51 protein-coding genes (2 of these 51 only partly in view) are annotated in these 56,957 nt (G+C 65.4%); 24 read left to right on the forward strand and 27 right to left on the reverse strand.

Translation table 11 applies throughout. From position 1 onward, the window contains the following. On the reverse strand, positions 1–1,872 hold the 5' portion of the coding sequence (locus J2W94_RS11030; protein ID WP_310093149.1) for a PAS domain-containing hybrid sensor histidine kinase/response regulator. 1,572 nt of this gene lie to the left of the window's left edge; only the first 1,872 of its 3,444 coding nucleotides appear in the window; the start codon lies at positions 1,870–1,872; its stop codon lies off the left edge, out of view. A 180-nt stretch (positions 1,873–2,052) separates the two neighbouring features. On the opposite strand from J2W94_RS11030, the gene J2W94_RS11035 reads away from it, so the two are divergent. Genes J2W94_RS11035 through J2W94_RS11045 form a run of 3 tightly spaced genes read left to right on the forward strand, consistent with a single transcriptional unit; the run spans position 2,053 to position 6,340 of the window. After that, positions 2,053–3,432, forward strand: coding sequence for an MFS transporter (locus tag J2W94_RS11035; RefSeq protein ID WP_310093722.1), 1,380 nt, complete (start codon positions 2,053–2,055; stop codon positions 3,430–3,432). Then, positions 3,429–5,831 (forward strand): GH36-type glycosyl hydrolase domain-containing protein, encoded by a 2,403-nt coding sequence (locus J2W94_RS11040; protein ID WP_310093152.1) that lies wholly within the window; start codon positions 3,429–3,431, stop codon positions 5,829–5,831. The genes J2W94_RS11035 and J2W94_RS11040 overlap by 4 nt, the downstream gene beginning before the upstream one ends. Further along, positions 5,828–6,340, forward strand: coding sequence for a gluconokinase (locus J2W94_RS11045; protein WP_310093154.1), 513 nt, complete (start codon positions 5,828–5,830; stop codon positions 6,338–6,340). The genes J2W94_RS11040 and J2W94_RS11045 overlap by 4 nt, the downstream gene beginning before the upstream one ends. A 76-nt stretch (positions 6,341–6,416) precedes the next feature. Here the strand turns inward: J2W94_RS11045 and J2W94_RS11050 are convergent, their stop codons facing one another. The 8 genes from J2W94_RS11050 to J2W94_RS11085 all read right to left on the reverse strand — a co-directional run bounded on the left by J2W94_RS11050 (position 6,417) and on the right by J2W94_RS11085 (position 13,496). Further along, positions 6,417–7,844: an FAD/NAD(P)-binding protein gene (locus J2W94_RS11050; RefSeq protein WP_310093156.1), complete on the reverse strand. Its 1,428-nt coding sequence runs from the start codon at positions 7,842–7,844 to the stop codon at positions 6,417–6,419. A gap of 168 nt (positions 7,845–8,012) precedes the next feature. Next, positions 8,013–9,461 (reverse strand): cardiolipin synthase, encoded by a 1,449-nt coding sequence (gene cls, locus J2W94_RS11055; protein ID WP_310093157.1) that lies wholly within the window; start codon positions 9,459–9,461, stop codon positions 8,013–8,015. Positions 9,462–9,557: 96 nt separating this feature from the next. Continuing rightward, entirely contained in the window at positions 9,558–9,722 is a 165-nt protein-coding gene (gene rpmG, locus J2W94_RS11060) for a 50S ribosomal protein L33 (RefSeq protein WP_310093158.1), read from the reverse strand. 11 nt (positions 9,723–9,733) lie between these two features. Then, entirely contained in the window at positions 9,734–9,970 is a 237-nt protein-coding gene (gene rpmB, locus J2W94_RS11065; RefSeq protein WP_093288990.1) for a 50S ribosomal protein L28, read from the reverse strand. A 319-nt stretch (positions 9,971–10,289) separates the two neighbouring features. Beyond that, complete coding sequence (locus J2W94_RS11070; RefSeq protein WP_310093163.1) at positions 10,290–11,213, reverse strand: ParB/RepB/Spo0J family partition protein; 924 nt, start codon at positions 11,211–11,213, stop codon at positions 10,290–10,292. Further along, positions 11,214–12,014, reverse strand: a complete 801-nt coding sequence (locus J2W94_RS11075) for a ParA family protein (RefSeq protein ID WP_310093165.1) — start codon at positions 12,012–12,014, stop codon at positions 11,214–11,216. A 155-nt stretch (positions 12,015–12,169) separates the two neighbouring features. Then, positions 12,170–12,814: a 16S rRNA (guanine(527)-N(7))-methyltransferase RsmG gene (gene rsmG / locus J2W94_RS11080; protein ID WP_310093167.1), complete on the reverse strand. Its 645-nt coding sequence runs from the start codon at positions 12,812–12,814 to the stop codon at positions 12,170–12,172. A gap of 94 nt (positions 12,815–12,908) precedes the next feature. Continuing rightward, a complete protein-coding gene (locus tag J2W94_RS11085) occupies positions 12,909–13,496 on the reverse strand; it encodes a 4'-phosphopantetheinyl transferase family protein (RefSeq protein ID WP_310093169.1) in 588 nt (195 codons plus the stop codon). A gap of 239 nt (positions 13,497–13,735) precedes the next feature. Between J2W94_RS11085 and J2W94_RS11090 the strand changes: the two genes are divergently transcribed. Continuing rightward, on the forward strand, positions 13,736–13,993 hold the full coding sequence (locus J2W94_RS11090) for a GlsB/YeaQ/YmgE family stress response membrane protein (RefSeq protein WP_163839314.1): 258 nt from the start codon (positions 13,736–13,738) through the stop codon (positions 13,991–13,993). A gap of 160 nt (positions 13,994–14,153) precedes the next feature. Here the strand turns inward: J2W94_RS11090 and xth are convergent, their stop codons facing one another. Together xth and J2W94_RS11100 are read right to left on the reverse strand one after the other, a co-directional pair. Next, positions 14,154–14,918 carry an exodeoxyribonuclease III gene (xth, locus tag J2W94_RS11095; protein WP_310093174.1) on the reverse strand — a complete coding sequence of 255 codons (765 nt, stop codon included), beginning with the start codon at positions 14,916–14,918 and terminating at the stop codon, positions 14,154–14,156. 113 nt (positions 14,919–15,031) lie between these two features. Further along, a complete protein-coding gene (locus tag J2W94_RS11100) occupies positions 15,032–16,441 on the reverse strand; it encodes a coniferyl aldehyde dehydrogenase (protein WP_310093177.1) in 1,410 nt (469 codons plus the stop codon). Positions 16,442–16,491: 50 nt separating this feature from the next. On the opposite strand from J2W94_RS11100, the gene J2W94_RS11105 reads away from it, so the two are divergent. Together J2W94_RS11105 and J2W94_RS11110 are read left to right on the forward strand one after the other, a co-directional pair. Further along, positions 16,492–17,025 (forward strand): gamma carbonic anhydrase family protein, encoded by a 534-nt coding sequence (locus J2W94_RS11105; RefSeq protein WP_310093179.1) that lies wholly within the window; start codon positions 16,492–16,494, stop codon positions 17,023–17,025. 247 nt (positions 17,026–17,272) lie between these two features. Continuing rightward, positions 17,273–18,184 (forward strand): DUF2167 domain-containing protein, encoded by a 912-nt coding sequence (locus tag J2W94_RS11110; RefSeq protein ID WP_310093181.1) that lies wholly within the window; start codon positions 17,273–17,275, stop codon positions 18,182–18,184. A 41-nt stretch (positions 18,185–18,225) separates the two neighbouring features. On the opposite strand, the gene J2W94_RS11115 is transcribed toward J2W94_RS11110, so the two are convergent. After that, complete coding sequence (locus J2W94_RS11115; protein WP_310093183.1) at positions 18,226–18,495, reverse strand: YkgJ family cysteine cluster protein; 270 nt, start codon at positions 18,493–18,495, stop codon at positions 18,226–18,228. A 179-nt stretch (positions 18,496–18,674) separates the two neighbouring features. On the opposite strand from J2W94_RS11115, the gene J2W94_RS11120 reads away from it, so the two are divergent. The 7 genes from J2W94_RS11120 to J2W94_RS11150 all read left to right on the forward strand — a co-directional run bounded on the left by J2W94_RS11120 (position 18,675) and on the right by J2W94_RS11150 (position 26,716). Then, entirely contained in the window at positions 18,675–19,355 is a 681-nt protein-coding gene (locus J2W94_RS11120; RefSeq protein WP_310093185.1) for an RDD family protein, read from the forward strand. After that, entirely contained in the window at positions 19,352–20,356 is a 1,005-nt protein-coding gene (locus J2W94_RS11125) for a stage II sporulation protein M (protein ID WP_310093187.1), read from the forward strand. Before J2W94_RS11120 ends, J2W94_RS11125 begins: the two co-directional genes overlap by 4 nt. Continuing rightward, positions 20,346–21,923 carry a DUF4129 domain-containing protein gene (locus J2W94_RS11130; RefSeq protein ID WP_310093189.1) on the forward strand — a complete coding sequence of 526 codons (1,578 nt, stop codon included), beginning with the start codon at positions 20,346–20,348 and terminating at the stop codon, positions 21,921–21,923. Before J2W94_RS11125 ends, J2W94_RS11130 begins: the two co-directional genes overlap by 11 nt. Continuing rightward, on the forward strand, positions 21,920–23,101 hold the full coding sequence (locus J2W94_RS11135; RefSeq protein ID WP_310093191.1) for a DUF4350 domain-containing protein: 1,182 nt from the start codon (positions 21,920–21,922) through the stop codon (positions 23,099–23,101). The genes J2W94_RS11130 and J2W94_RS11135 overlap by 4 nt, the downstream gene beginning before the upstream one ends. Next, the gene (locus J2W94_RS11140) at positions 23,098–24,120 is read left to right on the forward strand and encodes an AAA family ATPase (protein ID WP_310093194.1); all 1,023 of its coding nucleotides are present in this window, start codon (positions 23,098–23,100) and stop codon (positions 24,118–24,120) included. The genes J2W94_RS11135 and J2W94_RS11140 overlap by 4 nt, the downstream gene beginning before the upstream one ends. A 163-nt stretch (positions 24,121–24,283) precedes the next feature. After that, complete coding sequence (locus tag J2W94_RS11145) at positions 24,284–25,582, forward strand: DUF58 domain-containing protein (protein ID WP_310093198.1); 1,299 nt, start codon at positions 24,284–24,286, stop codon at positions 25,580–25,582. An 81-nt stretch (positions 25,583–25,663) separates the two neighbouring features. Then, positions 25,664–26,716 (forward strand): DUF4380 domain-containing protein, encoded by a 1,053-nt coding sequence (locus tag J2W94_RS11150; RefSeq protein ID WP_310093202.1) that lies wholly within the window; start codon positions 25,664–25,666, stop codon positions 26,714–26,716. Positions 26,717–26,745: 29 nt separating this feature from the next. Here J2W94_RS11150 and J2W94_RS11155 read toward each other — a convergent pair whose 3' ends face one another. From J2W94_RS11155 to hemB, 5 genes are all read right to left on the reverse strand, one after another. Further along, the gene (locus J2W94_RS11155; protein WP_310093205.1) at positions 26,746–27,525 is read right to left on the reverse strand and encodes a ThuA domain-containing protein; all 780 of its coding nucleotides are present in this window, start codon (positions 27,523–27,525) and stop codon (positions 26,746–26,748) included. A gap of 229 nt (positions 27,526–27,754) precedes the next feature. Beyond that, positions 27,755–28,222, reverse strand: coding sequence for a DUF695 domain-containing protein (locus tag J2W94_RS11160; protein WP_310093208.1), 468 nt, complete (start codon positions 28,220–28,222; stop codon positions 27,755–27,757). A 42-nt stretch (positions 28,223–28,264) separates the two neighbouring features. Next, a complete protein-coding gene (locus J2W94_RS11165) occupies positions 28,265–28,642 on the reverse strand; it encodes a hypothetical protein (RefSeq protein WP_310093209.1) in 378 nt (125 codons plus the stop codon). Positions 28,643–28,652: 10 nt separating this feature from the next. After that, positions 28,653–29,495: a shikimate dehydrogenase gene (gene aroE / locus J2W94_RS11170; RefSeq protein WP_310093211.1), complete on the reverse strand. Its 843-nt coding sequence runs from the start codon at positions 29,493–29,495 to the stop codon at positions 28,653–28,655. Between the two features lie 55 nt (positions 29,496–29,550). Then, positions 29,551–30,546, reverse strand: coding sequence for a porphobilinogen synthase (gene hemB, locus J2W94_RS11175; protein WP_310093213.1), 996 nt, complete (start codon positions 30,544–30,546; stop codon positions 29,551–29,553). 190 nt (positions 30,547–30,736) lie between these two features. Between hemB and J2W94_RS11180 the strand changes: the two genes are divergently transcribed. Next, positions 30,737–31,594: an ABC transporter permease gene (locus J2W94_RS11180; protein ID WP_310093215.1), complete on the forward strand. Its 858-nt coding sequence runs from the start codon at positions 30,737–30,739 to the stop codon at positions 31,592–31,594. Continuing rightward, on the forward strand, positions 31,591–33,153 hold the full coding sequence (locus J2W94_RS11185; RefSeq protein ID WP_310093218.1) for an ABC transporter ATP-binding protein: 1,563 nt from the start codon (positions 31,591–31,593) through the stop codon (positions 33,151–33,153). Before J2W94_RS11180 ends, J2W94_RS11185 begins: the two co-directional genes overlap by 4 nt. Here J2W94_RS11185 and J2W94_RS11190 read toward each other — a convergent pair. After that, entirely contained in the window at positions 33,150–33,398 is a 249-nt protein-coding gene (locus J2W94_RS11190) for a hypothetical protein (protein WP_310093220.1), read from the reverse strand. The two genes, J2W94_RS11185 and J2W94_RS11190, sit on opposite strands and share 4 nt — an antisense overlap. A gap of 169 nt (positions 33,399–33,567) precedes the next feature. On the opposite strand from J2W94_RS11190, the gene J2W94_RS11195 reads away from it, so the two are divergent. From J2W94_RS11195 to J2W94_RS11205, 3 genes are all read left to right on the forward strand, one after another. Continuing rightward, complete coding sequence (locus tag J2W94_RS11195; RefSeq protein WP_310093222.1) at positions 33,568–33,999, forward strand: hypothetical protein; 432 nt, start codon at positions 33,568–33,570, stop codon at positions 33,997–33,999. Between the two features lie 217 nt (positions 34,000–34,216). Beyond that, a complete protein-coding gene (locus tag J2W94_RS11200; protein ID WP_310093224.1) occupies positions 34,217–35,878 on the forward strand; it encodes an alkaline phosphatase in 1,662 nt (553 codons plus the stop codon). After that, positions 35,878–36,564: a hypothetical protein gene (locus J2W94_RS11205; protein WP_310093226.1), complete on the forward strand. Its 687-nt coding sequence runs from the start codon at positions 35,878–35,880 to the stop codon at positions 36,562–36,564. Before J2W94_RS11200 ends, J2W94_RS11205 begins: the two co-directional genes overlap by 1 nt. Before the next feature lie 123 nt (positions 36,565–36,687). On the opposite strand, the gene J2W94_RS11210 is transcribed toward J2W94_RS11205, so the two are convergent. The 4 genes from J2W94_RS11210 to J2W94_RS11225 all read right to left on the reverse strand — a co-directional run bounded on the left by J2W94_RS11210 (position 36,688) and on the right by J2W94_RS11225 (position 42,103). After that, positions 36,688–38,481 (reverse strand): DUF885 domain-containing protein, encoded by a 1,794-nt coding sequence (locus tag J2W94_RS11210; protein WP_310093227.1) that lies wholly within the window; start codon positions 38,479–38,481, stop codon positions 36,688–36,690. A 90-nt stretch (positions 38,482–38,571) separates the two neighbouring features. After that, positions 38,572–39,015 (reverse strand): cytochrome c oxidase assembly factor Coa1 family protein, encoded by a 444-nt coding sequence (locus J2W94_RS11215; protein WP_310093229.1) that lies wholly within the window; start codon positions 39,013–39,015, stop codon positions 38,572–38,574. A 41-nt stretch (positions 39,016–39,056) separates the two neighbouring features. Then, positions 39,057–41,264, reverse strand: a complete 2,208-nt coding sequence (locus tag J2W94_RS11220) for a DPP IV N-terminal domain-containing protein (RefSeq protein WP_430540602.1) — start codon at positions 41,262–41,264, stop codon at positions 39,057–39,059. Positions 41,265–41,386: 122 nt separating this feature from the next. Then, positions 41,387–42,103 (reverse strand): glutathione binding-like protein, encoded by a 717-nt coding sequence (locus J2W94_RS11225; protein ID WP_310093235.1) that lies wholly within the window; start codon positions 42,101–42,103, stop codon positions 41,387–41,389. Between the two features lie 111 nt (positions 42,104–42,214). Here J2W94_RS11225 and J2W94_RS11230 point away from each other — a divergent pair, with 111 nt between their 5' ends. The 3 genes from J2W94_RS11230 (at position 42,215) to lepB (ending at position 45,763) form a co-directional block, all read left to right on the forward strand. Further along, the gene (locus J2W94_RS11230; RefSeq protein WP_310093237.1) at positions 42,215–42,820 is read left to right on the forward strand and encodes a TIGR00645 family protein; all 606 of its coding nucleotides are present in this window, start codon (positions 42,215–42,217) and stop codon (positions 42,818–42,820) included. 52 nt (positions 42,821–42,872) lie between these two features. Continuing rightward, on the forward strand, positions 42,873–45,047 hold the full coding sequence (gene uvrD / locus J2W94_RS11235; protein WP_310093240.1) for a DNA helicase II: 2,175 nt from the start codon (positions 42,873–42,875) through the stop codon (positions 45,045–45,047). 86 nt (positions 45,048–45,133) lie between these two features. Further along, positions 45,134–45,763, forward strand: a complete 630-nt coding sequence (gene lepB, locus J2W94_RS11240; protein ID WP_310093241.1) for a signal peptidase I — start codon at positions 45,134–45,136, stop codon at positions 45,761–45,763. 69 nt (positions 45,764–45,832) lie between these two features. Here lepB and J2W94_RS11245 read toward each other — a convergent pair whose 3' ends face one another. Genes J2W94_RS11245 through J2W94_RS11260 form a run of 4 tightly spaced genes read right to left on the reverse strand, consistent with a single transcriptional unit; the run spans position 45,833 to position 51,029 of the window. Continuing rightward, positions 45,833–47,212: a matrixin family metalloprotease gene (locus tag J2W94_RS11245; RefSeq protein ID WP_310093243.1), complete on the reverse strand. Its 1,380-nt coding sequence runs from the start codon at positions 47,210–47,212 to the stop codon at positions 45,833–45,835. A 4-nt stretch (positions 47,213–47,216) separates the two neighbouring features. Beyond that, positions 47,217–47,834: a hypothetical protein gene (locus tag J2W94_RS11250; RefSeq protein WP_310093244.1), complete on the reverse strand. Its 618-nt coding sequence runs from the start codon at positions 47,832–47,834 to the stop codon at positions 47,217–47,219. Then, the gene (locus J2W94_RS11255) at positions 47,831–49,528 is read right to left on the reverse strand and encodes a S8 family serine peptidase (RefSeq protein ID WP_310093246.1); all 1,698 of its coding nucleotides are present in this window, start codon (positions 49,526–49,528) and stop codon (positions 47,831–47,833) included. The genes J2W94_RS11250 and J2W94_RS11255 overlap by 4 nt, the downstream gene beginning before the upstream one ends. Positions 49,529–49,538: 10 nt before the next feature. Continuing rightward, positions 49,539–51,029, reverse strand: a complete 1,491-nt coding sequence (locus tag J2W94_RS11260; protein WP_310093248.1) for a trypsin-like serine peptidase — start codon at positions 51,027–51,029, stop codon at positions 49,539–49,541. 237 nt (positions 51,030–51,266) lie between these two features. Here J2W94_RS11260 and J2W94_RS11265 point away from each other — a divergent pair, with 237 nt between their 5' ends. Then, positions 51,267–52,814, forward strand: coding sequence for a hypothetical protein (locus tag J2W94_RS11265; protein WP_310093251.1), 1,548 nt, complete (start codon positions 51,267–51,269; stop codon positions 52,812–52,814). Between the two features lie 92 nt (positions 52,815–52,906). Here J2W94_RS11265 and J2W94_RS11270 read toward each other — a convergent pair whose 3' ends face one another. Next, entirely contained in the window at positions 52,907–53,203 is a 297-nt protein-coding gene (locus J2W94_RS11270) for a DUF2782 domain-containing protein (RefSeq protein WP_310093725.1), read from the reverse strand. A 142-nt stretch (positions 53,204–53,345) separates the two neighbouring features. Here J2W94_RS11270 and polA point away from each other — a divergent pair, with 142 nt between their 5' ends. Both polA and J2W94_RS11280 read left to right on the forward strand, forming a co-directional pair. Then, positions 53,346–56,105, forward strand: coding sequence for a DNA polymerase I (polA, locus tag J2W94_RS11275; RefSeq protein WP_310093254.1), 2,760 nt, complete (start codon positions 53,346–53,348; stop codon positions 56,103–56,105). A 378-nt stretch (positions 56,106–56,483) separates the two neighbouring features. Continuing rightward, positions 56,484–56,957 carry the 5' portion of a DUF421 domain-containing protein gene (locus tag J2W94_RS11280; RefSeq protein ID WP_310093256.1) on the forward strand. 21 nt of this gene lie beyond the right edge of the window, so only the first 474 of its 495 coding nucleotides appear in the window; it begins with the start codon at positions 56,484–56,486; the stop codon falls past the right edge of the window.

A 56,957-nucleotide genomic window follows, 5' to 3' on the forward strand; every position in this document is an offset into this window, starting at 1 on the left:
CACCACTTCGCCCAGTTCCATACCCGAGCCGCGCAGCACGCTGGTCAACACCAGACGTGCCGAGGCCGCGCCGATGGCCGCGGCCAGCAGCCGTTCGGTGAACTGCACCCAGGCGCGATCGGCGGCGGCGGCGGGCTGCAGTTCGCGTTGCAGCGTCGTAGCCTGCTCGGCGAAGGCGCGCCGCGCGTGGCGCTCGCCGACGATGCGCTCGGCCAGCGACAGCAGATCCGACACGCGTACGTTGCCCGGCCATTCGCTGGCTACCAGCGCCTGCCGCTGCGCATACGGATCGAGGAACGGCGCGATGCGCAGGCGTTCGTCCACGCTGGGGCGCCAGCGTGCCGACACCAACATCATCACGCCCGTGTTGAGCAGCAACGACCAGAACGTGCCATGGGTCAGCGGATCCCAGCCGGTGAGGTTGAACAGCTGCTGGGGGCGCAGCCAGTGGATCTCGTACGGTCCGGTCCGCAGCCATTCCGGCCCCAACCAGCCGGAGGCCGACAGGGTCGGCAGCAGCAGCGTATAGATCCAGGTGGCGAAGCCGACCAGCATGCCGATTTCCACCCCGCGCCGGCTGGCGCCGCGCCAGTACAGGCCGCCGATCAATCCGGGCGCGAACTGCGCGACCGCCGCGAAAGCGATGAGCCCGTACGACGCCAGCGAATTGTCGTTGCTGCTGGTGCGGTAGTAGGCATAGGCGCACAACGCCAGCATCAGGATCGCGAAGCGGCGTATCCACAGCACGCGCGAGGCGACGTCGGCCTCGGCATGACGTTCGGCCCAGCCGCGCCGCAGCAGCACCGGCATCACCAGATCGTTGCTGACCATGGTGGCCAGGGCGATGCTGGCCACGATCACCATGCCGGTGGCCGCCGAGAATCCGCCGATGTACGCCACCAGGGCCAACGCGTTGTTGCCGGCGGTCAGCGGCAACGCCAGCACGAAGGTATCGCTGGCTATTCCGCTGCCGCTGCCGAACATCGACACGCCCGCGGCGGCGATCGGCACCACCATCACCGAGATCAGCACCAGATAGATGCCGAACAGCCAGCGCGCCTTGCGGATGTCGCCGACGTCGCTGCATTCCACCACCGCCACGTGAAACTGGCGCGGCAGGCAGACGATGGCCAGGAACCCGAGCAGGGTCTGGGTGAAGAAACCCACCGGTGGCGCGTTCTCGAACAAGGTTCGCGCGGACTGTTCCACGTGCAGGACCTGGCCGCCCAGCCACACGTAGGCGAATACGCCCACGATCACGATCGCCACCAGCTTTACCACCGACTCCAGCGCGATGGCCAGCATCATGCCGTGGTGGTGCTCGGTGGCGTCCACTTGCCGCGTGCCGAACAGCGCGGCGAACAGCGCCATTAGCAAGGCGACGTACAAAGCGGGATCGGTGAAGAAACCGGTGTTCTGCGCATCCTGGCCGGTCAGTACGCCAAGGCTCAGTGCCACCGCCTTGTACTGCAAAGCCAGGTAGGGGATCACACCGATCAGTGCGATCACCGTGACCAGCGCCGCCAGCCGGCGCGAGCGGCCGTAGCGCGAGGAAATGAAGTCAGCGATGGAGACGGTGTTCTGGCTGCGGGCGATCAGGGCCAGCCGTTCGATGATGCGCCAGCCGAACAGCAGCAGCAGCAGCGGACCCAGATAGATCGGCAGATAACCGATGCCGTTGCGCACCGCGCTGCCCACCGCGCCGTAGAACGTCCATGAAGAGCAGTACACCGCCAGCGCCAGGCTGTAGACCACCGGGCGCAACCAGGGGCGATCCGGATACATCGGGCGCCGGTCGCCCCACCACGCCACGCCGAACAGCAGCGCGGCATAGCCGATCGATACCAAGAGCAGGATCCAACTGGAAACCACAGCGGCGCTCCACACCTCGAGTCTGTGAGTGTATGCCGTGCCCGCACCGCATAGACCGCCCGCTTGCCTGCACCGCGCGATGGCGGCAAGCTGACAATGCTGTCAAGCACCCGGTGCATGCGCGCGAGGTGCGCCGACATGCCGGTCTTCCGAGGCGAAGGCATGACGCAGGACCAGGACATGGCGCAAGCCGGCAACAAGCGCGCGGCCGCCGCCGATGCGCGCCTGCCGTTGCGCGAGAAGATCAGCTACGGCATCGGCGACTTCGGCTTCAACCTTTATTGGGCCAACATCTCGGCCTTCCTGCTGATCTTCTACACCGATGTGATGGGCCTGGCCGCCGGCGCGGTCGGCACAATGATGCTGGTGACCAAACTGGCCGATGCGGTGGCCGACCCGTTTATGGGCGCGATCGCCGATCGCACCCGTACCCGCTGGGGCCGCTTCCGGCCGTACCTGCTGTTCGCCGCGGTACCGCTTGCGATCACCGGCGTGCTGACCTGGACGGTCCCGGACTTGGGCGGCGGCGGGCGCCTGCTGTGGGCCTATGCCACCTTCACCCTGATGATGTTCGTCTACACCGTGCTGAGCATGCCGTACTCGGCGTTGTCCGGGGTCATGACCGCCGACAGCCAGCAACGCACCACCCTGATCAGTTTCCGTTTCATCGCCGCCTTCGCCGGCACCACCCTGGTCAACTGGCTGACCCTGGATCTGGTGCGCTGGCTCGGCCGCGGCGACGAGCAGCTGGGCTGGCAGCTGACCATGGCCCTGTACGGGGTGGTGGCGATCGCCACCTTCGTGGCGGTGTTCGCCAACACCCGCGAGCGGATCGAGCCGCCGCCGCAGCAGCGCAGCACGATGCGCCAGGATGTGCTCGACCTGCTGGGCAACAAGCCTTGGCTGGTGCTGTTCGTGCTGGCGCTGGTGATCATGGTGACGATCGTGATGCGCAGCGGCTCGCTGGTGTACTACCTCAAGTACTACGTAAGCCGGCCGGAGTTGATCGGCCTGTTTCTCGGCAGCTACTCGGTGGCGCTGGCCATCGGCGCTGCGCTGACGCCGCTGCTGACCCGCCTGGTGGACAAGCGGCGGCTGATGATGGGACTGATGGCCGGGGTCGGCGTGATCAGCTGCGCGATGTATTTCGTGCCCAAGGAGCAGATCTGGGTGACGTTCGCGCTCAATACCCTGGTCGGGCTGCTGCTCGGGCCGAAGTCGCCGCTGGCGTTCTCGATGTATGCGGACTGCGCCGACTACACCGAGTGGAAGACCGGGCGCCGCGCCACCGCGATGACCTTCGCCGCCGCGACGTTCTCGCAGAAGCTGGGCGGTGCGGTCGCGTCGGCCGCGATCGCCTGGATGCTGGCGGCGATGGGCTACGTCGCCAACCAGGCTCAGTCGGACGCGTCACGCCTGGGCATCGTGCTGCTGCTGACCGTGATCCCGGGCGTGGTGGCGCTGATCGCGGTGTGGGTGATGCGGGCCTATCCGCTGGATGACGCCGCGTTGGCGCGGGTCGAGGCGGAACTGCAGGCGCGGCGGGAAATGCCGGCATGAGCGCTGTTGTCGACGCCGGCCTTCCCTATGGCTTTCAGGAGCAGGGCCGGCGCTTCGTCCTGAACAGTCCCACTGCGATGCCACAGGCCTCCACCTTCCTGTGGAACCGGCGGATGCTGCTGCAGCTGAACTGCCGTGGTTACGCCACCGCGCAGTTCATGCAGCCGGAGCCGGCCAAGTACGCGCATGCGCCGACGCTGGAAGCCAAGAGTTTCATGCAGCCGGAGCAGCCGTACTACGCTCACCATCCCGGCCGCTTCTGTTACGTCAAGGACGAGGACGGCGGCCTGCTGTTCTCCGCGCCGCACGCGCCGGTGAATCGCGCGCCAGAAGTGTTCGCCTTCTCGGTCGGTCAGGGCGACGTCGCCTGGACGGTGCAGTGCGACGGCATCGAGGTGGAGTTGTCGGTGCGGTTGCCGCTGGAAGACGTGGCCGAACTGTGGACCGTGCGCGTGCGCAACCGCTCCGGCCGCCCGCGCCGGATCAGCCTGTACCCGTACTTCCCGGTCGGCTACCTGTCGTGGATGAACCAGTCCGGCCGCTATCGCGCGGACCTGGGTGGGATCGTCTGCGACAGCGTCGCTCCGTACCAGAAGGTGGCCGACTACTTCCGGCAACGCGAATTCAAGGACCGTACCGTGCTGCTGCACGAGCGCAAGCCCGATGCCTGGGAAGCGAACCAGGCCGGATTCGAGGGCGAGGGCGGATTGAACGCACCGACCGCCATCACCGCGTGTGAGCGGTTGGCCGGCGGCGATGCGCTGTACGAGACGCCGGCGGCGGTGTTGCAGTACCGCGTCGTCCTGGCGGCGGAGGGCGAGGAAACCTTCCGTTTCGTCTTCGCCCCGGTCCGCGACGACGCCGAGACCGCCGCGCTGCGCGCGCGCTATTTGTCAGAGGAGGGTTTCGCCGCCGCCGCCGCGGCCCACGCTTCCTACCTGGACGAGGGCCGCGGCTGTCTGCGGATCGAGACCCCGGATCCGTGGCTGGACGACTTCGCCAACCATTGGCTGCCGCGGCAGGTCTATTACCACGGCGATTGCAACCGTCTGACCACCGATCCGCAGACCCGCAACTATCTGCAGGACCACATGGGCATGGCCTATCTGCGGCCGCGGATGGCGCGGGCGGCCTTCCTGCACGCGCTGTCGCAGCAGGAGCCTAGCGGGGCGATGCCCGACGGCATCCTGCTGATCGAAGGCGCGGAGCTGAAGTACATCAACCAGGTGCCGCATACCGATCACTGCGTATGGCTGCCGGTGTGCCTGCAAGCCTACCTGGACGAAACCGGCGACGACGCTCTGCTCGAGACAGCGGTGACGGACCGCGAGGGCGATACGGCCAGCGTCGCCGAACGCATCGACCGGGCGATGGATTGGCTGCTGCAGGCGCGCGACGCCCGCGGGCTCAGTTACATCGCCCAGGGCGACTGGTGCGATCCGATGAACATGGTCGGCTGGAAGGGACGGGGCGTGTCCGGCTGGCTGTCGCTGGCCAGCGCGCATGCGCTGCGCCTATGGGCCGCGGTCTGCGCACGCAGCGGACGCACCGCGCAAGCCGTGCGCTTCGAAGCCGGCGCCGAAGCGCTCAATGCCGCGGTCAACGCCCACTTGTGGGATGGCGACTGGTACGGTCGCGGCATCACCGACGATGGCGTGGCGTTCGGCGTACGCGCCGATAGCGAAGGCCGCATCTACCTCAACCCGCAGAGCTGGGCCATGCTCAGCGGCGCCGCCGACGCGCCGCGCCGCGCGCGGATGCTGGTCGCGGTCGACGCGCAGTTGGTTTCGCCGTACGGCGTGGCCATGCTCGACCCGCCCTACACCGGCATGCGCGAAGACGTCGGCCGGCTGACCCAGAAATTCCCCGGTTCGGCCGAAAACGGCGCGGTCTACAACCACGCCGCCGCCTTCTATCTGCACAGCCTGTACAAGGTCGGCGAAGGGGATCGCGCCTGGAACGTGCTGCGCGCAATGCTGTCCGGACCGGACCCGGAGGACTGCGTGCGGCGCGGACAGCTGCCGGTGTTCGTGCCCAACTACTACCGCGGCGCCTGGCGCCTGCATCCGCGCACCGCCGGCCGCTCCAGCCAGCTGTTCAACACCGGCACTGCGGCGTGGATGTACCGCTGCCTGGTGGAGGAACTGTTCGGCCTGCGCGGCGACGGCCAGACGCTGCGGATCGCGCCGCAGCTGCCCTCGCACTGGCCGCGCGCGCGCGCCTGGCGGCGGTTCCGCGATGCCGAGTTCGAAGTGGAGATCGAACGCGTCGCCGGCCGCACCGAAACCCGCGTCGCAGTCGATGGCCAATGGCTGGAAGGCGATGCCTTCTCCGGCATCGAAGCCGGGCGTCGCTACCGGGTCCGCGTGGAACTACCGAGTGAAGCGGGGCCGGCATGAGCGAGGTGCGCGTGGCCGTGGTGATGGGCGTGTCCGGCAGCGGCAAGACCACGCTGGCGCGCGCGTTGTCCGACGCATGGGAGGCGACCTTCCTCGACGCCGACGATTTCCACAGCGACGAGGCCAGGGCGTTGATGGCCGCAGGCAAGCCGCTGACCGACGAGATGCGCCAGCCGTGGGCGGCGCGTATCGCCGCCGACCTGCAACGCCGCGTGGCCGACGGCGCGCGCGTGAGCCTTGCCTTCTCCGGACTGCGCCGCCTGCACCGCGACGTGCTGCGCGGCACGGGACTGCCGCTGCGGTTCCTGTTTCTGCACGGCGAGGCGGCGCTGATCGGCCAGCGCATGCGCGCGCGTAGCGGCCACTACATGCCGGTGGCGCTGCTCGACAGCCAGTTCGCCACGCTGGAGGAGCCCGCCGCCGAGGACGATGTCGTGGTGCTGCCGGTCGATCTGCCGCCCGATGCGCAGTTGCACCTTGCTCTGCAGGCCCTCGCCGCGCCCTTGTAGGAGCCGGCTGCTGTAGGAGCGACGCAAGTCGCGAAGCTCCCGATTCCTAAATTCTCCGGGTTGAACGTTTCGCGACTTACGCCCAGAAGGAAGTCCCCTTGGGGGACGTCGCTCCTACCGGCACCTGCGGAAGCGCCAACAGCCGTCGCGCGGCGTTCTCCGCCTGCCCACGCAACTCGGGCACGGCGATGCTTTCCCACAGCCGGCCGATGCGGAGGCTGCCGACCACGATGACGTCGGGCAGCGCTTCGCCTTCGGCATTGACCACATCGCCGTCGCTGGCGGTGTCGATGCCGATGCCGTGCGGACCGGGCCGGGCGTTGCCTTTGCCCAGAAGATCGGAAAGCAGCGGATTGCGCATCAATTGCGCGCGCATCTCCACGCCGGTGGCGTTGACGATGCGGTCCACATCGAGTTCCTGCGTGCGCCGGTCGCGCATCATCAAGGTGACACGGATGCGCTCCCCTTCGCGGTTCACCGTCTGCAGGCGGCCGCGGTGCAGACGTAGCTGGCCGCTGGCCTGCAGCGCTTCGAGTTGTGCATGCACTTGCGGCGCGATGCGGTGGCGGTGCACGTCCCAGTAGCGCACCGCGTGCCGCAGGAAACGCCGCTGGTCGTCGTGCGAGAGCGTGCGCCACAGGTTCTGCACCAGCGGACGCGCGCTTTCCATCACCGCCTGCCATGGCAATCCCTGCCGGTCCGCCTCGCTGGCCGCTTTTCGCAGGACGTGCATGCGCTGGCGCAACGGCATCGCCAGCAGCGCCCCGGCATCGAAATCGGCCACCGCATGCTTGGTGTGCGCAAGCGGCAGCAGCGCGTGCCGCGACAGCACGTGCACGCGGCCGCGATGGCCGTTGGCGACCAGACTCAGCACCGTGTCGACCATGCTCAACCCGGAACCGGCGATGCAGATTTCCGCATCGGCGGGTATCTGCTTGATCGCATCGAAGTCCCAGGCTTCCAGAACCGAATGTCTAGGCAATCCGGATGCGCCGCGGGCGGGCAAGGGTTTGGGATTGTTGCCGACCGCCATCACCATGCCGCGGGCGCGGATCGCGCTGCCCGATTCGAGTTCCAGCCGCAGTACGCCGTCGGCGTCGTCCAGGCCGGTCACCCTATCCTGCAGCACTTCGAAATGCGCGGAAGTGGTTTCGCGCGCACGCTGCAGGCGATCGCGCAGGTAATCGCCGTAGTGCCTGCGCTGCGCGTACGACACCGCGATCGCGTCGCGCGCGTGCTCGCCTTCGCGCGCCACCAGAAAATCCACGAAATCGTCCGGCTTGTCGTCGAACGCGCTCATTCTCCGTGCCGGTACGTTGAGCAGATGTTCGGCATGGGTGGTGGCGTAGGCCACGCCTTGCGCCAGCCGCGCGGTGGGTTCGATCAACACGATGCGGATGCCGGCGTCGGCCAAATGCAACGCATGGATGGCCGTGAGTACGCCCCCCGCACCGCCGCCGATGATGGCGATATCGAAAGGGCGGGACGGGAGCTGAGTCGTCATCGCGATATTGTAGAGGATGGCTTGCGACGCTTGAGCTTTGCCCCCTTTGACAAAGGGGGCTACGGGGGATTTGCTCTTGATCTTGCTTGAAAGCAAAAAGCAAATCCCCCTCAATCCCCCTTTTGACCAGCCGTTCGGCTGTTGAAAAGCGCTGCAAAGGGGAAGGTATTACATCAGCGAGTCGGCCAGACGCGCGATCCCTTCTCGGCTGCGCTTCCAGGCGGCGCGGCGTCGCCAGGTCTCCAGGGTGATGATGTCCGCGTGGGCGAGATAGTCGGCTTCCACCTCGCGCATGCGCGCGACCACGCCGCGGTCGTAGCAGAGCAGGCCGATCTCCGCGTTCAGCGCGAAGGATCGGATGTCCAGATTGATCGAGCCGACCAGCGCGATTTCGTCGTCCACGCTCAAATGCTTGGCATGGAGAAAGTGCGGACGATACAGCGCGATCCTCACCCCGCTGGCCAACAGCTCGTCGTAGTACGAGTCCTGCGCCCATGCCGTGAGTCGCTGGTTGTTGCTGGCCGACAGGATCAACTGCACCTCCACGCCCGACAGCGCGGCGATGCGCAGCGCGCTCAAAGTGGCGTCGTCGGGGACGAAGTAGGGCGTGGTCAGCACCAGCTTGCGCTGGGCAAGATGGATCAGCGCGTTGACCGTGTCGCGCGCGTTCTCGAACGGATAGGCCGGGCCGCTGGGCAGCAATTGCATCGCGATATTGGCGCCGCTCGCCGCGGGCACGGGCTTCACCTGCAGCCGTTGTCCGGTTTCGATATACCAGTCGCTGGCGAACACGCCCTCCAGATGCGCCACCACCGGGCCCTCCACGCGCGCCACCAGCTCCCGATTAGGGAAGCCGCGCACGAAATCCGGCGCGGCCAGGTTCTGCGACCCCACGTAGCCGGCGCAGCTGTCGATCACCGCGACCTTGCGGTGGTTGCGCAGATCCATGCGCCCGCTGCGCCGCCAGCGCAGCCCGCCCGGCAGCATCACGTGCACCTCCACGCCGGCCTTGCGCAACCGCCGCGCGTAGCGGCGCAATCCGCGTTTGGCGCCAACCGCATCCAGCAACAACCGGCACTGCACGCCGCGCGCCGCGGCGCGTTCCAGCGACTGGCACACGGCTTCGCCGACGGCATCGTCGAACAGCAGGTAGTACAGCAGATGCACGCGCTCGCTGGCGCCGTCGATGTCGGCCAGCAGCGCCTTCAACGAAGCCGCGTAATCGTCGAGCAGTTCGATGTCGTTGCCGTGGGTCGGCATGAAGTCGCCCAGCCTTTCCACCAGCGGCACCATTTCGCTGGCGGTATCGCTGCCATGCGGCAACCAGCGTAGCGCGCCGTGCGGCGCTTGTTCCTCGCGGATCACACCCGAGGCCAGGGTCTGCCGCCGCACGCGTTCCCTGGATAGCCAGGGATGACCGAACAACAGATACAGCGGCAGACCCACCAGCGGCAGAAAGCCGACCAGCAACAGCCAGCTGCGCGCCGCCGCCGGCGTGGTGCGGGTGGGAATCCACAGCAGCGCCGCCAGGCGGATCACCCAGTCCAACGCCAGCAGCCACACGCCGGCGGAAAAGGGCGTGACCCATTCCGCGAACTGGTGGAGAAACGAGTTCATGACCCGATTCTGCGGGCTGGCGCAGAAAACAAAAAGCCCGCCATGAAGGCGGGCTTTTGCGGAACGGATGGATCAATCATCAGCGCATGGCGCGGATTATTTAATCTTGCCTTCCTTGTACATCACGTGCTTGCGCACCACGGGATCGTACTTCTTCATCTCCATCTTGCCCGGAGTGTTTTTCTTGTTCTTGTCCGTGGTGTAGAAGTGGCCCGTATCGGCCGAGGAAATCATGCGGATCTTGTCGCGTTTGCCTGCCATGTCTTATCTCCTCAGACCTTTTCGCCGCGCGCGCGCAGCTCAGCCAGAACGGAGTCGATGCCGTTCTTGTCGATGGTGCGCAGCGAATGCGCGGAAACCTTCAGCTTGATCCAGCGGTTTTCGCTGGCGACCCAGAAACGGCGCTCGTGCAGGTTGGGCAGGAAGCGGCGACGGGTTTTGTTGTTGGCGTGGCTGACGTTGTTACCCGTCATCACACGCTTGCCGGACACTTGGCATACGCGGGACATTACGCACCTCGATAGTGTTGGTTGCCCTCCTTAGCCAGGAGAACGGCGGCCCCGACGGATCACCTGGAACAGGTGCGGCCATCGCGCGATACGGGTCAAAAATGCTGCTGCCGGGGCGGGCCGGAATCGCACTTCCGGGCGCAAATCCGGATCAAACCGGACGCAGCGAGCCGCGCATTATGCCCGGCTTCCCCTTGTGGCGCAAACACTTACGGAAGGAGGATGTTGCGGGAGCGGCGTCCCGCCACGAGCTCTGGCTCGCCTGTCTAAAGCAGGATCAGGAGCTCGCGGCGGGACGCCGCTCCCACGGCGGCGGCATTCAGGCTGGAGTGGCCGATCCCCGCAACCGCTCCAACACCCCGTCCAGGGTGTCCAGATCGGTGTAGTGGATCACCAGCTTGCCCTTGCCGCCGCGGCCATGGGCGATGCTGACCTTGGTGCCCAGGGATTCGGACAGTTCGGTCTCCAGCGAGGCGATGTCGGCTTGAGGCGCGGCCTTGCCGGGCTTGGCTTTGCGGCCGCTGTTGACCGGCACCTTGCCTGCAGCGAACTGCTGGGCACGGTGCTCCACTTCGCGCACCGACCAGCCCTGGTCGGCGGCCTCGGCGGCCAGTTTGCTGGCCAGATCCGGCGAAAGGGTCAGCAGGGCGCGGGCGTGGCCCATCTCCAGGCGGCGCGCTTCCAGCAGGGTACGGATGGCCGGCGGCAGTTCCAGCAGGCGCAGTAGATTGGAGACCGCGGCGCGGGAACGGCCCACCGCTTCGGCGGCCTCGGCATGGGTCAGGGAGAATTCGCCGATCAGGCGCTGCAGGGACTGCGCTTCTTCCAGCGGGTTGAGGTCTTCGCGCTGGATATTCTCGATCAGCGCCATGGCGATGACGGTGCGGTCGTCCAGGTCGCGGACCACCACCGGCACATCGGCCAGGCCGGCTTCCTGCGAGGCGCGCCAGCGGCGTTCGCCGGCCACGATCTCGAACTTGCCGGGCGATAGCTCGCGCACCACGATCGGCTGGATCACGCCCTGGGCCTTGATCGACTCGGCCAGCTCGCTCAGCTTGGCCGGATCCATGCCCATGCGCGGCTGGTACTTGCCGGGCTGCAGCTGTTTGACCGGGATCTGACGCAGGCGTTCGCCGGGCTGCGCCTCGGGTGGCGCGGTGGCGGCCGCTTTGGGGCCGAGCAGTGCTTCCAGGCCACGGCCCAGGCCGCGCTTTTTCGCCGGCGTTTGTTTGGGTGCGGACATTTACGCGTTCTCCAGATATTTCGCTTGCTGTTTGTTGCGGTCGGCCTGTCGGCGCAGGATCTCGCCGGCCAGGCCCAGGTAGGCGACGCCGCCGCGCGAGGCCCGGTCGTAGCCGACGATGCTCTGGCCGTGGCTGGGCGCCTCGGCCACGCGCACGTTGCGCGGCACGATGGTGCGGAACACCTTGTCGCCGAAGTGCGTGATCAACTCGCCGGAGACCGCGTTGGCCAGATTGTTGCGCACGTCGAACATGGTGCGCAGCACGCCTTCCACTTCCAGGTCCGGGTTCAGGCGCGCCTTCAGCGCTTCGATGGTTTCCATCAACGCACTGAGTCCCTCCAGCGCGTAGTACTCGCACTGCATCGGCACCAGCACCGAGTCGGCCGCGGTCAGCGCGTTGAGCGTCAGCAGCGACAGCGCCGGCGGGCAGTCGATGAGGATGAAGTCGTAGTCGTCGCGCAGCGGATCCAATGCGACCTTGAGGCGTTGCTCGCGGCCTTCGATCTCCATCAGCTGGATCTCGGCGGCGGTCAGGTCGATGTTGCCCGGCATCAGGTCGAAGTCTTCCGGCGTCTTCACGATCACCGAGCGCGCATCGGCTTCCTGCAGCAGCACGTCGTAGCTGGAAGCTTCCAGCTCGCGCTTTTCGATGCCGCTGCCCATGGTGGCGTTGCCCTGCGAGTCCAGGTCCACCAGCAGCACGCGCTTGGGCGCGCGCGCCAGCGCGGCGGCCAGGTTGACAGCGGTGGTGGTCTTGCCGACCCCGCCTTTCTGGTTGGCGATGGCGATGATGCGGGCCATGCGTGGGCTGCCTCGTGGAACCGTCGTGGGTCGGGGATTATGCGGGATGAAGCGTGGAACTTTGGGGGAATCGCCGCTCAGCTTTGGATTTTGGGCGGATCGCCGCTTCCGCCATAGGGGCCAAGGCCTTGTCCGCTATGGAAAAGAACGGCGGATCAATCGTCGCGCTGGATGATCGCCAGGTGGCGTTCGCCGACGAGGCCGGGGACGGCCAGAGGATGCACGGTCGAGACCTTCCAGCCCCTGGGCAAGGCGGCGATTTCCTCTTCCGGCCGTATGCCTTTCATGGCCAGCAGCTTTCCGCCTGGCTTCAGCAGGTGCCCACCCACCTCGATTATTCCCGCCAGCGTATCCAGTGCGCGAGCGGTGATGGCGTCGTAGGCGCCCGGTTGGTCCAGCGCTTCGGCGCGGGATTCGGCCACGCGCGCGTTGGCCAGACCCAGCGTGCGTACGGCTTCGCGCAGGAAGCGGGCCTTCTTGCCGTTGCTTTCCACTAATGTGACCTGCAGTCCCGGCTTGGCGATCGCCAGCGGGATGCCGGGCAGGCCAGGGCCGGTTCCCAGGTCGGCCAGCGCCTCGTTTTCGACGAAGGGATGCATCGCCAGCGAATCGAGCAGGTGACGGGTCACCATCTCGCGCGGGTCACGGATCGCGGTGAGGTTGTAGGTGCGGTTCCAGCGATCCAGCAGGGCCAGGTAGGCGAGCAGCGGCGGCGACAGCGCGTCGGTATCCAGGCCCAAGGAGGTCAGGCCGTGGCTGAGATCGTCGCGCAGCGCTTGAGGAAAGGAAGGAGTATTCATCGCCCTCAGTATCGCAGACGACCCACCTATGATCGTAGGAGCGACGTGAGTCGCGAAGGGTTTCCCCGGGGTCTAATCGCGACTTACGTCTCTCCTACGTCGTTCCTACGCCGCGCCATGCCAGCGCAGCGTGGTAGCCGGGCAAGGGCGTCCATTCGCGCAAGGTCCAATCCTGCGGTCGACCGAGCGCCAAGTCGCAGTGGATCAGTTGCAGATCATTGCCCGTTTCGGCGAACACCAATTTCTCCAGTCCGAACGACAAGCCCTTGCCATGGGCCTTGAGCACCGCTTCCTTCGCGCACCACAGGCGCACGAAGGAGAACTCCATCGTGTCTTCGTCCTGAGTAGCCAGCCAACGCACTTCGTCGGGATGGAAGAATCGCTGCGCGAGTTGCCGTGCGCGTGGACGCGGCCGGAGCTGTTCGATATCCACGCCGAGTTGGACCGATTCCCCCAGCGCCAGCAGCAGCGCATCGCCGCTGTGGCTCCAGCCCGCGTCGTAGCTTTGATAGGGCGGCCCCAGCAAAGGACGGCCTTCGTTGCCGCGGGACAGGGGCAGGTCGTCGTCGTCGCATCCCAGCGCCTCGCAAAGCAGAGGGCGCACATAGGGTTCGCCGCGTTCGCGCCGGGGGTGACGCAACAACCACAGGCGAACAGGGGTTTCGGGGGGCAGGTTCGGCATGCGCACCAATGTAGCCGATGGCACCTTGGCGCCTCACATTTTTCTGCTGCGCGGCGGCGTGCAAGCGCGGCTGGTTTGCGCTATCTAGCAAGGCAACAGGGAGAGGGCCCCACCAGGACGCGGGTTAACAGTGGCTTCACATGGCGAAGCCTTAAATCGTTTCAGTTGAGAAGTTGCGTTCAACTGTTCCTGCATAGATGCGGGAGCGCCCTTCCACGAAGAAGCAAGGAGTACGCTCGATGAATTTCCTGATTTATCTGATTGTTGGCGGTATCGCGGGCTGGTTGGCCAGCATCGTGATGAAACGCGATGGCTCGCAAGGCATCATCCTCAACGTCATCGTCGGCATCATCGGCGGTTTCCTCGGCGGCTGGCTGTTGCCGCAGATCGGTTTCGGTCTGGGTGGCGGCACGCTGGGTTTCCTGATCACCGCATTCATCGGTGCAGTTGTCCTGCTATTGATCATCAACCTGTTTACGCGCGGAAAAGCGCGCTAGACGTTTTCGCTGCGACCGCGTGCGCGATTAAGACGCACCCATGGTTCGTGGCACCGCAAAGGCCCGGCAATGCCGGGCCTTTGTTCGTCTGGCCGACGTAGGGCGGGCACTGCCCGCCGCTCTCCGCGCGAACTGCATGGCGGGCAATGCCCGCCCTACATTAGGCCAAGGCCACCCACGCCGGCGCATGATCGCTGGGGCGTTCCCAGGTGCGCGGTTCGCGGTCGATGCCGGCCGCGTTCGTTTCACGCAACGCATCGGACACCAGGGTCAGATCGATGCGCAGCCCCAGGTCGCGACGGAAACCGGCCATGCGGTAATCCCACCAGCTGAACACGCCGCCGGCCTCGTTGTGCAGGCGGTAGGCATCATGCAGCCCCAGCGCATACAGACGCTTGAGCGCATCGCGCTCGGCGGTGGAGGTGAGGATATGCGAGTCGTTCCATATCGTTGGGTCGTGCACGTCGCGGTCGTCGGGCGCGATATTGAAATCGCCCAGCACCACCAGTTTCGGATGGGCGCGCAGCTCCTGTTCCAGCCACGCGTGCACCGCTTCCAGCCAGCGCAGCTTGTAGGCGTACTTGTCGGTGCCCACGTCCTGGCCATTGACCACGTACAGATTGACGATGCGGACGTCGCCCACCGTCGCGGCGATCACGCGCTTCTGCTCGTCTTCGAAATTGGGAATGCCTACCTGCACGTCGCTCGCCGGCAGCCGCGACAGCAGGGCCACGCCGTTGTAGGTCTTTTGGCCGGCGAACACGCTGCGATAGCCGGCTTCGGCCAAGACGGTGTCCGGGAACTTGTGGTCTTCCAGCTTGGTTTCCTGGATGCCCACCACGTCGGGCGCGAACGCGCCCAGCCACTGTTGCAGATGCGGCAGCCGCACGTTGAGAGAGTTGACGTTCCAGCTGGCGATTTTCATCTTGGTCCTCCGTGGGAGCGGCGTCCCGCCGCGAGCTTTTCCAGCATTCCTGCGTGCGCATGCGAGAGCTCGCGCCGGGACGGCGCTCCCACACCCACACACAGGTGGAGAGCTTAGCGGATGATGAAATCGATGAAGCGCGCCACTTTCGAATAAGGCGGTTTGAGCATGTCGCTGCCCGCGCGCCGCGGCTGCCACAGGATCGGCAACGCCTTGCTGAAGGCGTCGAAACCCGCACGCCCGTGATACGCGCCCATGCCGCTGGGTCCGATACCGCCGAAGGGCAGGTTGTTGATGCCGAAATGCAGCACGGTGTCGTTGACGGTAACGCCGCCGGCCAGGGTGTTGCGCAGGATCTTCTCCACGCTGTCGCGATTGTGGCTGAAGGGGTACAGCGACAACGGCCGGTCGTGCGCGTTGACGTAGGCGATGGCCTCGTCGAGGGTGCGGTAGGACTTGATGGGCAGGATCGGCCCGAAGATCTCTTCCTGCATCACCTTGGCGTCCTCGCTCGGCTCCAACACCACCGTGGGTGGAAACAGGCGTTGTTGCGCATCGCCGTTCTCGGCCAGCGGCAGCACTACCAGGCCGAGCGCATGCGCGTCGTCCAGATAGCCTTGCAGGCGGGCGTACTGGCCATCGTTGATGATGCGGGTGTAGTCGCTCGAATCGGCCAAGGTGCCGTAGCGCGCGCGGACCTGTTCGCGCAGCGCCTCGGCCAATGCCGGTGCGCGGCCTTCGTCGATCAGCACGTAATCGGGCGCGATGCAGGTCTGCCCGCCGTTGAACCATTTGCCGGTTGCCAACCTCGCGGCGGCCTGTTCGAGCGGAAAGTCCGCACATACGATGGCCGGCGATTTGCCGCCCAGTTCCAGCGTCAGCGGGGTCAGGTGGGGCGCGGCGGCGGCCATCACCTTGCGGCCGACCGCGGTGGAACCGGTGAACACCAGATGGTCGAACGGCAACGCGGCGAATGCGCCGGCCACCTCCGCTCCGCCGGTCGCCACCGCGACGCGGTCGGCGGGGAATACCTCCGCCAGCAAGCTGCGCAGGAAGCCGGTCGTGTTCGGCGTGTGCTCGGACGGTTTCAAGTAGACGTGGTTGCCGGCGGCGATGGCGGTGGCCAACGGAATCAGCGCCAGATTGACCGGATAGTTCCAGGGCGCGATCACGCCGACCACGCCCACCGGTTCCGGCCGGATCTCCGCGCGCGCCGGCCAGAAGCGCCAACCCACGCCCACGCGCTTGGGTTTCATCCATTTGCGCAGATGGCTGCGCAGATGGTCGATCTCGTTGAGTACGGTCATGCCGTCGGCGATCAGGCTTTCGTGCCGCGAACGATGGCCGAAGTCGCTGGCGATGGTCTCGGCCATCTCTTCCAGTCGGCGTTTCAAGGCATCGCGCAGTCGTTGCAGATCGGCCCGACGCTGCTCGTAATCCGGGCGTTTGCCTTGCCAGGCAGTACGCAGACGGGTCAGGGTGGGTTGCAGTTCGGTGCTGGAAGTGTCGGCGAAAGTATCCATACGCCGCAGTGTAGTCGGGCCTCCGCTCGGCTGCCCATTACAATGCAAGGATGACCGCACTACGCCCCTATCTTGGCCGGCTTCCCACCCTTGGCCAGCGTGTTTACGTGGACCCGGCCGCCACCGTGATCGGCGACGTGGAGCTGGGCGACGATGTTTCCGTCTGGCCGGGCACCGTCATCCGTGGCGACGTGAACCATATTCGCATCGGTGCGCGCACCAACGTGCAGGACGGCACCATCATTCATGTCAGCCACCACAGCCCGTACAACCAGGCTGGCTATCCGACCCTGATCGGAGAGGACGTTACTGTTGGCCACGGCACCATCATCCACGCTTGCAGCATCGGCGACCGCTGTCTGATCGGCATGGGCGCCTGCATCCTCGACGGCGCGAAAGTGGAGGTCCACGGCTTCGTCGGCGCCGGCGCGGTCATTGGCCCGGGCAAAGTGGTGGGCGAAGGCGAACTTTGGCTGGGCAACCCCGGGCGGTTCGTGCGCAGGCTAAGCGATAAGGAAATCGAAAGCCTGCTGTATTCGGCGCAGCACTACGTGCGGTTGAAGGACCAGTACCTGAGCGCGTAGGTCGGGGCCACGTCCCCAACGCTCTCGTAGGGCGGGCATTGCCCGCCACTTTTGCACGTCGCGAAAAGCCGGCGGGCCGTGCCCGCCCTACGCTTTCGTAACCATCAGGCTGCATTCCGTTGGATCGTGGCCGTCATGCGTCGGGGGCGTAGCCCCGACCTACCTCGGCGCCGGCCCCGTTGCGTCCGGCCGGAGGTCACGCGACACTGGCGTACGGGCATGGGGATGCCCAATCACGGAGCGATAAATGATGAAGGCGATGATTCGTGGCCTGCTGGCCACGTTGTGCGTGGGGTTGGCCCTGTCTGCAGCCGCGCAGGCACCGGAAGAGGGAACGGGGTCGGGGAAGACCCCAGAGCAGTTCGTCGCTTCGTTGCATTTCAAGGACGGAGAGATCGCGGTACCGCAAGCCAAGGCGCACTTCCGGCTGACGTCGGCCTTCCATTACCTGGAACAGGCCGACGCGCGCCGCGTATTGGAAGAGCTGTGGGGCAATCCTCCGGACGAGAGCGTGCTGGGCTTGATCGTGCCGGCCACTCCGACCTTGGTGGACGATAACAGCTGGGCAGTGGTGGTGACTTATTCCGACGACGGCTACGTCTCCGACGAGGACGCCGCCAAGATCGACTACCAGGAAATGCTGGAGGAAATGCAGCAAGGCACCAAAGACGAGAACGCCGCGCGCAAGGAGGCGGGCTACGGCACCGTCGATCTGCTGGGTTGGGCCGTGGCGCCGCGCTACGACGCCGCCAGCAAGAAAATGTACTGGGCCAAAGAGCTGAAGTTCGACGAGGCCAAGGACAACACGCTGAACTACGACATCCGCGTGCTCGGCCGTAACGGCTATCTGAGCCTCAATGCCGTCTCCAACATGTCCGAGCTGGGACTGGTGCAGACCGGCATGCAGCAATTGTTGCCGATGACCGAGTTCGACGCGGGCGCGCGCTATGCCGACTACGACTCTTCCACCGACAAGGTGGCCGCCTATGGCGTGGCCGCGCTGATCGGTGGCGGATTGGCGGCCAAGGCCGGGCTGTTCGCCAAGCTGGGGTTGATCCTGGCCAAGTTCTGGAAGCTGGGTCTGATCGCTTTCGTCGGCCTGGGCGCGCTGATCAAGAAAATGTTCGCCGGCAAGCGTGAAAAAGGCGCGGTCAGCTGACCGCAGACAACGGTTCAACGCCTACGCCGCCGAGCTCGTTCCTAGGGTTCGGTGGCGGCTTCCAGATGGCCGAGGAACGCAAGCGCCTGCGTCTGGCTGTTTCCGCACATCTCCATCGACGGCCGCAGCGAGACGCAGAACGCCGGCCGTTCGGGCTTTCCGAACAACCGGCAGCGCAGATCATCGTCCAGTTGCACGCAGCGCACTCCGGCCGGCTTGCCCAGCGGCATCCCGGGGATGGGCGAGGTGATCGACGGCGCGATGCAGCAGGCGCCGCAATGGTGGCGGCAGGGGAATGGGGTCTGGGTCACCGCCACAGTTTAGTCATGCTGGGCAAGGTGGGGATTCGCGGCTAAAGTCGACGCTGGCGGGAACAGGAAACAGGAACGCGCATGGCGCGCAAAGAATATTCGCGGACTGGATTCCGCCGTTCGCAACGCTTGACAGGATCGGGTCTCCGCGCCGCCTTACCCGGTTGGGTCGGCGTCTGATGCTGGATACCTATCGCGAAGTGATTACGCCCGAAGGCGTGGCCCTGCACCTGCCCGTCGCCGGCCCCGTGCCGCGCGCGGTGGCCTGGGGCATCGATCTGGCCATTCGCCTGGGCATCCTGATGCTGGTCGGCACTGTGCTGGCCTTGCTGGGCGCGGCCGGCCAGGGCCTGTACCTGATCCTGCTGTTCCTGATCTTCTGGACGTACCCGATCCTGTTCGAAGTGCTGTGGGACGGACAGACGCCCGGCAAGAAAGCCATGTCGCTGCGCGTGGTGAACGGCGATGGCGCGCCGGTCGGCTGGCTGGCCGCGATTACCCGCAACCTGCTGCGCACCGTGGACATGTTGCCGTTCGGCTACGCCGCCGGACTGATCGCCTGCCTGGCCGATCCGCATGCGCGACGCCTGGGCGACATGGTCGCCGGCACCCTGGTGGTGCACAACGAACGCGAACGCGATCCTGCGGCGGCGCCGGTGAACGCGGTGATCGCGCCCAGCGCCGGCCTGCAGCCGGCCGAGCAGGCGGCCGTGGTGGCTTTCGGCGAGCGCGCACCGCTGTTGACGCCCGCGCGACAGGAAGAGCTGGCCAATATCGTCGAACCCTTGACCGGCAGCCGCGGCCAGGGCGGCGTGCTGCGCTTGTACGGCATGGCCAACTGGCTGCTGGGGCGGCGATGAGACAGGAACAATTCGTCGCCCGCCATCAACGCGAATGGCAGTTGTTCGAACACTGGCTGGAAACCCGCGGCGATGCGCGCCATGCGCTGGCCGAACGCAATATCGGCGAGATCGGCGACGAGGATATTCCCGCGCGTTATCGGCGCCTGTGCCAGCAACTGGCGCTGGCGCGTAAGCGCGGCTACAGCCCGGTGGTGACGGCACGGTTGCAGGCGTTGATGCAGCGCGGCCATAACTTGCTGTACCGCACGCCGGCGCCGCGCTGGCAGCGCGCGGTCGAATTCCTACTCGCCGATTTCCCGCGCCTGGTGCGCAGCGAAGCGGCGTGCATGTGGGCGGCGCTGGCGTTATTCGTGGTGCCGCTGGTGACGATGTTCGTCTTGCTGCAGTTCTATCCGGAGCTGATCCACGGGTTGATGAGTCCGCAAGAAGTGGCGCAACTGGAGCGCATGTACGACCCCTCCGATGATCGCCACAAGCTCGGACGCGATAGCGGCAGCGACTGGTACATGTTCGGCGTCTACATCATGAACAACATCAGCATCGGCCTGCGTACCTTCGCCAGCGGCCTGCTGGCCGGCGTGGGCACGATTCTGGTGCTGATCTTGAACGGCGTGGGCATCGGCGCGGCATTCGGTCATCTGCAGCAGATCGGTTCGGGCGATCCGCTGTGGCGCTTCGTTGCTGGCCACGCGCCGTTCGAACTGACCGCCATCGTGCTCGCGGGCGGCGCGGGATTGCGATTGGGCTTCAACCTGATCGCGCCGGGGCAGCGTCGCCGCATCGATGCGTTGATCGTGGCCGGCAGAAAGGGCGCCAAGCTTTGCCTGGGCATCGCTTTCATGCTGCTGGTGGCCGCTTTCATCGAAGCGTTCTGGTCTTCGACGCAATCCATTCCGGCATCGATCAAGTACACGGTATCCGGCGTACTGTGGACGCTGGTATTCCTGTGGTTGTGGCGCGGCGGTCGCCATCTGCCGGGAGACCCGGATGCGTCTTGAGCAGATGACCGTGCACCTGCGCTCGCGTTCGGCGTGGGAGGCGGTGGAACTGGGCAGCGCGCTAGTGCGTCGGCATGCAGCGGCTATCTGGAAGCCGTGGCTGCTGGTGACCTTGCCGCTCTTCGTCGCGCTCAATGCTGCCGCCTGGGCCATCGATTCCATCTGGCTGGCCGGTCTGTTGATGTGGTGGCTGAAGCCGGTCTTCGACCGCATTCCGCTGTTCGTGATCTCCCGGGCGACGTTCGGCGCCACGCCCGACGTGAGCGACACGCTGGCGGCGCAGATGCGTTGGGGGTGGAAGCCGTTGCTTCACTACCTCACCTGGCGACGCTTCAGTCCGGCGCGCTCTCTCTACCTGCCCATCGATCTGTTGGAGGGCGTGCAGGGCGCGCGGTTGCGCGAGCGTCGGCGGGTGCTGGGCAGTGCGGTCTACGGCAACGCTGCGTTGCTGACGCTGGTCTGCATCAATTTCGAAATCGCGCTGGCGCTGGCCAGTGTGGCCCTGGTATTCCTGTTCGTTCCCATGGAATACCTGCCGGAAACCATGCGCGCCGCGTGGTCGCTCGCCATCGATCAGCCGCCGTGGTGGGTGCAGGTAGGCAGCAATCTGGCGGGCTGGGTCGCTACCTCGGTGATCGAACCCTTCTTCGTCGGTGCCGGCTTCGGCCTCTATCTCAACCGTCGTACCCAGATCGAAGCCTGGGACGTGGAAATCGCCTTCCGCAAATTGCGTGCACGGCTGACTGCGGCCGCCACACCCTTTGTCCTAGCGTTGTTCCTGGTCGGCGCCGGCCTGCCGATGCTGCGCGCGCAGGAAGCCACACCGGCACCGGACTCAGCGAAAGCGTTCACCTGCCCCATCACGGTTCCGGAGGAGCCCAAGAAGACCGACGAACCGCCGACGCTGCCGATCGTGTTCGGCGAACAGCGCGTGGACGAAAATCGTTTCAGCAAAGCCGTGGACCAGGCCTATCGCGATCCCCTGCTCGACTCAAAACGCAAGCAGGTGACGTGGGAGAAGCGGGACAAGACCAAACCCAAGCCGCCGCAGCAACGCGATATGTCATGGTTGTCCGGCTTTGGCGCGATGTTCGCCTTCCTCGCCGAATGGGGCTTGTGGATCCTGGTGGGCGGCTTGGTGATGATCCTGCTGCTGACCCTGCGCCACTGGCTGCCGTGGATGCGCGGTTCGCTGCGTCGGCGCAAGCCGCTGCCGGTGGAAGTGGAAACCGAGGCCTTGCAGCTCCCCGAGATCCTGCCCGACAACGTGCCGGCCGAAGCGCGCCGGTTGTGGGCGCAGGGCAAGCCGCGCCATGCACTGGCGCTGTTGTATCGCGCCAGCGTGGAAACCATGGCCCAGCGCGCGGAAGTCGCCTTACCCCCCGGCGCCACCGAATCCGAATGCCTGCGCGCGTCGCGGCGAATGCCCGACAGCGAAGACCGCAGCTTGTTCGCGCGCATGGTGCGGGTATGGCAGTACGCGGCCTACGCGCAACAGCTGCCGGCGCAAGAAGAGTTCGACGATCTGCTGTCCACCCTGCAGCGACGCTACCGGTGGGCGACATGAGCCGGCTGCGCTCAGGCGCGCGCATCGCGCTGATCGTGTTGCTGGCCGCAGCCGTAATTGGCGGCGGCGTGACCTGGTTCCTGCACACCTACGAGAAGGTGGAGCGCGAAATCGCACTGCCGCCGCGCGGCGAAGCCGGCTACAACCCGCTGTATGCGCTGAAGAAAGCGTTGCAGGCCGACGGACTGAAGGTCGAGTCGCGCCAGCGCCTCAATCTGGCCACGCAGAAACTCGGCGCGCACGACACGCTGTTGATCCTCAACGACCCACGCAGCATGACGCCGGTGGAGTCGCGCCGGTTGCTCGAATGGGTGGCAGGCGGCGGCCATCTGCTGCTGCGCACGCCGCCTGAGAGCAGCGGCAACGAAGAAACCTCCGTCCCCATCCTGGAAGCGCTGGGCATCCTGCTGACGGAAGATTCCCCCGAATGCGAACCGCTGCAAGTGGAGGGCCAGGATCATCACGTCGAGTTCTGCAATGGCCGCCGCTTCTTCTTCAATGAAGTCGAGCCCGAGCTGTCTTGGGGCGATCTGCAGGCCGCCTATGTGTACGCGCGGCTTGCGCACGGCAAAGGCCATGTCGATGTGCTAGCGGACTTCGACTTCCTCACCAACAACGGGAACATGGAAGGCGCTTCGCTACTGGCCGGCGCCAGCAAGTCCGGCGGCCTGCGCGATGGTCCGCATCGCGCACTGGCACGACAGGTGCTGGCGCCCAACTACGGCCAGGGTACCGTGCATCTGGTCTACGCCGCACAGATGCCCTCGCTGTTGCGCACGGTGCTGACCCAAGGCTGGCCGGTGTGGGCGCCGCTGCTGCTCGCGCTGCTGGCCTGGCTCTGGCTGCGCATGCAACGCTTCGGCCCGCTGCGGCCGTCGCCGCCGACCGAACGACGTTCGTTGCTGGAACACGTGCGTGCCAGCGGCGAACACCTGTTCCGCTATAACAGGCGCGCCTTGCTGTACGCGGCGGTGCGGAATTCCTTCCTCGCCCGCCTGCGCCGCCGCGATCCAGTGGCCGCGGCGTTGACCGGCGAAGCGCAGATCAGTGCGATCGCCGAGCGCCTGGGCATTTCCGCCGACAGAATAAGAACCGCCCTGCAACCGCCGTCCTCGCACGACAAACCCGCCTTCCGCGACCGCATTTCCACTTTGATCCAGCTGAGAAACCGCATATGAACGATGACACCCAGTTCGTTTCGCAAGCCGCTTCACAAGCCGCTTCGAGCGCAGGTTCGATCACCGGCGAAGCGTTGGCCGAGCGCGCCGCCGCCGTGCGCGAGGAGGTTTCCAAAGCCTTCATCGGCCAGCCGGAAGTGCTGGACCAGATCCTGATCGCGCTGCTCGCCGGCGGCCATGTGCTGATCGAAGGCGTTCCCGGCCTGGGCAAGACGCTGCTGGTGCGCGCGCTGGCGCAGGCGCTGGAGCTCAACTACGCGCGCGTGCAGTTCACTTCCGATCTGATGCCCAGCGACGTCAGCGGCCACGCGGTCTACGACCCTAAGACCGAGAGCTTCAAGATCCGCCGCGGCCCGGTGTTCACCAACCTGCTGCTGGCCGACGAAATCAACCGCGCTCCGGCCAAGACCCAGTCCGCGTTGCTGGAAGTGATGCAGGAAGGGCAGGTCACGATCGAAGGCAAGCCCTTCGAGCTGTCGCCGCCCTTCCTCACCCTGGCCACGCAGAATCCGGTGGAACAGGAGGGCACGTATCCGCTGCCGGAAGCGCAGTTGGACCGCTTCCTGCTGAAGATCCTGATCGACTATCCGCAACTGGCCGACGAAAAACGCATGGTCGATGCCATCACCACCGGCCGTAGCGCGGGCGATTTCGACCTCTCTCAGGTGCGCCGCGTACTCGGCGCCAGCGACATCGTGGCCATGCAGCGCGGCACCGCCGAGGTGATCGTGGATGAGCAGGTGATCGACTACGCGGTGCGGATCGTGGCCGCCACGCGCAAGTGGCCGGGCATCTCGCTCGGCGCCGGTCCGCGCGGCAGCATCGCACTGGTGCGTGCCGCGCGTGCGCAGGCGGTGCTGCAAGGCCGCGACTTCGTCACCCCCGACGATGTGCGCGAAATCGCCAAGCCCGCGTTGAGGCACCGCATCACTTTGGCGCCGGAACTGCAGATCGAAGGCCAATCGCCCGACGACGCATTGCATGCGCTGCTGGCCAAGGTGGAAGCGCCGCGTAAATGAAGTGTCCGGCGTTAATGATCCCGCCCCTCCCCCTGCGAAGGCAGGGGGAGGTTGGGAGGGGGTGCTGTCTGGAGTCCTGCTTTCCTAGCGCCCACTCAACCCCTCCCCATCCCTCCCCTGCCTTCGCAGGGGAGGGGGCTGATCCTCTTGCAGGGTTGTTTCCATGAGGCCCGCACCACTCCTCATCGCGTTGCTGGCGCTATGGGGCCTGTCCGGCCTCGCGGTGCTGTTCGCGGGGGTGCCTTTGCTTGCCTGGCAGTCGACGGGTGCGGGTATCGCTCTGCTCGCGATAGGCGATGCCTTGCTCCTGCGCCGCCGGGAAACCCCGCAGGTGTCGCGCGAGATTCCCGAAGCGCTGCCGCTGGGGATCGAACGCGACGTCACCTTGCGCGTGGAATCGATGTCGCGCCAGCGCGTCGACCTGTTCGACCTGCATCCCGGCGCGTGGCCCGCGCAGGGTCTGCCGCAACGCCTGAAGCTGGCGCCGGCCACCGCTTCCACCTTCAGCTACCGTCTGCGTCCCACCGCGCGCGGCGATGCGACCTTCGCCGGCGTGCAGCTGCGCATGGCTTCGCCGCTGCGCTTGTGGCGTCAATCGCGCATCGCCGGCGAGCCGCAACGGGTGCGCGTGTATCCCAACTTCGCACCGCTGACCAAGTTCGCGCTATTCAGCGCCGAACAGGCCTCCCGGCTGGTCGGCGCGCACCTCAAGCGTCGCCGCGGCGAAGGCACCGACTTCAACCAGATGCGCGAGTACCGCGTCGGCGACAGCCTGCGCCAGATCGACTGGAAGGCGACCTCGCGCTCGCGCAAGCTGATTTCGCGTGAATACCAGGACGAGAAGAACCAGCAGCTGGTGATGATGGTGGACACCGGCCGCCGCATGATGGCGCAGGAAGGCGAGTTGGCCCATTTCGATCATGTGCTGAATGCGACGCTGGTGGTGTCCTACCTGGCGCTGCGCCAGGGCGACGCGGTCGGCCTGTTCGCCAGCGGCGGCGAATCGCGCTGGGTCGCACCCAAGCGCGGCATGGCAAGCATCGACACCTTGCTGCGCGCCAGCTACAGTCTGCAGCCGCAACCGGTGGCCACCGATTACCTGGCCGCCGCGACGGAGCTGTCGGTGCGCCAGCGCAAACGTTCGCTGGTGATGCTGGTCACCAACGTGCGCGACGAAGACATCGAGGACCTGCTGGCCGCGGTGCGTCTGCTGCAGAAGCGGCATCTGGTCTGCGTCGCCAGCCTGCGCGAACGCGCGCTGGACGAAGCGATGACCGAGGAAGTCGGCGACCTGCCCGGCGCCATCCGTGCCGGCGCCCTCGCGCGTTACCTGGAACAACGCACCGCCGCGCACGACAAGCTGCGCAGCCACCGGGTCATGGTGCTGGATGTCGCCAGCGAAGAACTTCCTGCGGCACTGGTGGAGCGCTATCTGGCGGTCAAGCGGGACGGCTTGCTGTAATCGTGCTCCACGCGCGCGATGTTTTCCGGCGGCAGCGGTAGGATCGCCCTAGCATCACGCGAACCATCGGGAGCGGGTCCAATGAAATCATGGCTGGCGATAGCCGCACTCTGCATGCCGCTAACCGTTTCGGCGGTCGAAACCGTTCGCCTTGAGAACGGGCTTATCGCACTGGAAGTCACCCCAGAACTGGGAGGGCGCGGCCTGGCGTTTTCGCTCAAGGGTCGCCCTAACTTGCTGAAGACCGGCGAGGCGTTGACCACTCGACCCAAACCCGAAGTCAGCGCAACCGCCGACGACATCGGCTACCTCGGCCACGATGTGTGGGTAGGGCCGCAAAGCCAGTGGTGGGTGCATCAGGACGCCAATCCCGTGCGGCGCGAGGGCCGGGCCAATTGGCCGCCGGATCCGTTCCTGGCTTTCGCCGACACCCGCATTCTGGAGAGAACGCCGACGCGTCTGGTCCTGGAAGGTGTGGACAGCCCGGTCTCGGGCGTGCGCCTGCACAAGACATTCCAGTTGTCTACCGCCAGGCCGGATACCGTGGAAATCCGCGCGACCGCACGCAACATCCGCGATACCGACATCGCTTGGGACCTGTGGTTCAACACGCGCACTCCGTCGTATACGCGCGTGTACGTGCCGGTGGCTGGCGACAAGGACGTGCGCGTGCAGTCAGCCACCGAGCAGGGCATAGAGCCCGTGCTGCCGCGCGTGGAGCGCGGCCTGTTCTCGCTGGATCGGTCGGTGCTTCCGAAAGGAATGAGCGCCCGGCGCGGCAAGGTTTTGATCCAACCCTCCGCGGGCTGGATGGCAGGATTCGCCAGTGGCCAGCTCTTCCTGATCCGGTTCCCGCATCACCCTCGTTCGCTAATCCATCCCGAGCAGGGTCAGGTGGAGCTTTACCTGGATGATCGCGCGGATACGGCCGCAGGCCTGTTGGAAATGGAGGTGCACGCACCGTACCGCACGCTCAAGCCCGGCGAAGAAATGGAAGCGGTGGAGTGGTGGACGGCGATGCCGTACGACGGACCGGATACGCGCGAGGCGCAGGTGGCGTTCCTGTGTGGAGAAGCGGCGGAGCGAATGGAGCTTTTAGATCTCTGCGCTGACCGCAAGACAGTCGCGCCGTAGCCGGCGATGCAAGCGAAGCAAGATGCGGCCTACCGAGGCGGTGTTTCAGCGACGATGCCGCGTCCCGTAGCCGCCCAGTACAGGCCGCCATACAGGTGTTCCAGGTAATGGGTGTCGTTGTACAGTTCCGGCGTATGCCCTAGTGCGGTGACGAACACCCGGCCGCCGTCATAAGCGTGGTACCAGGCGATGGGATGGAATTTCCCCATGCCTTTGGCAACCTGTCCGGGCCAGATGCGGGTGGGGTCATAAGTGCTTTCGTCCACCTGCAGCACGGTGCGTAGTTCCGGGGTCAGGTCCGGGCCGAATTCGTACCACTCGTCCGTCCACAGCCAGCGATCAGGCAGGCCGAAGGTCGCCGGGAAGCCGCGGTCTTCCACTTGCACGACCGCCGTCTGCACCATGGGATGAATGCGGAATGGCCTGCCGATCAGGCGCTCGAACCATGGCCATTGACCCGCACTGGAAATCAACGCGCGATGCACCGCGACCACGCCGCCGCCCGCCTGCACGTAGGCCTGCAACCGCTGCCGTTGCTCGCCCTTCAGCTCTTCGCCCGGCGTGTTGAGAAAGACGATCGCCGCGTACTGCGAAAGATCGCCATCGAAGGCCGACGTGTTCCATGCCCAGGTCAGACCGAAGTCGTGCTTGCGCGCCAATCGCTCGAACTGCGGCTGCGCCACCACGGCATAGTCGTTGTGGTATTTGTTGGGAATGGCCGCGACCAGCACCTTGAACTGCTGCTGCGCCCGCGCAGGCGATGCGAACAACGCGAAAATCAGTACGAGTAGGGCGATTGATTTCCTCATGGCCCGATCGTAGCGCAAACATGACGAGCCGTATCGGTGTCGATGGTTTGATTTTCTTTCGTCACTTATTCCGTGTTCGCAACGAGGTATGCGGTTGCGAACTATCTCGTGTCGCGGTTCGGCGAAGATGCGGGAAGAATGACTTGATTGAGATGTATTTGGCCATGCTTCCTGCTGCCTACCGTCGAACTAAGTCGATTTGAGAATCAGGGTCGGCTGAAATGAATTGCTAGGAGTTATTGCCGGATGCCAATTGGAAGAGCTGGAAGTAGAAGCCTGCTTCGCGCCACTCGGCGTCGTGTTGCATCTTGAACTCCCAAAAACGGTTCTGCTCACTCTCCAGCAGCGCTTGCAGTGTGGGGTCGGCTACCTCAGGGTCGTGCACGCGAAAAGCGAGCTGCCTAAAACCATTCCAAGTGCTCCTGGCGAGAAAGATGCCGTTGTGGCCAACAATACTCTGCTCAATCTTGTCGCCCATTTGGAACAAGAGCAGGCTTTCATCGGGGCTTGGCATTCCGTTGTCAACGAGCTCCACCGCGTGAAGCGTCACCTCAAGGTGCCAGGAAAACATCTCTGTGTGCTCAAACGAGAGAAGCGCGTCATTGACCACCACCACTTCAGGCAAATCGTCACGCTGGCCATTGAACAGTGTGAAGTGCGGCTCGGGCACTACAATAGTTACGGAATCGTCGCTCATGATGTCCCGTTAACTAATAAGTAGATTTCAGTGTGCAGGGTATTACTTAGACAGCGCCTGCGGCTGATGCCCCACTTCCACCCTCGTCGCCTTGCACAACCCCCAAGCGATCATCACCAACCCCGCCAGCGACACGCAGTTGATCAACAGGCGCACCGCGCCCAGCCACGCGAAGATCGTGCCGATCCGGGCGGCGGAATCGACGGCGACGGAAGAGCTGATCACCCAGTTCTGGTAAAGCCCCACCGCAAGCTGCAGCACCGCGCAAGCCAGCATCAAGCCGATGCCGATCAGGCCCAGCTGCCTGGCCTTGCCCGGACGCGCTGCAGTCCACAGCATCGCCAGGGCGATGCCGCAGGCCAGCAATTCCGGAAGCGCATAGCCGAGCGTGGTCAAGGCCGGTATCAGGAAGGTATCCATGCTTTATTCCTCAGTCCGCCGTGACCAGAGACGCATCCTTGCCGCGCAGCGCGGCGTAGACCGGCGCGGTGTCGGGGCGCACGCCATGCCAGATTTCGAATGCCGCCGCTGCCTGTTCCACCAGCATGCCCAGGCCATCGACCATGTCGCGGCAACCCGCGGTGCGCGCCCAGGCTAGGAACGCGATGGCCGCTTCGCCGTAGTTCAGATCCACCGCCAGCGTGCGCGGCGTCGACAACTGGAACGGCAGCGAGAACTCCGTCGCACCGCTGCGCGATGCGGAGGTGGCGTTGACGATCAGCGCGAAGTCGCCTTCGTTGACCAGATCCTCCCAGTAGCGCGAATGCGCGCGTTCGGGTTCGCCCAGCGCATCGGCCAGGGCATCGGCGCGCTCGGGAGTGCGATTGGCGATGATCAGTTCGGAGACGCCGGCGTCGAGCAGCGCCGGCGCCACACCGCGCGCCGAACCGCCCGCACCCAGCAGCAGCGCGCGGCGTCCGCGCAGATCCAGGCGCAGGCGGCCGGTCAGATCGCGCACCAGGCCGATGCCATCGGTGTTGTCGCCATGCCACTGGCCGTCGTTGCGGGTCAGCGTGTTGACCGCACCGGCGCGTTGCGCTCGCTCGCTGGTCGCGCTGCAAAGCGCGAAGGCGGCTTCCTTCAAGGGCAGGGTGACGTTGGCGCCCCTGCCGCCGCCGGCCGCGAAAGCGTCCAAGGCCTGCATGAAGGCCTCCGGTGCCGCATCGACGGCGGTGTAGTTCAGTTCGATACCGGTCTGGCGCCCGAACGCGGCATGGATGCGCGGCGACAGCGAATGCGAAACCGGGTGACCGAAGACGGCGTAATGGCTCATGCGTGCTCCTCGTTGGAAATCCGTTGGAGCGGGCCCAGCCCGCGCCTACAAAGTACTACGCGTTGGCTTCCTTCAACCAGCGCGCCGCATCCAGCGCGAAATACGTGAGCACGCCATCGGCGCCGGCGCGCTTGAATGCCGTCAGCGCTTCCAGCACGCAGGCCTGTTCGTCCAGCCAGCCGTTGGCGAACGCCGCCTTCAGCATCGCGTACTCGCCGCTGACCTGATAGGCGAAGGTGGGCACGCCGAATTCGTCCTTCACCCGCCGCACTACGTCCAGGTAGGGCATGCCGGGCTTGACCATGACCATGTCCGCGCCTTCGTCGATGTCCAGAGCGACTTCATGCAGCGCTTCGTCCGAATTGGCTGGGTCCATCTGGTAGTTGTACTTGTTGCCCTTGCCCAGGCTGCCGGCGCTGCCCACCGCGTCGCGGAACGGGCCGTAGAACGCGGAAGCGTACTTGGCCGAATAGGCCATGATCCGCGTGTGCACGTGGCCCTCGCTTTCCAGCGCCTCGCGGATCGCGCCGATGCGTCCGTCCATCATGTCGCTGGGCGCCACGATGTCCACGCCTGCGCGCGCATGCGACAGGGCTTGCTTGACCAGCGCTTCCACGGTGATGTCGTTCATCACATAGCCGCTGTCGTCGATGATGCCGTCCTGGCCATGGGTGGTGAACGGGTCCAGGGCCACGTCGGTGATCACCCCCAGCTGCGGAAAACGCTGCTTGAGCGCGCGCACCGCGCGTTGGGCCAGGCCCTCGTCGTCCCAGGCGGCTTCAGCGCCCAGCGACTTGGCTTCCGGCGCGGTGACCGGGAACAAGGCCAGCGCGGGTACGCGCAATTCTGCGGCCTGTTCGGCCACTTTCAGCAATTCGTCGATCGACAGACGCTCCACGCCCGGCATGGAGGGCACCGCTTCGCGTCCGGGCAGTTCGTGCACGAACACCGGGTAGATCAGGTCGTTGGCGGTCAGCACGTGCTCGCGCATCAGCCGACGGGAAAAATCGTCGCGGCGCATGCGGCGGGGGCGGGTGTAGGGGTAGGCCATGGGTGCTCCTCAATCGATGCGTAAATGATACGCCTGTGGCATTGAGCCCCTCTCCCTGCGGGAGAGGGGTTGGGGTGAGGGTGCGGCGAAGTCAGCATGGTTCAGACGTCAGCTATTCCGCCGTACCCTCATCCGCCCTAGGGGCACCTTCTCCCGGTGGGAGAAGGGAAGAGCAAGTTACGATGTGCCCATGCAAACTTTGCGTTCCCTGCCACCCCTCGCACGCGGCTGTCTGACCATGCTCGCGGCGCTGGCGCTGATCTGCTGGATGGGCCCCTTGTTCAGCGCGTATTCGCCGCATTCGCCGGACTGGAATTCGTTGTCCGTCGCTCCCGGCAGCAACGGCCACTGGTTCGGCACCGACGCCATCGGTCGCGACATCTTCGCGCGCACCCTGGCGGGCGGACGCCTGTCCCTGACCATCGGCCTGCTGGCCAGCGTGGTGGCGCTGGTGATCGGCCTGGGTTACGGCGCCATCGCCGGCCTCGCTGGCGGCCGTGTGGAGCGCGCGATGCTGCGCGTGCTGGATGTGTTCTCCGCGCTGCCGTTCTTGTTAGTGGTGATCCTGCTGCTGACCCTATTCGAACGCTCCCTCGGCCTGCTGCTCGCCGCGATCGGCGGTTACGTGTGGATCGACCTGGCGCGGGTGATGCGCGCCGAAAGCGCGCGTCTGCGCGAAGCGCCGTTCGTGTTGGCGGCGCATGCGGCTGGCGCCACCTTTCAGCAACGGCTGCGCTGGCATGTGCTGCCCAACCTGATGCCGCTGGCGTTCGTGTACCTGGGCCTGATATTGCCGCAGGCGATCTTGGTGGAAAGCTTCCTCGGCTTTTTAGGTCTGAGCGTGGACGAACCCTCCGCCAGCTGGGGCACCCTGCTGGCCGAAGGCGTGCAGGAACTGGATTCGGCGCCGTGGACGCTGCTGTTTCCCGCCCTGTTGCTGGTGGTCACGCTGGCCGCCTTCCAGTTTCTGGGCGATGGACTGCGCGATTGGATGGACCTTCGTGGCGAAGCCGGGCGCGGCGAGCGCGCCGAGTCGGCCGCCGCATGAAACCTGTCGCGCAAGTACAGCTTGCCGATCTACGCGTCAGCACGAGCGGACGCAACGGGCGCGAACTGCTGTGCGGGCTCTCGCTGGAACTCCAGGGCGGCGAATGCACGGGCCTGGTCGGCGAGTCGGGTAGCGGCAAAAGCCTGACCTCGCTGGCCTTACTCGATCTGCTGCCGTCCGGATTGAAAGCCAGTGGCCGCCTGCAGGTCGATGGGCAGGAGATCGTGCTCGGTTCGCCCGCACACGCAGCTCTGCGCGGACGCATGTTCGGGCTGGTGCCGCAGGATCCGCTCGCCGCCCTGCATCCCTTGCGCAGGATAGGCGCGCAACTGATCGAAACCCTGCGCTTCGCGCGCGGCCTGTCGCGCGAAGCGGCCGGTAAGGAGGCCGAGGAACTCCTGCGTCGCGTGCAGATGCCCGATCCGCGCCAGGCGCTCTCGAAATACCCGCATCTTTTCTCCGGCGGCCAGCGCCAGCGCATCGCCATCGCGCTGGCGCTGGCGACGCAGCCGCGCGTGCTGATCGCCGACGAACCGACTTCCGCGCTCGACGCGCGCATCGCCCGCGACATCCTGGATCTGCTCGATGATCTGCGCCGCGAACAGAACCTGGCGCTGCTGCTGATCAGCCACGACCTGCCGCTGGTAGGCGCCTATGCGCAGCGATTGCTGGTGTTGCGCGGCGGCGAAGTGCTGGAACGGGGTGGCACCGCCGAGGTATTCGCCGCGCCCGACCACGCCTACACGCGCGAGCTGCTGGCGGCGGACCAGTTGCGGGAACTGCCTGCGGCCGGTGACGATGCGCCTGTGCTGCTGCGCGCCGAGGATCTGCGCATGCGTTATCGCGGCGCGGCGCGCGATGCGCTCGCTGGCGTGGATGTCGAGCTGCGGCGCGGGGAAGGTCTGGCCCTGGTCGGCGAATCGGGCAGCGGCAAGAGCACGCTGGGCCGCGTGTTGCTCAAACTCCTGCGCGGCGCGCAGGGCCGCATCGTCCTGGACGGCGTCGCGCTGGATTCGCTCAGCGCGAGCGAACTGCGCAAGTTGCGAAAGCGGATCGGTGTCGTGTTCCAGGATCCTTATGCGTCGCTGGATCCGCGCCTGGATATCGCGCGCATCATCGGCGAGCCCCTGCGCATCCATGGCATCGGCAATGCCGCCAGCCAACGCGCCAAAGCATCGGAATTGTTGCAGGCGGTGGGCATGGACGATTCCGCACTGGACCGTTATCCGCACCAGTTCTCCGGCGGCCAGCGCCAGCGCATCGCCATCGCGCGCGCGCTGGCGACTTCACCCGATTTGCTGGTTTGCGACGAGGCGGTCTCGGCGTTGGATGCGCACCATCGCGCGGCGATCCTGGCGCTGCTGGCCAAGCTGAAACGCGAGCGCGGTCTGGCGTTGTTGTTCGTTACCCACGATCTCGCGGCCGCCTCGGCCGTGGCCGAGCGCATTGCCGTGCTCGAGCAGGGACGCATCGTGGAGTCCGGTGCGACCGCCAAGGTGCTGTCGAATCCGCAGCACCCGCACACGCAGGCATTAGTGCGGGCGCGACCGGCGGCTTAGACGATGCCCCCGCCGATGCCCAGGCGGATGATGCCCACCACGATCACGATGCCGTTGAGCAGCAGCCCGGTTTTGGCGCGTCCAGTCTTGGCATCGGAAGTGAACAAGATGCCGATGGCCGCGATGATCGCGCCGACCGCGGCGAAGGGGATCAGGAACCAGTTGCCCCAGCCCAGTAGCGGAATCAGCGCCAGCACCATCCAGATCATGGACACCACGCCCCACAACACACTGATCAGACCCATGGAAGCACTCCCTATGAAGGTGCCAACTATAACGCCAGCACCCCTTCGATCCGGGCCATTGCTGCCTCGCGTCGGCCACCGTCGCGGCGCCCGCGCCGGCGGGGCAAGGGTATGCGAGCATTCAGTCCCATAGGCCGATCATCCAGCCATCCTTCGAGGGGAAACCGTCATGACCCTACGCTCCGCCACTCTTCTCCTGCTGGCCCTGGCGCTCAGCGCCTGCGCCGGCACCTCCAAGGTCATGCTGGGCCAGGCGCGTCCGCCGGTCGATCCCGCCCAGGTTCGGATCTACACCACGCCGCCGCCCGGTTCGATCGAGATCGCACAACTCGAATCCTCCAGCGCGGTCGGTTTCGGAACCCAGGGCCAGACCGACGCCGCGGTCGCCCGACTCAAGCGCGAAGCCGCCGCACTCGGCGCCAATGGCGTGATCCTGATGGGGGTCGGCTCCAGCGGCTCGCCGGTCGGCATGTCGGTTGGCGCCGGCAGTTACGGCAGCCATGGCGGCGGCGGTCTCGGCATCGGCATCCCGACCACGCAGAAGAAAGCCGCAGGCGTGGCGATCTACGTGCCGCCGGGCGCCGTGCCTGCGCAACCTTGAGCGGTTAGGAGCAGCGGTGTGTGGGAGCGGCTTCCAGCCGCGAGCTTCTGAGCTCTTGTGCGACTGATCGAAAAGCTCGCGGCTGGAAGCCGCTCCCACGCTCCACTTCCGGGCGCCGCAAGCTTGATGGCGTAGCCGAACGGTTGCATTGCGGTCATCCAAGTGCAATGAGGCGTGCGGACAGTGCGATCTCCCCCGAGAGCACTGGAGAATACCGATGCGCCACCTGTCCACGGTCCTGGGCTGCGCCGCCCTGACGATGCTGATCGCAGGCCCCGGCCTGACTGCAGAACCGGAACACATCCGCGGCAAGGCTTCGAACAAGCGCGCCGCCGCTGCGCCGGCCCCCGCACGCGGCGAAAGCGCGCAGCAGTGGTACAGCGACGGAGCCCGCGCTGCGCGCGCTGGCGCCGAACTGCGCCCGAGCCACAAGAAGGCTAAGAACGTGATCCTGTTCGTCGGCGACGGCATGGGCCTGTCGACAGTGGCGGCCGCGCGCATCCTCGAAGGCCAGCTCAAGGGCCGCAGCGGCGAAGAGAACGCGCTGAGCTTCGAACGGTTCCCGTACCTCAGCCTGTCCAAGACCTACTCGGTCGATGGCCAGACCGCCGATTCGGCGCCGACGATGACGGCGATGATGACCGGCATCAAGACCAACCAGGGCGTGCTCGGCGTCACCCAGGAAGCGCGCTACAACAATTGCGCCTCGGCCAAGGGCAAGAGCGTGGCCAGCCTGCTGGAAGTGGCCGAAGCCCTGGGCATGAATACCGGCATCGTCAGCACCGCGCGCATTACCCACGCCACCCCGGCCGCGACCTACGCGCATACGCCGAACCGCGACTGGGAAAGCGATGCCGAGCTCAGCGCCGAAGCCAAGACGTCGGGCTGCAAGGACATCGCGCGCCAGCTGGTGGAGTTCCCATATGGCGACGGCCTGGAAGTCGCGCTCGGCGGCGGCCGTAGTTACTTCCTGCCCAGCACGCTCAACGATCCCGAGGACACCAGCAGCAAGGGGCGTCGCTTGGATGGCCGCAATCTGGCCAGCGAATGGAGCAGCCGGCCGGCCTCGGCCTACGTCTGGAACAAGGCGCAGTTCGACGCCATCAATCCGGCCACGACCCGGCACCTGCTGGGCCTGTTCGAACGCTCGCACATGGAATACGAAGCCGACCGCCCGCTCGATGCGGGCAAGGAGCCGAGCCTGGCCGAGATGACCGCCAAGTCGATCGACATCCTGCAGGCCCGCAACGGCAACAAGGGCTATTTCCTGATGGTCGAAGGCGGACGCGTCGATCACGCCCACCATGCCGGCAACGCCAGCCGCGCGCTGGTCGATGCCATCGCCCTGTCCGATGCGGTGCGTACGGCGATGCGCAAGAGCTCGGCCGAGGACACCCTGATCATCGTCACCGCCGACCACAGCCATACCTTCACCATCGCCGGCTATCCCGATCGCGGCAACAACATCCTGGGCAAGGTGGTCACCGACGGCACGCTGGCGCTGGACGCCGACGGCAAGCCCTACACCACGCTGGGCTACATCAACGGTCCCGGCTATCGCGGCGCGGCGGCGCGTCCCGACCTGACCAATGTCGACACCGCCAACGTCAACTTCCTGCAGGAAGCGGCGGTACCGATGGCCTCGGAAACCCATGCCGCCGAAGACGTGGGCATCTACGCCACCGGCCCGGGTGCGCACGCCTTCCAGGGCGTGGTCGAACAGAACGTCATCTTCCACGTGATGGCGCAATCGCAGAAGGACACTTCGTTCTTCTTCTGCTCGCTGTTCGGCGGTTGCGGCAAGAACGACAAGAAGTCGTCGCTGGCGCCGCCGTTGCTCGAAGCCGACCTGCGCGCCGGCATGGCGAAGCAGCGCTGATGGCGCGTGGTTGGCTGCTGTTCCTCGCGTTGATCGCCGGCCAGGGATGGGCCGGCGATGGCCGCGGTGAAGAGCTCGGCTTCAGCGCGGTCGCCGGCAAAACGGCGTGGGTGGCGGACTACCGCATCCGCGATGCGCGCGGCGAGCGCGAACTGGTGATGGTGCGCGACGATACCCGTATCGAATACCGCGTGGCCAACGAACCGGTCCGGGTCTGGCGGCAAACGGCCGATGGCGTGGAACTGCGGGAACTGTATCCCGCCGAACGGCGCATGGTGGTGTATGCGCCGGGCGATCTACGCACCCTGGACAAGGTGCCGGACTGGGCGCAGCTGTCAGGCTTGGTCGATCCGGCGCTGCGCGCGCAATTGAATACGACCGGCGCGGCCGCCGCTGCATTCGCGCAACCGCTCACCCGTTACCGCGGCGTCGACAGCCAGGGCACACCGGTCGCGCTGGATTGGTTGGCGGGTCCCGCACTGCCGGCGCGTTACTGCGTGGGCAAACACTGCGGTGGCCAACGCAGCGAGGATGCCATTCGCCTGCAGGGATTGACCCAGGCGCCGGCCGAGGAGGCGTTCACGCCCCTCGACGGCTTGCTCGAGATAGACCACGCCGACCTTGGCGACATGGAACTCGATACGTTCGTCCATGGCCTGTCGCACGCGGAGCATCCCGCGCACTGACGCAAATGCAGTCGTTTGCTGAGACTGCAATTGCGCGACAACAGAAAGTAGGGCGGGCATTGCCCGCCATAGGAAATTAAGCAGCGGCGGGCAGTGCCCGCCCTACTTGAACGTCGTCACTTCCTATTTCTTCGCCTGCTGCGCAGGCACGAACTGCTCGCGCACGGCCTTGGCCAGCTGGTCCGGCGGCAACAGCCCCTGGTCCAGCAGGAAGTTGTTGAAGGCCTTGCGGTCGAACTTCTTGCCCAGCGCCAGCTCGGTCTGCATGCGCAGTTCCAGGATGCGGGTGTAGCCGTAGAAATAGCTGCCGGCCTGGCCCGGTGCGTTGAAGGTGTAGCGGTCCAGTTCCTGGCGCGCCATCGGTTCGGACAGGCCCACGTCTTCCTCCAGCACCAGACGCGCGCGTTCGCGATCGGTCAGGCCCAGGTTGAGGCTGGGATCCAGCATCGCGCGCGCGGCGCGCAGCAGGCGGAACTGCAAGGCGATCAGCTGCCCGTCCAGCGGCTCGTAGGGCACCATCTCGGCTTCGGCGTATAGCGCCCAGCCTTCGACGTTGACCGAGTTGAAAGCGAACATGCTGCGTGCCAGCGACACGCCGCGTTCGACCATGGCGGTGAACTGCAATTCGTGGCCCGGGCGGCCTTCGTGCGCGGACAGCGTCCAGGCCACCGCGTCGAAATTGAAGTCGTCGTAGTTCTTGCCCTTGCCGTCCTTGTCGGGATTGCCCAGCGGCAGCACGAAGGTGCCCTGCTGTCCGGTGTTGCCCACCAATGGCGCCGGCAGGAAGTGCGGCGCCGGTTGCGCGGCGCTTTCGGCGGGCGAACCCAGCCGCATCTGCATGGGCCGGTTGGGCACGTCCACGATCTTCTCGCGCGCGATGATCGGGTCGATCTGGTCGATGATGCCGCGGTAGTAGGTCTCAAGCTTGTCGTTGGCGATGCTGTCCTTCTTCAGCGCCTTGATCACGTCGCGATAGTCGGTCGCGGCTATGCCCTTGGACTTGGCCACCAGCGGCGCCAGCTGCTGCATCGCCGCGCGGGTTTCCATGAATTCCAGCTGCGCGCGCCGCATCAGCAGGGCCGGATCGATATCGATGCCGTACTGCTTGAGCTGGTAGGCGTACAGCTCCGGCGGCAGACGGGTGTCGGTGCGCGCCTTCGGCAGGACTTTGCTGCGGGTCCATTCGTTGTAGGCCTTTAGCTGCTTCCCCATCGCATCCAGCGCTTCCTCGGCGCCAGCGATCTTGTATTTGGCGAACAGGTCGCGCACGCCGCTTACGTAGGTATCCACATTGCCGACCGCGCGTTCGACCTCCAGCTTGGTCGGCTGCAGCAGTTTGCCGTCGGCCAGTTTCTCTTCGTAGCGCTGTTGCGCCAGCGTGGCGATGGCGGTGCTGCCCGGCGCGAGGCCCACATAGCGTTTCAGACGATCCAGCGCCTTGGCGCGCCGCTCGGCGGGCGTCTGGTCGGAGAGCAGGCCGTTCATGCCGTTGAACACCATCTGCGGCGCATCGCTCCACGGCAGCAGGTATTTTTCGTTGAGCTCGCTGCCTTCGATGTTCTCGTCGGCCGCCGCGATCATGATCTCCAGATCCTGGCGCACGTTCGGGTCGCGCTCGAGCTGCAACTTACTCTGCAGTTCCGCCTTGGCCTTGGCGGTCGCCTCGCGATAACGCTTGGCATTGTCCGGTCCCAGATCCGCGACCTGGTCGTCGTACCCGGGGATGCCGAAGAAGCTCGCATATTCCGGTTGGAACGGCGCTTGTGCCTGCAGCAGGATCTGCGCATAGCGGTTGCTGGTTTCCACCCAAGCCGGAGACGCAACAGGCTTGGCTTGCGCAGCGGGCGCCGCCGGCTGGGCAAGGGCGGGCAGGGGAGCGGACAGCGCGAGGGCGATGGCGAAGACGAGAGGTTTCATTGTCGGATCCGGCGAGTGAGTGCGACGACCCTACCCGCTAGGTCCGGCCCCGGCAATGCGTCTTAGGTCATGCCTCCCGGCACGAACGATTCACTGCGTTTGCGCAGATAGCAGATCGATGGATCGATCGCTGCCATCCACGCGCACCAGCAGTGTGGAGTATTTCCATTGGCCGGCGGATTTGGTCGCTTCCAGGTAGATATCTCCTTCGCCCTTGGGCCCGGAGATGGGGATCTGCAGGTTCGCCTCGCCGGAGGGGCCATTGACGCTGATGTTGCCCATCGTCAGCCAACCTTCTTCGATCGGTTCGCCCAGCGCCTGGACGACAGCGGGATTGGCCTTGGCTTGCCGCAGAGCCTGCTGATAGGCGTCGGAGGATTTCATCATGCCGAACAAGGCCGACATGAAAAGCAGAACTACTCCTGCGAACAATGCCAACATCAAGGCGCCAAGCAGCGGAACGACCCATTTCCAATGTCGGCTCCACCATCCGCGAGGGTGAGTGGAGGGAAGCGGCGGTGGCATGGCGCTCATGACGGTCCTTCCGATGGATTGGGCGGAGAATACAGCGCTGGTCAGGGTTTTAGGCAACGCGCCAGAAAATCCTCGGTCAGGCGATAGCGATGCAGCAGGTCGCTGCCCTTCAGTCCGTGCTTGGCGCCCGGATAGGTCATCAGTTCGAATTCCTTGCCGCGCTTCTGCAGCTCGCTCATCAGCTTGGTCGAATTGGCGAACAGCACATTGTCGTCGGCCATGCCGTGCACCAGCAGCAGTTTCGATTTCAGGCCATCGAGATGGGTGAATACGCTGGCTTGGCGATAGCCGGCTTCGTTGGCCTTCGGCAGGTTCATGTAGCGCTCGGTGTAGTGGGTGTCGTACAGCGCCCAGTCGGTGACCGGCGCGCCCGCCACGCCGCAGGCATAGGCCTCGCTGTGCTTTCCCAGCAGCATCAGCGTCATGTAGCCGCCGTTGGACCAACCGTAGACGCCGATGCGCTTGCCGTCGACGAAGGATTGCGATTTCAGCCACTCCACGCCGCGCAGCTGGTCGTCCACTTCCACGGTGCCCTGTTTCTCGTACAGCGCGCCACCGAAGGCCGCACCGCGCCGCGGCGTGCCGCGGTTGTCCAGGGAAAACACCAAGTAGCCGTTCTGCGCCAAATACTGGTTGAAGAACGCATCGCTGCGCCCCGGCCAGGCGCGGGTCACGGTCTGCGCGGCCGGGCCGCCGTAGACGAACACGACCACCGGATACTTCTTGGTCGGATCGAAACCCTCCGGTTTGATCAGGCTGTAGTGAAGAGTGGTTTTGCCATCGGCGGCGGTCAGCGTACCGAACTCGGTGGGGCGCTGCGCGTCGCGATATTTCGCGTAAGGGTGATGCGGATCGGCCAGATCGTTGGCCAGCAGTGTGGCGAGCTTGGTTCCATCGGCTTTGAACAGTTCGATCTGCGGCGGAGTTTCCGGGTTGGACCAACTGTCGACGTAGATGCTGGCGTTCTTGGCGAATACCGCGTCGTGCTTGCCGGTCGTTGTGGACAAGACGGTGATCGGGCCGCCCTTCAACGAGACGGAATACACCCGACTTTCCGTGGCCGAATCCTTGCCGGCGCTGAAGAAGACCAGTCCCTTGTCCTGATCCACCGCAAGCAAGGCATCCACCGGCCAGTCGCCGCGGGTCAACGGCACCAGCTGTTTTCCGTCTTCGGATGCCAGATAAAGATGCTCGAATCCGCTGCGCTCGGAAGACCACACGAATCGGCCGTCGTCCAGGAACCGCAGATTGTTGTGCAACGGCACCCAGGTGTTCGAATTTTCCGTGACGAGCGTGCGTTGCTTGCCGCTAGCCAGTTCTGTTTCGATCAGCTCCAGCTTTTTCTGGTCTCGCGATTGCCGCTGGAAGCTGAGGCGCTGCGGATCGCGCCAGTCGACGCGGGCAAGATAGATGTCCTCGTTCTTGCCTAAGTCGATCCAGTTCGGTTTCGCGCCGGCCTTCGGCGCGATCACTCCCAGCCGGATCTTCACGTTGGCGTCGCCGGCTGCGGGATAGCGCTGCTCGACCACGTCGGTGCGGTCGGGATAGACCTCGTAGCGCTTCTGCACCGGCACCGGCGATTCGTCGATGCGGGCGAAGGCGAGCGCCGAATCGTCCGGAGCCCACCAGTAACCGGTGTGGCGATCCATTTCCTCGTCGGCGACGAATTCGGCGACGCCATTGCCGATGGTATCGGAACCGTCGGCGGTCAGGCATACCTCCTGTCCGCTGGCCAGGTCGACCACCCACAGATCGCGGTCGCGGACGAAGCTGACGAAGCCGCCTTTCGGGGAAATCTTCGGGTTGGTCGCGAAGCCGCCGCCATTGGTCAGCCGGCGAACCGCGGCCTTTCCGGTTCCGGCCAGGTCGTACAGGTAAAGCTCGCCGCCGAGCGGAAACAGCAGCGCCTTGCCATCGGGCGACCACTGGTAGTCGACGATGCCCGACAGAGCGGCGATGCGTTGGCGCTCGCGGCGCGCCTTCTCTTCATCGCTCAAGGTTTCCGTGCCGGGCAGCACCACCTTCGAGTCCACCAGCAGGCGCGTCTGTCCGCTGGCCACGTCGTATTCCCACAAGTCCAGCTGGTTGCGGTCGCTGTCCTTGCCGCGCAGGAAGGTCACCCGTGAACCATCCGGCGCGATTTGCGGCTTGGTCAGCGTCGGACCGGACAACGGCGCGCTGCCGGTGATGGCTTCGAGCGTGAGTTTGCTCTGAACGGGTTGGGCGGCGTTTGCGGCGGTCGAGAGCATCATCAAGGTGGCCAATATCAGTCGCATTAGGAATCCAGATTGTTTTCAGGTCGCCATTTCATTCACAGATCGTCATCCCGGCTTGACCAGCTTCGCGGTTAAAAATCGCCGGGATGACGACCTTACTTCGTTGAACTGCTTTGACCGAAGAGGTGCTTACGCTCTTCCTCGCTCAACGGCTTTCCCGCTTCCGGGTTCACCTTGTTCTTCCATGCGTACGCGCGTTCGGTCGCCGGCCGTGCGGCGATGGCCTCGTGCCAGCGCTTGATGTTGGGGAACGCTGCGAAATCGGCCGGCAGTTTGTCGTAGGCGCCGATCCACGGATAGGTCGAGATGTCGGCGATGGTGTAGACGTCGCCGGCCAGGAATTCATGTTCGGCCAGACGCTTGTCCATGACCCCGTGCAGGCGCGTGACTTCGCGGCCGTAGCGATCGATGGCGTAGGCGATGGGTTCGGGCGCATACACGTTGAAGTGGCCCATTTGTCCGGTCATCGGCCCCAATCCGCCCATCTGCCAGAACAGCCATTCCATGGCGGCGGTACGGCCGCGCAGGTCTTCCGGCAGGAACAGACCGGTCTTCTCCGCCAGGTATTGCAAGATCGCGCCGGATTCGAACACGCTGATCGGCGCGCCGCCATCGGCGGGCGCATGGTCGACGATCGCGGGCATCTTGTTGTTGGGGGAAATGGCCAGGTATTCCGATTTGAACTGGTCGCCGGCACCGATATTCACCGGTTTGATGCTGTATTCCAGCGCATGGCCTGCGTCTACCAGTTCTTCCAGCAATAGCGTGATCTTATGGCCGTTGGGGGTGGGCCAGTAGTGCAAATCGATCATGGTGGGGCTCGTTTATCGATGGAAACGGCAGTTTAGCGTCGTCGGCGCGCTTGGCAGCGTCATCATGGGCCGGTAACCTGCCGCATCCCCGCAACGCAGCATCCCGATCTTATGTCGCATCAACCGCCGACCCGCCTTGGCCCGCTTCCCACACTGATATTCGCCTCGCGCTGGCTGCAGTTGCCGCTTTATCTGGGCTTGATCGTCGCCCAAGCGGTGTATGTCTGGCAGTTCGGCGTGGAGTTGGTGCATCTGGTGAGCGAAGTGTTCCTGCATGGCGGCGAAGCCGAGCAGGCCGCCAAGCTGGCCGAAGGCGGCCCCACTGCCGAAGTGGCGATCATGCTGATCGTGCTGGGGCTGATCGATGTGGTCATGATCTCCAATCTGCTCATGATGGTGATCGTGGGCGGCTACGAAACCTTCGTCTCGCGTCTGCGCCTGGAAGGCCATCCGGACCAGCCGGAGTGGCTCAGCCACGTCAACGCCAGCATGCTGAAGGTGAAACTGGCCATGGCGATCATCGGCATCTCCTCCATCCACTTGCTGAAGACCTTCATCGAAGTCGGCGACCTAGGCATGCCGGACAGCAAGTTCACCGAATCGGGGGTGATGTGGCAGACCATCATCCACTGCGTGTTCATCCTCTCGGCCATCGGCATCGCCTACACCGACCGTTTGATGACCCACGTGACCAACAAGCCCAAGAGCGAGCACTGAATTCCTTTGATCGATCTCAGTGCCTGCGCTCGGCGCGGCGTAAAATAGCCGCGTGGATGTCTCTCACCTACTCGATGACCTGAACCCGGCGCAGCGCGAAGCGGTTTCCGCGCCGCCGGGTCATTACCTTGTGCTGGCCGGCGCCGGTTCCGGCAAGACGCGCGTGCTCACCCACCGCATCGCCTGGCTCAATGAAGTGCATGGCGTGCCGGTGCACGGCATCTTCGCCGTCACCTTCACCAACAAAGCCGCCGGCGAGATGCGCCACCGCGCCGATGCGCAGTTGCGCAACGGCAGCCGCGGCATGTGGATCGGCACCTTCCACGGTCTGGCCCACCGCCTGTTGCGCCTGCACTGGCAGGAAGCGAAATTGCCGGAAACCTTCCAGGTGCTGGATTCGGACGACCAGCTGCGTCTGGTCAAGCGCGTGGTGCAGCAGATGGAGCTGGACGAGGCGCGCTTTCCGCCGCGCCAGATCGCCTGGTGGATCAACGCGCAAAAGGACGAAGGCCGGCGCGCCGAGCATATCCAGCCCGGCGACGATCAGTGGACCGACACCCTGCGCCGCGCCTATGCGCTGTACCAGGAACGCTGCGACCGCGCCGGCCTGGTCGATTTCGCCGAACTGCTGCTGCGCGCGCATGAGCTGCTGCGCGACCAACCCGCGTTGCTGGCGCATTACCGCGCGCGCTTCCGCGAGATCCTGGTGGATGAATTCCAGGACACCAACGCCATCCAGTATGGATTCGTGCGCCTGCTCGCCGGCGACAGTGGGCATGTGTTCGTGGTCGGTGACGACGATCAGGCCATCTATGGCTGGCGCGGCGCCAAAGTGGAGAACGTGCAGCGCTTCCTCAAGGATTTTTCCAGCGCGCAGACCATCCGCCTGGAGCAGAACTACCGCTCCAGCGCCAACATCCTGGGCGCGGCCAATGCGGTGATCGCGCACAACCCCGACCGCATCGGCAAGCAGCTGTGGACCGATACCGGCGACGGCGAACCCATCGATCTGTACGCCGCCTACAACGAAGTCGACGAAGCGCGCTATGTCGTCGATCGCATCCTGCAGTGGGTGCGCGATGGCGGCAGTTACAGCGAGGCCGCGGTGCTTTATCGCAGCAACGCGCAGTCGCGCGCCTTCGAAGAAACGCTGCTGGCCGAACAGGTGCCGTACCGGGTCTACGGCGGCATGCGCTTCTTCGAACGCGCCGAAATCAAGGACACTCTGGCCTACCTGCGCATGATCGCCAATCGCGCCGACGATGCGGCTTTCGAGCGCGCGGTCAACACGCCCACGCGCGGCATCGGCGACCGCACCCTGGATGAAGTGCGCAAGCGCGCGCGCACGCTGTCGCAACCGTTGTTCGAAGCCGCGCGCGCGCTTTCGGTCGGCAACGAGCTGGCCGGTCGTGCGCGCAATGCGCTGGCGGGCTTCATCGCCCTGATCGAAACCTTGACGGCGGAAGTCGCCGAGCTCGATCTCAAGGACAAGATCGATCATGTGCTGATGCGTTCCGGGCTGCGCGATTTCTACCTCAACGAAAGCAAGGGCCAGCTGGATTCGCGCACCGAGAACCTGGACGAACTGGTTTCCGTCGCCTCGCGTTTCGTGCGCCGCGACGATGAAGAGACCGAGGGAATGAGCGAGCTGACCGCCTTCCTCGCCTATGCCTCGTTGGAAGCCGGCGAAGGCCAGGCCCAGGCGGGCGAGGATGGCGTGCAACTGATGACGCTGCATTCGGCCAAGGGGCTGGAATTCCCGCTCGTGTTCCTGGGCGGCATGGAAGAAGGACTTTTCCCCAGCAGCAAATCGCTGGACGAAAGCGGACGGCTGGAGGAGGAGCGTCGCCTGGCTTACGTCGGCATCACCCGCGCGCGACAGAAACTGATGCTGAGCTACGCGGAGACGCGCCGCATCCACGGCCAGGACATGTACGGTATCCCCTCGCGTTTCCTGCGCGAGATTCCGCCGCACCTGCTGCATGAGGTGCGGCCCAAGGTGCAGGTGTCGCGCACCTACTCGGCCGGCGCGTCCCGCAGCTTCGGCCACGCGCCCATCGAAGCGCCGCCGCTCAAGCTGGGCGCCAACGTCTCGCATCCGAAATTCGGACAGGGCGTCGTCACCGACTACGAAGGCACAGGTGCCCACGCCCGCGTGCAGGTGAACTTCGACGCGGAAGGCAGCAAGTGGCTGGTGCTGGCTTATGCGAACCTGCAGGTGATGTGACCGCCACTCGGCGCGCGTGACCGATGGCATATGCGGCGCGGCCGAGTGCGTGAGTTACTCGCGGTAGAACGTCCCGGAGCAAGCCCATGCAGACCCAAGCTCAATCCTCAACCCCGCCGGGAAAAATACGGCGCTGGGTGCGCACGGAACTGCCGCAGATCGCCCTGATGCTGGTGCTGCTGGCGGCGGCGCGGGACTCGTTCGCCAATCATTACTACGTGCCGTCGGGTTCGATGGAGCACACGTTGGAGATCGGCGATCGGGTGGCGGTCGACATGCGGGCCTATGGGGTGCGCCTGCCGTTCACGAACGTGCAACTCATCGCTACCGGCAAGCCCGAACGCGGCGACATCGCGGTGTTCGATTCGCCGCAGGACGGCATCCGGTTGATCAAGCGCGTGGCCGCAGTGGCGGGGGACGAAGTGGAACTGGTCGACGGCAGGCTGAGCATCAATGGCGTGCCGCTGGAAACGATCGAGGCCGCGGATATCGAGGTGTTCCGTAACCATCGCGCGATGCTCAACCTGTCGCACGGCGGCGGACCGGATATCCATGGGTTGACCATTCCCGATGGCGAGGTGCTGATGTTGGGCGATGCGCGCGGCAACAGCATCGATGGGCGCTTCTTCGGACTGGTGCCGGTGGGCGAGCTGTACGGGCGTGCGGTCGCCGTCTATCACCGCCGCGGCGAAGGCTTCGCCTGGCGCAGGCTTTGATCGCGCGCCCGGCCTTCGCCGTTGCCGCAGGGTCTCCCCGCGGCAACGGGCCGGAACCCGGACGCGTGGTCAGTTCGGTTTGGTGTAAGTGACTTCCAGCTTGTAGTTGCCCGCCGCATAGCCCCGCACCATCACGTAGATCTTGTTGCGGTTGGCCGGCACTTCCAGTTCGCAGGTTTCGTTGGCGTGGCTCAGGTAGGGGCGGCAAATCCAGCTCGAGGTGTCGGGCGGGCCGACATAGCGCACGTACAGGTCCGGGTCGCCTGCGTTGCCGCCGACGCCTTGCATCTTTACTTGGGCGATCGAACCCGGTTTGGTCGAGAACGGGCCGTACTGTTTCTTCGCGCCCTTGGCCACGGATTGGTTGTCGAACGTCTTGGTTTCCACAGTGCCTGTCGCAGGCGCTTCTGGCGCGTGGTAAATGCACTGCGTCAGGTTCTCCGGGTTGTTGCTGCCCTTTCCATACAGGCAGGCCGACCCGGCCTTGTCCAGGCCGGTCAGCACCAGCGACCAGTCGCCGCCGCCGTTGCACTGCGGATAGTGCATGACCGAGAACTTGTCATAAGCGGTCAACGGCTCGAACTGGTCGTCCTCGAAGCAGGTGCCGGCCTCGGGGCGCGTGTGTTCGTGGCGCAGGCCCAGCGTATGGCCCAGTTCATGGCGCAGGATGCCGACCAACTGCAACGGTTCGCCGGGCGCAAGGTCGAAGGAAGAATTGTCGATCAACACGTTGCGATCGCTGCGCTGGTCGCTGGGAAAGAAAGCGCGCGCCAGGTATTCGCCGTCCACGTCCACGGGCCGCACGTCGAACAGTACGTTCGGATTGCTCGCGTTGCAGCCGCCGTCCTGGGCCGGAACATGGATGAAATCCACCTTCGCCGCTTCTTCCCAGCTTCTCGACGCCGCTTCCATGTCGGCGATCACCGCGGCTTTGTGCGTGCCGAAGGCATTGCTGACGCAGTAGGTAAGCTGCTTCTTCTTTTCGCTGGTCCAGATGTCGACGCCGCCGGTTGCGCCTTTGGCGGCGGCCAGCGCGACGGTCAGTTTTCCATTGGCCACGCCGTCGGCTTCCTTCTGCATCTTGTCGAAAAATTCCTGCAGGAGCTTCCGGTCCGGAATGGCGATGTCGCCATTGACGATGTACTTGCCGCCTTCGCCGGGCTCCTTGTAGACCGAAGCCTCGAACTCCTCGAAGGTCTTGCCGACCCATTTCTTGCGCGCGGCATCGGCCGCTTCGGCGATGGATTTCTCGGCAGTGGCGATGTTCTCGTCGGTCGCTTCGACCGCGCCCGTGGCGGGTTTGATGTCGCTGTCGGCCGGTGTTGGCGCAGGCTCGACCGGGGGCGCGGTGCTCGTCGCAGGCGGGGTGTCTTGCTTGCAGGCGGCAAGCGCCAATACCAGGGACAGCGTCAGCAAGGCACGCGCGGGGGATGAAGTGGATGGGTTCACGGTTCTATTCCTTTTTTGAGGGGCAGGGTGCTTCGACGACGTTGAGCAGATCGACATCGGCCGAGATCTTGCGGATCTCGGTCAACGCGGCCTGCGCGTCGTTGGCGTTGCGGAATTCGACGCAAAGCCGTGATTCGCCTTCAAGGCCGATGCGCTGGTACTGCACGGCGGTGACGGCGGCGGTCGCTTGCTGCCGTTCCAGCAGCGCGCGGATTTGCTTGAATGCTTCGCGGGTTTCGGCGGGGACGCCCTTGCCGCGCGAAAGTGCGTTGATGGTGATGTGGGTGGGCGCCTCCTCCTTGGCGCCGGCGACAGGCAAGGTCGGCGATGGCGTCGGTTTCACGGGCGTCTTGCCGGTGGTGATGGGTCTTGGTTTCGGTGGAGGCGGTGGGCTCTCGACGGCCGGCACGGGCGCGGCCGCTGGCTCCGGCAACGGAGCCGCCGGTACGGTCGTTTCGGTGGCAGGCGTATCGGGTGCGATGGGGGCGGGCTCGGAAGGTGCGTTGCCGGCGCCCTCGGGTGGCGGCGCAGAGGCGCTGCAGGCCGCGCAGGCGCAAGCCAAAGTCAGCACCATCATCAACACCGCGCTCGACGCAATGAAGGGAACGCGGGTTGTGTTCATGGCGTCCCCGACATGCGCGCACTGAGCGCGCGCGAAGCTTTCGGCTTCACCGCATTGGGCGCCTGCAGTTCGCCTGGACGCGGCGCCTCCAGCGCGCGCAGGAACGCTTCGGGGTCGCGCATCGCCAGGTCCAACAGTTCGGCGCCGAAGCGCTCCAATTCGGCGTCCAGGTCCGCGGGCTGCCCGAGCATGCGCTGCAGTCCCGCACGCAGATCGGCGGGATCGCGATCCAAGGTGCGCGACAGCAGGCTGACGGTGTCGTCCTTCGGCGGCGCGCGCAATTGCGTGCGCGGCGAGCCGAGCGGCTGGCGCAGCAAGCGGTCGAGATTGAGGATGCCCTTGCCGTAGCGATTGGCGTCCCATCCCGGCGGCACGCGAGCGCTGGCCTGCATCGCCTGTACGAAGAGATCGCGTCGGGTCAGGCTTCCTTGCGCGGCCTTGATGCGATCGCGTCCGTGGAAGGCGATCCAGCTGGCGGCCGCGCCCGCGACGGCCGCGGTGGCGAACGAGGTGCCGTTGCCGGGACTGGACTCGATGCCGGTGGCACCGGCCACCGCGTCGGCGACATAGACATCCTCGCCCGGCGCGGAGATATCCACCGCACGTCCCTTCGACGAGCCCTTCCACGGCTTGTTATCGACGTTGGTGGCGCCCACCGCGATGGCGTTGTCGTAGCTGGCCGGCGCCACCACCATGCCGATGCAGTTGCCGGCCGCATTGACCACGATGATGTCGCGGCGCACCGCGTCGTTGATGGCGCGTTCCAGGCCGAAGAAGGCGCGCCCGCCCAGGCTCATCGAGATCACGTCGCACTGCGCCTTGGTCGCATGGCGCACGGCGCGCGCGGTGTTGGAGTCCAGTACGCGGATCACGCTGTTGAAGGTGCGGATGGGCACCAGCGTCGCTTTCGGCGCCAATCCGTCGATGCGGCCGGGCGCGGTGGTGTTGCCGTTGGCATCGAAGCCGCCGTCGCTGATCAGCACGCTTCCGGTCTTGGTGCCGTGGCCTGGATTGCCGGAATAGCCCAGCGGATCGCGCGCGTCGTTACCGCCTTCCATCAGGTTGAGGGTGAAGCTGCGGTCGATGCGGCCAGAATCCAGATCGACGTGATCGGTCCAGCCGCTGTCCGGATGGCAGATGCGCACGCCTTCGCCCAACTGCTTGCCGCCACTCGGCGGCGTCAGCTTGCGCGCGGCCTCGACGGCCATGTGGTCCCCGTCCAGCGACCAGGCGGGATTCTGCGGCGCGGGGACGCCTTCGTCGCCGAAGCACGCCGCTACCGCGGCACGCTTCTGTGCTTCGACCAGGGTGTCCTCGCTGTCCGGTTCCACTTGCGGGAAGCCGCCGCGTTCCCGGAGCGCATTCGCCGAATCCCAAGGGTTGCCTTGGGGTGGATCGGACACGCGTACGCGGTAGATGCGCGACAGTCCTTCGGGATCGTCGTCGGCAGGCACGTCGGGGAACAGGGGTTCGATGCTGACCACGCTGGCGAAAACATCATCGGCGGCCGTGCGCAGATCGGCGAGCGGTTGCGTGGGTGCGAGCTCCACGACATAACCCTGCGTGTAGCCGGGGGTCGCGGCCGGTGTCGGTACGGCGGGCGTATCGCGAGGTGGTGCGCTCGCCGTGGGGGCGTTGTCGGGCTTGCATCCCGCGAGGACAACTAAAATCAGGCACACGGACAGATGACGCATTGGCTCGTCCTCAAAGAGTGGAAGGCAGTACGCAGACGCGCGGATCGCTGCGCCAGGCAGGGGCGGCGATATCGAGCCGTTCGACTACCTTGGTGATGGGCAGCACCGCTTCGTGCGCGCGCCAGCCGGCGGCCCATGGTTCGGAAAGATCCTCCTGCCCGTCGAACAGCAGTCCGATCACCGCATGCGAGCGCCGGTGGTAGACCGGCGAGCCGGAATTGCCGCGATAGGTGTCGCTGTCGGCGCCGATGGTCGGCTGTTTGTCGAAACGCACGCTGATGTATTCGTAGTAGGACGGGCCGTCGCCCTCGCGCAGTTGGTAGCTGTCGACGAATTCCTTGAGCTTGCCTTCGCGGTAGGACTGGTCCTCGGCCTCGACGGAATCGAATTCCGCGCTGACCAGCAGCTTCATGGTGATGTACTCGTCCGGAGTGACCCGGAACGGGAAGTACACGAAGCTGTTGTCGTGCACCGTGCGCGGTTCGCCCAAGGGATAACCGATGACGTACAGCGGATCGTCGCGTTTCACCTGCGCCAGCGACAGGCATTGCGGGGGATACGCGGCGCCGGGCAGCACGCCGTCGGCGTTGGCGCCGAGTTCGAGCAGCACGAAATCCAGATTGCCGCGTTCGTCTTCATCGCTCAGCTGGATCGCAGTCACCGGAAAGACCTGTCTCGCCAGATGATTGCCGTCCAGGTCGTCCTCGTAGTCGAAAACGGCCTCGAACTCCTCCGGGGTTTCCTCGATGATGCAATGGTTGTTGGTCAGCGCCAGTTTCTCGCCGATCAGCACCGCGCTGCACCGCGGCTTCTCTTCCTGCCGCGCCCTGAGCGCGAAAGCGCCGCGCGAATTGGCGTAGATGCGCTGGTAGGTCTGCGGCGGATAGCGGTCGTCGTGATCCAGCCCGTACAGCGACTTGTTGAGGCGGCGGACTTCCGCGTGCTGCTCCACCAGTTCGCGCTGTTCCAGACGCTGGCTGTCGTTCAGCGCTTTGTAGGCCTGCACCAGCTGCCGCTCGGTGTTTTCCGCGCTGCGTTTGAGCTTCAGTAGGTCGGCCTCGGTCGCGTCGGCGCCCAGCGCGGTTTCCGCGATGCTGCTCATGCGCCGCTGCGCGGCATCGACATTGCGGTACTTGGCGCGCTGCGCGGGCGCGAGATCGTTCCAGCGTTTGGTGGCCTGCAGCTGCACATTCTGCAACTGCACCGAATCTCCGGGACCGTCGATCACGGCGGCCTGCACCGGCATCTGCCGCACCTGCTGCGCGACCGCATCGGCATTGGATACCGCCACCGCCGAATCGGCCGTCTGCAGCACCACTTTGCCGCCTTGTTTGGTGATTTCCACCGGCACCACGACGCCCTGCGGTCGACGCCGCACCTGTTCGCGCAGTTCGCTGGTGCTGATGCGTTGCTCGCGCGGCGCGTCTTGGGCCAAGGCCGCCAACGGCGGCATGCAGCATAGGAACAGGGCAAGACCGGCGCCGAAACCAGGGTGATTCATTGCGTGGGATCTCCCGGGGGAAAGATCGTGCGATGTGAATTATTTACGTCGCGCAATACTGCTGCGTAACAGTACCAACGCGGTTGCACGCGACTTCGGGCCATCGCATCGCAGGCTGTCCGGCTCGGCTTCGATGCCGCGTTGAGAAGAGTTAACGGCGTGGGGTGGGCGCGTCGCGATGACGCCGAAGCAACGGCTACGCGCGCACCAGCGCAGCGACAAGAATGGAGATTGCCCGTGGATAACCGCATCGCTCGACTCTCGTTTTCATTGCTGGCGCCTTTCGCGCTGGTCACCTGCACGCAGGACGCGCGCGTGCGTCCGCAAGAGCCTTCTTCATCGACTAGCGATGCAGGCGCGGCCTCGCTGTCCGCCGCTTTGTTGCCTGCGGCTACCGGCTGCGCGCCAGGAACGCGCTGCCTGTCCGTCACCGGCACCGGAAGGCCATTGGCCAGCGGAACCTTTGTCGCGCAATGCCGCGGCAAGTTCGCCGATTTCATCGTGCCCAAGACCACGCTCTCGAACACGTACGCCGGCCCATGGTTCCAGCCGAATCTGCTCGAACAGGCTTCCACCGGCGTGCCGAGCGGCTCGCGTCCGTGGCTCGCTTTCGATCCGCGCGATCCCGACGAAAGGCTGGCTTACGCGTTGGCACTGCGCAATTACGCGTTCAGTAGCGCGATCGCGCGCGGTCTGACCCCGCAACTCACCGCCGATGCCGACTATCGCGATCCTGCGGGCGGCACGGTGAGCGCGGCGCAACGCAACCAGAAGTGGTATCCCGCACCGCGCATGTTCTACGGACCCACCAACTCGCCCGGCACGCGCGAAGCCGCGCATGGCATGACCTTGGAGCGCAGCGTCCGCGTCGGCGAACTCGGCGGCAATACCGTCGCCTTCCAGAACTACGCCGTCGCCTACTACGACGCGCGCGGCGGGCGCGTTTTCCAACGGTTATGGAAAACGGCCACGCCCGGCGTCGATCAGCCCAAGCTCAGCGGGATGAAGTTCACCGAGGGCAGCTTCGTGTTCAAGCTGCTGTACAGCGCGGCAGCGCCGAGCGCGTTCCCCCAGGATCTGCTGGCCGGATCGCTCAAGGTCGACATTCTCCCCAATCCGGGCGGAGCGGCGGTGCCGGTGCGGCTGATGCAGATCGACATTGCGGTCAAGGACAAGCGGGCCAGCGACACCGGCTGGTACTTCGCCACTTACGCCTACGATGCTTCGCAGTCCGGCGCGTCGCCGTGGAAGAAGATGGCGCCGGTCGGGCTGATGTGGGGCAACGATCCCGACGGCGCGCCGATCACCGAATCATGGATCAATCCCGCGGCACCGGCCTACGCCCTCGCGCACCTGGGCGTCGATGGCCGCCTCAATGGACCGGTGGACAATCCCGCTTCGGCCTGCATGAGTTGCCACAGCACCGCGCAAGCGCCCTCGTTCGCGTCCATGCTGCCCACCGGCGCTTGCGCGCAACCGCCTTTCCGCGCGGACTGGTTCCGCAACCTGCGCGGCACCACCGCGTTCGGACGTCGCCAGGCCTCGGGGCAGACCTGTCAGACCAATCTGCCGTCCGGCGTGACCGTCACCGCCGCGGACTACTCACTGCAGCTGTCGGCGACGGTGGCGCGCGCCTTGCCCACCGCTACCGGCGGACCGACCTTCAACCCCTGCACCTGGAATGAGAATGCGCCGCCGCCTTCGGCGCTGGTCGCACTTTCGCCGCAGGCGGCGCGATTGCAGCAGGCCGATATCGAACAGTACGAAGTGACACGCGATCCCTGAGAAGCGGTCGCGCGAGGTATTGAAGAGCGTCGGGGACGTAGCCCCGATCTACGTAGGTCGGGGCTACGTCCCCGACTGCATGCCGGAATCACTCACCAGCCGTAGAGCTTCCAATACACCGGCGAAATGTCCTTCTCGCCGGCGCCCTTGCTGTGGTCCAGGCGGCCGTCGCCGTTCTCGTCCATCAGGTAATAGGGCACGCCGCGCGATGGCGTCACCTTGACCATGCGCAACTGGTTGGCGACGCGGTATTCCTCGATGACGTCGCCATTGGGCTCGGTGCGCACCGCGACCTGCGCGTCGGCCAGGTTCATGTCCTGATCGTTCTGTGCGGTCATCGAGGCGCAACCGGCAAGCGCCAGCAAGGATGCGCCCAACAGGCCTTTGATAGGGGTGTTCATGGGGGATCTCGCTGCCGTACCGGGGTCTGGGATTATGCGCCGGCAGCGCTAAGCGTGCGTGAGAGCACGGGGTAGCGCATGCAGGGTTAGGACGCACAGGGTTAGGACACACGGGGTTAGAATCGTGCCCATGCCCAGACTCGTACTGATCGACGGTTCCAGTTACCTCTATCGCGCCTTCCATGCGCTTCCGCCGTTGACCAATGCCGCGGGCGAGCCCACCGGCGCGTTGTTCGGCGTGGTCAATATGCTGCGTGCGACGTTGAAGGAGAATCCTGAATACGTCGCCTTCGTGGTCGACGCACCTGGCAAGACCTTCCGCGACGACCTGTATCCGCTGTACAAGGCCAATCGCGCCGCAATGCCGGACGACCTGCGCGCGCAGGTGCTGCCGATGTGCGAGATCGTGCAGGCCTTGGGCATGCCCATCCTGCGCATCGATGGCGTGGAAGCCGACGACGTGATCGGCACCCTGGCCCTGCAAGCCAATGCCGATGGCATCGAGGTGACCATTTCCACCGGCGACAAGGATTTCGCGCAACTCGTGCGGCCCGGGCTGGCGCTGGTCAATACCATGAGCGGCAGCCGCATGGATTCGGACGAAACCGTGTTCGATAAATTCGGAGTGAAACCCGGGCAGATCGTCGACCTGCTCGCGCTGATGGGCGATGCCGTGGACAACGTGCCGGGCGTGGAGAAATGCGGTCCCAAGACCGCAGCCAAATGGCTGGCCGAATACGGCACCCTGGAAGGGGTGATGGCGCACGCCGCCGAGATCAAGGGCAAGATCGGCGACAACCTACGCGCCGCGCTGGAACGCCTGCCGCTGAATCGCGCGCTGGTCACCATCAAGACCGACGTCGCCTTGGACGGCAATGCGCAAAGCCTGGGCATGCGCGAACGCGATACCGATTCGCTGCGGCAGCTGTACCAACGTTACGGATTCAACCAGGCGCTGAAGGAGTTGGGCGGCGAAGTTGCCGGACCGGTCGCTGAAAAGGAACCCGGCCGCGCGCGCGGCAACGGCTTCGTGGCGGCGGCGAGCATGGAAACGGCTGCACTCGATCCCGCGCTTTCGGCGCAGGGCGAGTACGAAGCGGTGCTGACCGAGGAACAGCTCGGCGCGCTGATAGGCGCGCTGCAGCGCGCCGACGAGTTCGCTTTCGACAGCGAAACCGACAGCCTGGATCCGATGCAGGCCAATCTGGTGGGACTGAGCTTCTCGGTCGAACCCGGCAAGGCGGTCTACCTTCCGCTGGCGCACGAATATCCCGGCGTGCCGGCGCAGCTCGACCGGGCGAAAACGCTGACCGCGCTTTCGCCCTTGTTCGCGGACGCCGGCAAGAAGAAACTCGGCCAGCACGGAAAATACGACCTGCACGTACTGCGCCGCCACGGCGTAGCAGTGGCCGGTTATGCAGACGACACCATGCTGGAAAGCTTCGTGTTGAACTCGGGCAGCAGCCGCCACGACATGGACAGCCTGGCCAAGCGTTATCTGGGCTACGACACGATCAAGTACGAACAGGTCGCCGGCAAAGGCGCCAAGCAGATCCTGTTCTCGCAGGTCGCACTGGACGACGCCACGCGCTACGCCGCCGAGGACGCCGACGTCACCCTGCGCCTGCACCGGGCGCTGTCGTCCAAGCTGGCCGCCGAACCCGGCCTGGAAAGCGTCTACCGCGAAATCGAGATGCCGTTGGTGCCGGTGCTGGAGCGCATCGAAGCCAATGGGGTGATGATCGACGCCGACGAACTGCGCCGCCAGTCCGCCGATCTGTCCAAGCGCATGCTCATCGCGCAGCAGAAGGCGACCGAACTGGCCGGGCGCACCTTCAACCTCGACTCGCCCAAGCAGCTGCAGGCCTTGCTGTTCGACGAACTGAAACTGCCGGCGGTGCTGAAGACGCCGACCGGCCAGCCTTCCACCAACGAGGAAGCGCTGGAAGCCATCGCCGACCAGCACGAACTGCCGCGCGTCATCCTCGAATACCGCGGCCTGGCGAAACTGCGCAGCACCTACACCGACAAGCTGCCGGAAATGGTCAACGCGCAGACCGGCCGCGTGCACACCAGCTACCACCAGGCCGGCGCGGCGACCGGCCGCCTTTCTTCGTCCGATCCCAACCTGCAGAACATTCCGATCCGCACCGACGACGGCCGCCGCATCCGCCGCGCCTTCGTGGCGCCGCCCGGGCGCAAGCTGATCGCCTGCGACTACTCGCAGATCGAACTGCGGATCATGGCGCACCTGTCCGAAGATCCCGGGCTGGTGCGTGCGTTCGAATCCGGCGTCGACGTGCACAAGGCCACCGCGGCGGAAGTCTTCGGCCGCAAGCTCGAAGAAGTCACCGGCAACGAGCGCCGCGCCGCCAAGGCGATCAACTTCGGCCTGATGTATGGCATGAGCGCGTTCGGGCTGGCGCGCCAGCTGGGCATCGGTCGTGGCGAAGCGCAGGACTACATCGCCTTGTACTTCAGCCGCTATCCGGGCGTGCGCGACTACATGGAACGTACGCGCCAGCAGGCGCGCGAGCAGGGCTACGTGGAAACGGTGTTCGGCCGCCGCCTGTATCTGGATTACATCAACAAGGGCACGCAAGGCCAGCGCGCCGGCGCAGAGCGCGCCGCGATCAACGCGCCGATGCAGGGCACCGCCGCGGACATCATCAAACGCGCCATGATCGCGGTGGATGCCTGGCTGGTCGATCACGCTTCGCGCGCGCTGATGATCCTGCAGGTGCACGATGAACTGGTGTTCGAAGCTGAACAAGATTTCGTCGAGACCCTGCTCCGCGAAGTCACCGGGAGAATGGCGGGCGCCGCTAATCTCTCCGTTCCGCTGGTGGTCGACAGCGGCGTGGGCGATAACTGGGACGAAGCGCATTGATGCGGCTATTTCGGCCCAAACCTGTGACAAAGCCGCTAGTTACGGCTCATACCTGTGCGAAGGCTTGCGTTTCTAATTCAGTACTGGCAAGTTCAATAAACTGAATCTGTCTTAAACCTTACGGTTTTTTAACCGGAATCTTCACGAACTATCCATGCGCGGTCTGGTCATATAGCCCGTGACAGATGCAAGGTCTGTCACTGGATCTCTCCCATCCCCTGGAGTGATCTCCGGAACGAAGGCCCCTCCCCAGGCCTAGTTCCCTGGCCCCGCTGACCCCCCCCTGGTCGGTGGGGCTTTTTATTTGCGGCAAGACAATCTGCGGATCGCGCGGCGCTCTGCGCTACTGTGCGCGCATCCTCGTATCGGAATCGGACCATGCCGCACGTGTTTGAAGAGATGTTCGACCTGGCCATGCCCTGGTGGTCTTTCGTGTTGCGCGCGTGCATCGTGTATTTCGTGCTGCTGGTGATGATCCGCGCTTCCGGCAAACGCACCATGGGCCAGTTCACTCCGTTCGACATGCTGCTGGTGGTGTTGCTGGGCAATGCGGTGCAGAACGCGTTGCTGGGGCAGGACACCTCCGTCGGTGGCGGCTTGCTGCTGGCGCTGACCCTGATCGCGCTCAACTGGACCGTGGGCCTGCTATCGGCACGCAGTGCGAAAGTGGAATCGCTGATCGAAGGCTCGCCGGTGCTGCTGGCGCGCGAAGGCAAGGTCTACAAGGAGGTGTTGCGCAAGGAACTGATCAGTCGCGCGGATTTCGACCGCGCGCTGCGCGAGGCCGGTTGCATCGGCATCGACGACATTCAGTCGGCGGTACTGGAGACCAACGGCCACATCACCATCGTG

The sequence above is a fragment of the Pseudoxanthomonas sacheonensis genome, assembly GCF_031455975.1.
Lineage (GTDB): Bacteria > Pseudomonadota > Gammaproteobacteria > Xanthomonadales > Xanthomonadaceae > Pseudoxanthomonas_A > Pseudoxanthomonas_A sacheonensis_A.

Coding starts and splice junctions, on each gene's coding strand:
- J2W94_RS11035 (WP_310093722.1), top strand. CDS start 2,053: ATGGCGCAAGCCGGCAACAAGCGCGCGGCCGCCGCCGATGCGCGCCTG.
- J2W94_RS11040 (WP_310093152.1), top strand. CDS start 3,429: ATGAGCGCTGTTGTCGACGCCGGCCTTCCCTATGGCTTTCAGGAGCAG.
- J2W94_RS11045 (WP_310093154.1), top strand. CDS start 5,828: ATGAGCGAGGTGCGCGTGGCCGTGGTGATGGGCGTGTCCGGCAGCGGC.
- J2W94_RS11050 (WP_310093156.1), bottom strand. CDS start 7,844: ATGACGACTCAGCTCCCGTCCCGCCCTTTCGATATCGCCATCATCGGC.
- cls (WP_310093157.1), bottom strand. CDS start 9,461: ATGAACTCGTTTCTCCACCAGTTCGCGGAATGGGTCACGCCCTTTTCC.
- rpmG (WP_310093158.1), bottom strand. CDS start 9,722: ATGGCAGGCAAACGCGACAAGATCCGCATGATTTCCTCGGCCGATACG.
- rpmB (WP_093288990.1), bottom strand. CDS start 9,970: ATGTCCCGCGTATGCCAAGTGTCCGGCAAGCGTGTGATGACGGGTAAC.
- J2W94_RS11070 (WP_310093163.1), bottom strand. CDS start 11,213: ATGTCCGCACCCAAACAAACGCCGGCGAAAAAGCGCGGCCTGGGCCGT.
- J2W94_RS11075 (WP_310093165.1), bottom strand. CDS start 12,014: ATGGCCCGCATCATCGCCATCGCCAACCAGAAAGGCGGGGTCGGCAAG.
- rsmG (WP_310093167.1), bottom strand. CDS start 12,814: ATGAATACTCCTTCCTTTCCTCAAGCGCTGCGCGACGATCTCAGCCAC.
- J2W94_RS11085 (WP_310093169.1), bottom strand. CDS start 13,496: ATGCCGAACCTGCCCCCCGAAACCCCTGTTCGCCTGTGGTTGTTGCGT.
- J2W94_RS11090 (WP_163839314.1), top strand. CDS start 13,736: ATGAATTTCCTGATTTATCTGATTGTTGGCGGTATCGCGGGCTGGTTG.
- xth (WP_310093174.1), bottom strand. CDS start 14,918: ATGAAAATCGCCAGCTGGAACGTCAACTCTCTCAACGTGCGGCTGCCG.
- J2W94_RS11100 (WP_310093177.1), bottom strand. CDS start 16,441: ATGGATACTTTCGCCGACACTTCCAGCACCGAACTGCAACCCACCCTG.
- J2W94_RS11105 (WP_310093179.1), top strand. CDS start 16,492: ATGACCGCACTACGCCCCTATCTTGGCCGGCTTCCCACCCTTGGCCAG.
- J2W94_RS11110 (WP_310093181.1), top strand. CDS start 17,273: ATGATGAAGGCGATGATTCGTGGCCTGCTGGCCACGTTGTGCGTGGGG.
- J2W94_RS11120 (WP_310093185.1), top strand. CDS start 18,675: ATGCTGGATACCTATCGCGAAGTGATTACGCCCGAAGGCGTGGCCCTG.
- J2W94_RS11125 (WP_310093187.1), top strand. CDS start 19,352: ATGAGACAGGAACAATTCGTCGCCCGCCATCAACGCGAATGGCAGTTG.
- J2W94_RS11130 (WP_310093189.1), top strand. CDS start 20,346: ATGCGTCTTGAGCAGATGACCGTGCACCTGCGCTCGCGTTCGGCGTGG.
- J2W94_RS11135 (WP_310093191.1), top strand. CDS start 21,920: ATGAGCCGGCTGCGCTCAGGCGCGCGCATCGCGCTGATCGTGTTGCTG.
- J2W94_RS11140 (WP_310093194.1), top strand. CDS start 23,098: ATGAACGATGACACCCAGTTCGTTTCGCAAGCCGCTTCACAAGCCGCT.
- J2W94_RS11145 (WP_310093198.1), top strand. CDS start 24,284: ATGAGGCCCGCACCACTCCTCATCGCGTTGCTGGCGCTATGGGGCCTG.
- J2W94_RS11150 (WP_310093202.1), top strand. CDS start 25,664: ATGAAATCATGGCTGGCGATAGCCGCACTCTGCATGCCGCTAACCGTT.
- J2W94_RS11155 (WP_310093205.1), bottom strand. CDS start 27,525: ATGAGGAAATCAATCGCCCTACTCGTACTGATTTTCGCGTTGTTCGCA.
- J2W94_RS11160 (WP_310093208.1), bottom strand. CDS start 28,222: ATGAGCGACGATTCCGTAACTATTGTAGTGCCCGAGCCGCACTTCACA.
- J2W94_RS11165 (WP_310093209.1), bottom strand. CDS start 28,642: ATGGATACCTTCCTGATACCGGCCTTGACCACGCTCGGCTATGCGCTT.
- aroE (WP_310093211.1), bottom strand. CDS start 29,495: ATGAGCCATTACGCCGTCTTCGGTCACCCGGTTTCGCATTCGCTGTCG.
- hemB (WP_310093213.1), bottom strand. CDS start 30,546: ATGGCCTACCCCTACACCCGCCCCCGCCGCATGCGCCGCGACGATTTT.
- J2W94_RS11180 (WP_310093215.1), top strand. CDS start 30,737: ATGCAAACTTTGCGTTCCCTGCCACCCCTCGCACGCGGCTGTCTGACC.
- J2W94_RS11185 (WP_310093218.1), top strand. CDS start 31,591: ATGAAACCTGTCGCGCAAGTACAGCTTGCCGATCTACGCGTCAGCACG.
- J2W94_RS11190 (WP_310093220.1), bottom strand. CDS start 33,398: ATGGGTCTGATCAGTGTGTTGTGGGGCGTGGTGTCCATGATCTGGATG.
- J2W94_RS11195 (WP_310093222.1), top strand. CDS start 33,568: ATGACCCTACGCTCCGCCACTCTTCTCCTGCTGGCCCTGGCGCTCAGC.
- J2W94_RS11200 (WP_310093224.1), top strand. CDS start 34,217: ATGCGCCACCTGTCCACGGTCCTGGGCTGCGCCGCCCTGACGATGCTG.
- J2W94_RS11205 (WP_310093226.1), top strand. CDS start 35,878: ATGGCGCGTGGTTGGCTGCTGTTCCTCGCGTTGATCGCCGGCCAGGGA.
- J2W94_RS11210 (WP_310093227.1), bottom strand. CDS start 38,481: ATGAAACCTCTCGTCTTCGCCATCGCCCTCGCGCTGTCCGCTCCCCTG.
- J2W94_RS11215 (WP_310093229.1), bottom strand. CDS start 39,015: ATGAGCGCCATGCCACCGCCGCTTCCCTCCACTCACCCTCGCGGATGG.
- J2W94_RS11220 (WP_430540602.1), bottom strand. CDS start 41,264: ATGCTCTCGACCGCCGCAAACGCCGCCCAACCCGTTCAGAGCAAACTC.
- J2W94_RS11225 (WP_310093235.1), bottom strand. CDS start 42,103: ATGATCGATTTGCACTACTGGCCCACCCCCAACGGCCATAAGATCACG.
- J2W94_RS11230 (WP_310093237.1), top strand. CDS start 42,215: ATGTCGCATCAACCGCCGACCCGCCTTGGCCCGCTTCCCACACTGATA.
- lepB (WP_310093241.1), top strand. CDS start 45,134: ATGCAGACCCAAGCTCAATCCTCAACCCCGCCGGGAAAAATACGGCGC.
- J2W94_RS11250 (WP_310093244.1), bottom strand. CDS start 47,834: ATGAACACAACCCGCGTTCCCTTCATTGCGTCGAGCGCGGTGTTGATG.
- J2W94_RS11255 (WP_310093246.1), bottom strand. CDS start 49,528: ATGCGTCATCTGTCCGTGTGCCTGATTTTAGTTGTCCTCGCGGGATGC.
- J2W94_RS11260 (WP_310093248.1), bottom strand. CDS start 51,029: ATGAATCACCCTGGTTTCGGCGCCGGTCTTGCCCTGTTCCTATGCTGC.
- polA (WP_310093254.1), top strand. CDS start 53,346: ATGCCCAGACTCGTACTGATCGACGGTTCCAGTTACCTCTATCGCGCC.